Below are 57,671 nucleotides of genomic sequence, written 5' to 3'. Positions count from 1 at the left end.
CCGCCCGCTCACCGGCACAGCGAATCACATGCCAGGCCTGTTTTCTCGACAGTCTCGTCCCTCGCCGTGAAATAAAGATGGCATTGTTGCCAGGTGCCGCTTTCCAGCTCTCACGCAACGTCATCCATGCGGATAACGCCTGACATTCATCCGCCATCAGCGGGTGCACGGTGGAAAACCCATTTTTGAGCCGTCGCACATTTAAGCGCCCTTCACTCAAATCCAGATCGGGAAAACGCAGATCGAGTAACTCACTGATACGCAGACCGTGACGAAATGCCAGTAAGATCAGGCAACTGTCACGCACACCGGTTCCTTTATTATAGCTCGCTGCAATTAACCTACGAACCTCTTCATAGGTTAAAAACTTTCTTTTTGTCATGACATATTCCTCCAGTTTGCCCATAGTAAAATATTATTCCTTCCTCCCGAAAATCGGGACGTGCATCATCATTCAGGCGTCTGGTGATGAATGCAGGAATCGACTGAAAAAATCAGGTCATATTTTTATCGCATAAAAAAAGAGTATAAAAAAATAAACAAAATAATTACCCACAATAAATACCATGGAAATAACCGCCGCCGAACCACCAGGCTCAAGATGAGCCTTTAATGCATATTTCGACGAAAATAGCGGTGTTTTCATCACAACATGGCAAAACTATCACACTGAAATATCTTACTCAGCCTTCCCCCTTCATCTTGTGCGATAAAACGTGAGCCTGATGGTTAAATGGCTCTGCTTGAATAAATCAAATAGAGAATACTGTCGGAATAGCTTGCTAAAATAGGGAGAGGAAGAAATTCGACAACGCAATAACGTTTACCAGTAAAGAGAATGTCTATTCCAGTCAGCCCCTTTATTCACCCAAAGACCGGACATCACCGACCGGCACGCGGCGGTTATATATTAATTTATGGCCCCGACTTAAATATACACAAACGCGCCACACACCATTTGAACCGGCAGGCAACTGAACATCGGCGAAATATCAGGCATGTTTATACCGATAACCCTCCTGCTATCAGCGGCAGGCCAGGGGCAAAAGTGTGCCGCCTGCCTCAGGCAGAGGTTTTTCGGGGCTTGTCATGTTCAGCCTGATACCAGTGCCCGGCAATGCGCGGCATACTCTGTTCTATCCAGTCTATCAGTATCTGCACTTTTTCTGACGCCTCCTGACCTAATGGCGTCAGGCTGTACTCAACGTGTGGCGGCACCACGTCATAAGCCACCCTGTTGATAAGACCATCGCCTTCGAGCGTTTGTAACGTTTGTGCCAGCATACGCTCACTCACCCCGTTGATAAGACGCCGCAGCTCGCTAAAACGCAGCGTTTTTGACGCCAGCACCAGCAGAATAAGGATACCCCAGCGGCTGGTAATATGCTGTAGCACCTCACGCGAGGGGCAGGCGGCGGCCAGCACATTGCCACGCAGCAATTTTTCGATGGTTTGCATACTGGTTTCTCCAGGCTCGATACTGTTGGGCCCAAGGGTAAGGAGCCTGTCGAAAATAAGCAACGGCTTTCCTGTTAGTGCGCAGCACCACTCATGACAGCGTTTTATCGCTCGCGCTGCGCGCGTAGTCTCTGGGCGCGCAAGCAAGGCCCCGGCCGGGGCCTTGCTTCTCTCTTACCCTGTTTATTGATACCGGCATCAGGCACGAGGGTGGCGCGGGGCCTCCCATTGCATCACCAGACTGATGGCAGCCGGTAAAACAGTCAGTGTCAGTAAAGTAGCCGCCAGCAACCCACCGATAATGGCGTAGGCCATCGGCCCCCAGAACACCTGCGTCGCAATCGGGATCATCCCCAGAATCGCCGCCAGCGCGGTGAGCAAAATCGGCCGGGAGCGGTGCTGTGCGGCCTGAATAATCGCCTCATGCGCTGACCCTCCCTGCGCCACATTGGTATCCACTTCACTGATTAAAATCACCGCGTTGCGGATTATCATCCCCGCCAGCGCAATCACCCCAAGCAGGGCAACAAACCCCATTGGTGTAGCCGTTGGCAGCATCGCAGCCACCACGCCGATTAACCCGAAGGGAGCCATCAATAGCGCCAGTGCCATGCGGGAGAAACGCTGTAACTGCACCATCAGCAAAATCAGCATCACCAGCAACGTCACCGGCAGAACCTGATAGACCGAGCGGTTGCCCTTGTTCGATTCTGCCACCGCGCCGCCTTCTTCAATCTGGTATCCACCAGGCAGTGTCGCCTGATAGGCTGCCACCTGAGGCGCTAAGGATTCAGACAGCGTTTGCGCCCGAACGCCCACGGCCACATCGGTCTGCACCGTGATAAACGGCAGCCGCTGGCGACGCCAGATGATAGGCTCATCCACGTCATAGCTGACGGTCGCTATCTGCTCCAGCGGCACCCGCTGACCATTCGAGGTGCGCAATTGCAGGCTGGCAACGGTGTCCAGATCCTGGCGCTCCTCATCCCGGGCACGCACTACCACATCCACCATACGATTGCGATCGCGCACCTGAGTCACGGTGGTGCCGGAAAAAATGGTAGCCAGCGCACTGGCCACCGCCTGAGAACTGACACCAACGGCGCGCGCTTCCGTCTGGTTTAGCGCGACGCGAATCACGCGCTCCGGCTCCCCGGCGGTCAGGCTCACTTCACGCGCACCGGTATTCGCGGCAACCAGCGACGCCAGTGCATTGGCATATTCACGCACCTTGCTAATATCCGGCCCGCTCACCCGATATTTCAACGGCCAGCCGACAGGCGGCCCCAGCTCCAGTGGCGACACTCTGGCGACCAAATGGCTGAAATCTTGCTTCAGCCGCGCCTCCAGCCGGGCTCGCAACGCATCCCGCTCTTTCAACCCCTTCGCCACCAGCACCAGTTGTGCAAGGTTTTCATTTTGCAGTAACACCTCCATCGGCAGATAAAAGCGCACCGCACCGGCCCCCACATAGGTAGAGAAATGGTCAAGGTCAGGGTCATCGGCAAGCGATTTTTCAAGACGCGCCACTTCACGCGCGGTGGCCTCCTGAGAGGCATTGCGCGGCAGCGTCAAACTGACCAGCAACTCGGGCCTGTCGGATGCCGGGAAAAATTCGCCCTGAAGCCGGCTTGCAGCCAGCACCGCCAGCAGCAACATCGCAACAGACAGCCACAAGGTACGGCCACGGTAGCGTAAGGCCATCTCCAGCAGGCGATGGTAAGCACGCGCGAGACGACCGGGCGTTGCGGCATGAACAGGTATCTGTTTCGCCAGCAGCCAGACCCCTATCAGCGGTGAAAATAGAATAGCCACCACCCAGGAACTCAGTAGCGACATCAGCACCACGATAAACAGCGAATAACAGTATTCACCGGCCCCGGACGCAGCAAAGCCGACCGGAATAAAACCGGCTACCATCACCAGTGTGCCGGTCAGCATCGGAAAGGCTGTGGTTTCGTAAGCGCGGGTTGCCGCCTGCTCACGCACCTCGCCCTTCTCAAGACTGGAAACCATCGCTTCCACCGTTATCATCGCGTCATCCACCAGCAGCCCCAGCGCAATAATCAGCGCACCGAGCGAAATACGCTGCAAACCGATACCGGCTATCTCCATGCCGATAAAGGTCATTGCCAGCACAATCGGGATTGATGCGGCCACCACCAGTCCGGCCCGGCTGCCGAGCGACACGAACGATACCGCCAGCACGATAACCACCGCTTCCAGCAGGACTTTGACAAACCCATCGACCGAGGATTTCACCACCGCTGACTGGTCAGCCACATCGGTGACGTCAATCCCATATGGCAGCGCCGATTTAATGACGGCCATCTTGCTGCGTAGCGCCTCGCCAAACGCCAGCATATTGCCGGTGGGAGCCATGGAGATAGCCAGCCCTATCGCCGGTTGCCCGTTAACGCGAAACCTGGGGGCCGGTGGTTCAGCGCGCTGACGATGCAGGCTGGCGATGTCCGTCAGCGGGATAAAGCGCCCGCCAATATGCAGCGTCACCTGACGCAGGCTCTCTTCAGACATAAACGCCCCGCTCACGCGCAGTTCCACCTTATCGTGTGCGGTACGAATCATCCCCGCCGGGCTGACCGCATTTTGCGCCTGCAAGGCGGCCGTCACTTGCTGTAAATCGAGCCCCATGCCAGCCAGTTGCCGGGGGGAAAAGGCCACGATGATCTGCTCTTCCTCGGCACCTAACACCTCTATTTTGCCCACATCCGGTATCGTCAGCAGGGCGGTGCGGATATCATCCACCTTGTCGCGCAGCTCTCTTGGTGAATAGCCTTCAGCGGTGAAACCATAAAGGGTGCCGAAGGTGTCATCAAACTCATCGTTTACCGCAGGCTCAGCGACGCCATCCGGCAACGCCGAGGCGATATCTTTCATCTTTTTACGCACGCTATACCAGATGCCTTTCACCGCTGAGGGCGGGGTACTGTCGCGCAGGTTAACAAAAATCACCGCCTCACCAGGGCGGCTATAGCTCTCGATAAAATCCAGATAGGGCGTTTCTTGCAGTTTCTTTTCCAGCACATCGGTAACGAAACTGACGGTATCTTGCACCGTGGCACCGGGCCAGCGTGCTGAAACCACCGCCGTTTTAATGGTGAAGGCCGGGTCTTCGTTACGGGGCAACCGCTGGTAGCTCATCACCCCGGCGGCCATGATGATCAGCATAAAAAACGCCACCATTTGCTGGTGCTTCAGCGCCCAGGCTGACAGGTTCCACTTTTGCTTCAATCCGCCAGACATCAGTTCGCCCCCAACAACGTCACTTTCTCACCCGCACGCAATTTACTCACCCCGGCGGTAACAACGCTATCCCCCGTATGCAGGCCCTCCGTGACAAAAATTTGCTCCTCGCTGTAGCGACCAAGGGTAACGGGCTGTAAACGCAGCGTGTGTGTTTGCGGCTCGACCACAAAAACCGCAGGAGCATCGCCCTGACGCGTCAGCGCTGATGCCGGCAAGGCCAGAGCATCCTCTGCCGGTAACGTTACCTCGCCTTGTACGGTAGCGCCCAGCGCCATCTCTTTGGGGGGGTCAATCAGTGAGACTCTCACGCGCCAGGTGCGGGTTTCGCTATCGGCCAGCGGGCTGATATCCCGCACCCGCCCTTGCGCTTTCACCGCCGGATTAGAAAGCAGTGATACCGTCACGCTCGGGTCTTTCAGGCCACTGCTGATAAGACGCCCGGAGACATTAAACACCGCATCACGACCGGTAAATGTTGCCAGCCGCACGACCTCCTGACCAGCACTCACCACCTGACCGGGGTTGGCGCTAACCGAGGTAATCACACCGGCTACCGGGGCGGTCAAGCGGGTGTAATCCAGGCGGTCTTGGGCACTTTTCACGCTGGCCTGCGCACTGGTGCGCACCGATACAGCTGATGACCAGTTGGACTGCGCTTCATCGAGCTGCGCGCGGGAAATGGCCCCATTGGGAGCGAGTTGTTTCATTCGGTTTAACGTGCGCTCGGCCAGGTGCTCCGAAGCCAGCGCCCGGGTGAGGTCGGCTTTGGCACTCTGAAGCTGGTTTTCACTGTCACGGGTGTCTAGCGTGGCAATAATGTCCCCGGCTTTCACCTCGCCCCCGACATCCACCGGGCGCGTAATCAGGCGACCATCCAGACGAAAGCCGAGCGACGTTTCCTGCGTCGGGCGGATTTCTCCCGTCTGGGAGAGCACCTCGCCCTGAGAGGCAAGCTGGACTGTCACGGTTCGTACCGGGCGCGGCGCAGCCGTCTGAACAGCATGGGGGGCATTGTCACACCCGGACAGCAGGCTCACGGCCAGCAGGAGGCACAGGCCGGCCACTCCGCCTGCGAAGACAGAGGGAAAAACCTCATGCCAGTGACGAGTGACATGATAAAAGGCATATAACGTAGATTTGGTCTGGGTCATAAAAGATATCCTGTTACCGTTCAGTAACCATTACACCGCAGACATTTCCAGATTGTCGCCACACTTCATCAAGGAACTATCAAGACGACAGAAAAACTAGTGCTCTGCCGTGTTAACTTCATCGACAACCGGCAGTTGCACGGTAAAACACATACCGCCTTGCGGATGGTTTTCCGCCATCAGGCTGCCGCCCAGCGCGTCACAGATTGCCTGCGCAATCGACAAACCGAGCCCACTGCCGCCAGAGTGACGCGAGCGGGATGACTCTGCCCTGGAAAAACGCTCGAAAATCAACGGCAAAAAAGCCTCACTGACGCCGGGGCCATAATCACGAAAGCGTATTACCCAACGGGTGGGCTGGCGAATGACCGTAATATCCTGCACCTTGCCGTCATGAGCGTAGCGCATCGCGTTGTCCATCAGGATGGTAAACACCTGCCCCAGCCGCAGCGGGTCCGCCAGGCAATAGCCTGCATCACCGGCCTGTAGCCGGATACTCCACCCGGCTGCCTCGCTATGCGGTTTCAGCCAGGCAATGCGATCGCGCAGCAACTCAACCGGGTTAACCCGCACGCTCTCAATGGCCAGTTGCCCGGCACTGACCATCGACAACAGGTGTAAATCATCAATCAGCCGGTTTAAATTCAGCATCTGGTGCATCACCATCTGTAATTGCCGGGCATCCGCGTCGAAAACCCCATCAATCATGCCTTGCAAGCGCCCCATGGCGGCAGTCAACGGTGAGCGTAGCTCGTGAGCCATCGCCACATGCGACGCCCGCAGCTCGCGCTCATAACGCTCAAGCTGCGCGGTCATGGCGTTAAAGTCACGGGTCAGTCGGGTCAATTCGGCAGGCGCGCCCGGCACCGTGCGGGCACGGCTGGCAAACTGGCCTCGCGCCACCATACGCGCCGACATCGCCAATTGGCTGAACTGCACCGACAATGGCCGGGCCGCCCACAGCCCCAGCACCACAATCAGCGGAATCGCCACCAGCACCAGCATGACCAGAATCAGCCAGTCAACGGTGGCAATGGAGGGATAGAACACCTCCGGGCCGTACCAGGTATCGAGGATCTCGTAATAGCGCAGACGGTGTTGCCCAGGGTTTTCATGTAGCTGTAGCAACTCCTGACGCACGGCTTGCGGCATTTTATGGTTAACCCACACAATCAAGAGCGCGAAGCGCAGCCACATACACAAGGCGATTAACACCACCGCACCGACCGCCAGTGACAAGATTCGGGTACACAACCAGCGCCATAATGAAGGAGGGGCCGCACGCGTTTTCATGGCTGACGAAACCTGTAACCGACTGCGCGAACCGTCAGCAGCACGCCTCGAATGCCTACCGCTTCGAGTTTTTTACGCAAATTGTAAATATGGGTATCCACAACCCGCTCCAGCGCATCGCTATCCGGCAGACTTGCCTCGAGCAGTTCCTGACGAGAAAAAGCCCGGGTTTGAGCCCCGAGCAAAGTGGTGAGCAAACTGAGCTCGGTGGGCGTCAGATCAAGGGTCTGGCGTTGCCCTTGTGCATCGGTCACGGCGGCAATCATCGCATCCTGATCCACCACCAGCGCCCCAAAGCTCAGCGTCCGGCCAGTGGACATCGCGCCGCTACTGCGCCGCAATACCGCCTGAACCCGCGCCACCACTTCACCCGGATGGTAGGGCTTGGTGACATAGTCATCCGCGCCATAGCGCAGTGCGCCGATTTTATCGGCTTCATCGCCCATCGCCGTCAGCATGATGACCGGAATATCATTTTTACGACGCAAAGCAGACAACACTTCCGTGCCATTCATCCCCGGTAACATCACATCCAGCAACACCAAATCCGGGTGCAGCCGCAAAGCCATCTCCAGGCCACTGATGCCATCTCTTGCCAGCAACACCTGAAAATTATCGCGTTTCAGGTAGGCTTCCAATACACTGGCGGCATCCGTGTCATCTTCAATTATCAGAATGCGTTTCGGATTCATGGTGGTTCTCTTGATAGGGTGATTCTCTTGATAATGCTCTCGTCACTGACCGGGGCAACCGGTATTAGCGACAAAATAAGGGTTTAGCGCGAAAACAGGGTTGGGCAGACAGTGGGGTTGTCCCCCGTTGCCGATACCGTTTATCGGTCATGTTTTCCCGCACAGAGAAACCCTGCCAGGGCAACGCCTTTCCCTCCCCCCAACCAAGGAGTCAAAACAGGATGATAATGCGACATACTCCGCTCTACTTAGCGACCTTACTGTTTGTCATTGGTAGCCCCGTCAGTCAGGCAGATGATACACGACCTGACCAGAAAGACGGCGTGACTATCGGTCTGGCCACACTCAATGCCCCCCGCTACAGCGGCTCGAATGAGCGCCAGTGGGACTGGCTGCCGGTCATTCAGGCTCGTCAGGGGGCTTTCTTCTTTGATACGGCCAAAGGTGCTGGCTACGACCTGCAATTCGGTCAGTTTTATCTGGAACACACCTTAGGTTACGCGGCGGGCCGTACTGATAAGAAATCCTCTTTTCGGCCAGGTTCGGACAAGTTACGCGGCATGGGCAAAATTGACGGCGTGCTGAATACCGCTCTCACACTGGGCTGGGAATTTACCGACCAGTTATCGGTAGAAGCGAAAGCCATTGCCCCGTTAACCGACAGCCAGGGGATGCAGTATCAAACCTCTGTCAACGCGACACTGTTCCAAAACGACTCCGACACGCTGGGTGCGCAGGCGTCCTTGCTGTTTGGCGATGCGCGCTACAATAATCTGTTTTATGGCGTAACGGCCTCACAGAGCGCCAATTCCGGCTACCGCGCCTACCAAACCAACGGCGGATTATATGGCCAGTCGGTTTCCGTGTTCTGGAGCCATCGCTTTACGCCACAATGGGCCAGCACACTGAGCGGCAGTTATACCCATCTGAACGACAAGGTCGCGGATAGCCCCATCGTATTCCAGCCAGATCAGTTTACCGGGATCATGGCCGTCACCTACAGCTTCTGACCGTTGCCATATCGTTAGTCAGATCGCTAAAAAGCCCGGTTTCCGGGCTTTTCTATATCAATCAACACAATTGCTGACGATCCCCCGGCACAAAGAGCACAAAAAGCTAAACAAAACGACAACAGAATAAGAAAAGCCGCCTGAAAAATTGAAAAGCGAAAAACCCCTGCAATAGAATGGCCGCGCTGTTCCTGAGTGCTCTTCAGACAGCACTACCCTTTCGGCAACCACCATGCCGCACCACTATAAGCAAGGGCAATAACGTCATGAAAACAGTACTCATCACCGGGGCGACAGGCTTTCTGGGTGGCGCAATTATGGAAAAAGCGCTACAGGACAGACACATAAAACGCATTTTGCTACTGGTTCGCGCCAGTAATCCGCAAGAAGGTTTACAGCGTATTGTGCATAACCTGCGTAAATTTGATATTGCAGAAACCGTGTTATCACAACTGACGACCGACAATATTATTATCGGCGATCTGGCTGAGCCTGAAGGCTTTTTACAGCATCCGGCACTGGATAATGTCACGCATGTTATCAACAGCGCCGCCGTTGCGTCATTCGGTAATAATCCGCTTATCTGGAAAGTGAACGTCGAAGGAACGCTGGCCTTTGCCCGCCGCATGAGTCAGGTTGCGTCGCTGGAGAAGTTTATTCAGATAGGCACCGCGATGTCTTGTGTGCCGGAACAAGATGAAGTGGTTGAGGAGTCTCAGCTACTGGATACGGAAAAGTCGCACATCGTTGAGTACACGCTCTCCAAAGCCACCATTGAAAATCTGATCCGCCAGCACTGCCCGGCCATGCCGCTGCTGATTGTGCGCCCGTCGATTATTGTCGGCCACTCCCATCTGGGTTGCAAACCCTCGAGCAGTATTTACTGGGTGTTCGAAATGGCGATGAAGCTTCAGCGGTTCATGTGTTCGCTGGATGACAAGATTGATGTGATCCCGGTGGATTTCTGTGCCGAAGCCATTTTATTGCTGCTCAATAACCCGCAGGCCATCGACGACATCTACCATATTTCGGCAGGGGAAACCTCCAGCGTCAGTTTCAACGAGGTGGATCAGGCGATGGCGCGCGCGGCTTCGCGCCCGCCGATGGGTGAGGCGTATCGCCAGGTCAGCTATAGCGATCTCATCAAACTTCGCAGCAGCTTTAGCGAGCTGTACGGGCCCTGCAATGAACGCCTGATGCTGCGCGCAATGCGCCTTTACGGTTCATTCGCCCAGCTCAACGTCAAATTCAGTAACCGCAAATTGCTGCAACTGGGTATGAAAACGCCACCGCGTTTTACAGAATATGTGGGTAAATGCGTGGAAACGACGCGCCAGTTCAGCGTGCCTGAGCTGATGACAGTGGATTTTAAATAAGCGGCACGCACTCGTCATCACCTTGATACGCTGTTGTAAAAAAACGCGCGGCCAGACCGCGCGTTTTTATTTTCTGCAAGTGCAAACCCGCCTTCGCTGTAGCCCGACTCATGCCTCAATAGACTGGCGAGAGCCGGGGCACACCAGTTGCCGACTCTTGATGTGATACATCTCCAGATTCGGGCGCAAAAAGAAGGCCATTTCCCACGGGTTCTTGTTGATGAACGCATGGCGCACCTCTTCAAACAGCTGGGTGGCTGGGTCTATCAGATAGGCATCGCCCTCAATCAGGGTGTAATTCCATTCAATCGAGCGCTCAAAAGTGTAGTGCGAGCGCTCGTCCATAGCGAAAAAGCAGTGCGGATTGCGTTTAAGCAGTTTGGATTTGAAGGTTTCGGGAAAGGTTATCAGGAAAATGTCATCGTCTACCGAGGACAAAAACGCCAGCACCGTGGTGTGCGGTTGCTCTTGTGCCATCGTGACCAACACCCCCACCTTGTTGGTGAAGTCTTTCCGTTCGGTATCGGGCAAAGCCGTCATCGACGTAAAGGGAATTAACTGCTCAGGCCGGTTATCCGGCGCAAACTGGTAGCCCGGCTCACGGATATCCACCACCGGCGCAAAACCATGCAAGAGCTGGCATTCGCGCGCGGCCAGAATCACCCAGTCTTCATCCACACTGACCACCCGGCCCTTGTAAGAAGCACGGTATACCGAAATATTGGCATCAAATTCATCCACCCCGGTGCGGTTATCGAGATGAACGGTAGCGAACTCCCCCACCTTCAGTGAATGCCCCTTGGGGAAAAACACCCGCAGGCTGTTATCCGCACGCGGATAAACGCCACAGATATGAATAACGACTTCGCCTTGCTGATAACAGGCCAGCACCCCCAGCACCTGTTTACCTAAATACGTGGTCAGACTCATGTGCAACACCTTGCTTATCGTTCTGGTTAATCAATTCGTCAGGCTGTGTGTCAAGTAGCGTCCCCGACAGCGAGCATGGCGCTCCTGTCTTTCTCACCCTATGCGAGGCAAAGAATCGCTGTCAAGGCGTTTGCAGGTGGCGTCTGTCTCTGGCTATATCACATACCTGATTGGCATAAGTCCTTGCTGGCCGAGGCTTACGACGACTTGTATCATGGGAATAACTCGCAGGCTATTTAAATACACCGCGCTATCACCTGCCCGAAAATAGAGCGCACACCGAGGATGCTATGACCATCAAGCGTTACCCACACCTTGCCCACTGGGGCGCATTCACCGCTGTCGTCGAAGACGGCAGGCTCATTGGCTGCGAACCGTTTGCAGGCGATCCCGACCCATCGCCAATGCTCGATTCCATCGTACCGCTGGTGTATAGCGACAAACGTATTCGCAAACCGATGGTGCGCCGCTCATGGCTGGCGAAACGCGAACACAGTGACCGCACGCTGCGCGGCAAAGAGCCGTTTGTCGAGGTGGACTGGGATCAGGCGCTGGATCTGGTGGCAGAAGAAAATCGCCGGGTACGCGACCGTTACGGCGCGGACGGCCTGTTCGCCGGATCATACGGCTGGTCATCCGCCGGGCGTTTTCATCACGCGCGCTCGCAGGTGCGGCGCTTTTATTTTTCCGGCGGTGGCGCGGTCGATCAAACCGGCAATTATAGCTGGGGAGCGGCGCAGTTTTTCTTGCCCTATGTGATTGGCACCTTCCACCCGCTGACCGGCAAAGTGACCGAGTGGCGCAGCGTAGCGGAGCACTGCGAGCTGTTTATCGCCTTCGGCGGGCTGGCGCTAAAAAATGCACAGGTGGCCTCCGGCGGGGCTGGCCACCACACGCTCAAACCAGCGCTGGAAACGCTGGTGGCACGCGGCATTCCGGTTATCAACATCAGCCCGATGCGCGACGACTGCCCGGCCTTTGTCAACGCCGAGTGGATCCCGATACGCCCTAATACCGATGTGGCGCTGATGCTGGCGCTGGGCTACGAGATTCAGCGCCGTCAGGCAGAAGACCGTGATTTTCTCGACAGCCACTGCGTCGGGTATCCACAACTGCGCGACTACCTCAACGGCCACAGCGACGGCATCGCCAAAACCCCGGCGTGGGCCAGCGCCATTACCGGCATTCCGGCGCAGCGTATCGAAAAGCTGGCGCAGCAGTTGATTGGCATACGTAGCTTTATCACCTGCTCTTATTCCGTGCAGCGTGCCCATCGTGGCGAGCAACCCTACTGGATGATGATCGCACTGTCTGCCATGCTGGGGCAGGTCGGGCTGCCGGGCGGCGGCTTCTCCTTTGGGCACGGCTCGATGAACAGCGTCGGCAACGAGCGCATCACCTCGCCCGCGCCCGCCTCCCCATCTGTGCCGAACCCCGGTCAGTCAATTCCGGTGGCACGTATCGCCGATATGCTGCTGCATCCCGGTGAGGCATACACCTTTTGCGGCGAACAACGCACTTACCCCGATATCCATCTCATTCACTGGGCGGGTGGTAACCCGTTCCACCATCACCAGCAACTTAACCGTTTGGTTGCGGGCTGGCAGCGGCCAGATACAGTGATTGTGCAGGATATCGTCTGGACGGCGGCGGCGCAGATGGCCGATATCGTACTGCCCGCCACCACCACCCTTGAGCGTAATGATATCGGTGGCTCCTCGCGTGACCGCTTCGTGTTTGCCATGCATCAGGCGATTGCGCCACAGCATCAGGCCCGCAATGACTACGATATCTTCAGCGAGCTGGCCCAACGCCTCGGTTACGGCGACGCCTTCACGCACGGCGGCCGCAGCGAGCGACAGTGGCTGGAATCAATGTATCTCGCCTGTCGGGAACGACAGGGCAGCACCGGTGAACGCTGGCCTGATTTCGACGGTTTCTGGCAGCAAGGATTCGTGGATGTTCCGATGGATGAGCAGCCGTTCGTGTTTTTCGATGCCTTCCGCCGTGACCCGCAGCGCCATGCGCTCAACACGCCCAGCGGCAAAATTGAGCTCTTTAGCCGTACCATTGCCGATTACCGCTACCCTGATTTCGCGCCGCATCCGCAATGGCAGCCGCCAGCCGAGTGGCTGGGCGCGCAGGCAAGCCAACAGTGGCCACTGCACTTTATCTCCATCCAGCCAACTGACCGGCTGCACAGCCAGCTTGGCAGCACACCGCAAGTAGCCGCCAACAAAACCGCCGGACACGAAACGCTGTACATGCACCCGCAGGATGCTACTGTACGCGGCATTCGCCACGGCGATCGCGTAGAAGTACGCAACGAACGCGGGCGCATCTACGCCGGAGTCAATGTGACCGATGGCGTGACGCCGGGAGTGGTTATCATGGCAACCGGAGCCTGGTTTGATCCCGGCTTTGGTCAGGCGCAGTGGCAGGCGGTAGAACAGTCTGGCAATGCCAATGTGCTCACGCTCGACATCGCCACCTCATCGCTGACCCAAGGCCCGAATGCCATGAGTTGCCTGGTGGACGTGATTGCCGCCTGAGCCAGATGACAACACGCCCCGGACAGTGCCGGGGCGTGTTGCGGATGTTCACACGGTGCACACCAGCGGCGCATCAGAAAGGCCGCGGGACACCGGTAAAGGTCGTTAGTGTTTATCCGGCGCGTGATGTTGATCGACCGAGTGATGATCGTGGCGCGATAACCAGTCCAGATATCCCATCACAAATGCTGACAACACAAACGTCAGATGGATGATGACATACCACATCAGCTTATTATCCGGCACGTTTTTCGCGTCCATAAACACCCGTAACAGATGGATGGACGAAATCGCCACAATCGAGGCGGCAACCTTGTTTTTCAGCGAGCTGGCATCCATTTTGCCAAGCCAGTTCAGCTTTTCCTTGTCCTCGCCGATATCCAGCGCCGAGACGAAATTTTCATAACCGGAAAACATCACCATCACCAGCAAGCCACCGACCAGCGTCATATCCACCAGTGACAGCAACGTCAAAATCAGGTCAGACTCGGCAATAGTGAAAATGTTTGGCAACACCAGCCAAATCTCTTCAAAGAACTTGATGGCCAGCGCCATTAAGCCCAGCGATAGCCCCAGATAAACCGGAGCCAGCAGCCACCGTGCAGCGTACATCGTATTTTCCAGAAAACGTTCCATAGCGCCTATCAGGTACAGGTTTAAGAGAGCTGCATCATAGCGAAAAACCACCTGTCGGTGCCATTCAATTATGCATAGATATATTGCATTGATTTTTAAACAATTAGCACATTAACGTCGCGGAATTCGCTCAGCGACACTCGCTGGCTCATCCCGCGGCATACGCCATAAACAAGATCCCGATCGCGCCATTCTTCGTATGAATGCCATACCCACTGCGACCATGACCATGCGACAAAGGCAGGATGCCGATGCCCATGCCAGGCTGTGGCCGACACGGCGCATTTACCCGGCCATAACACGCCATGCCTCCCTCGCCATTATCCGGGCATGGCAATCACTGTATGACAATGGATGGTTCATCATGAAGCGATCGTTGAAAACATGGCACGCTCCGCTGTTGGCAGTCGCACTGGCGATACCGCTTGCCGCCTCCAGCGCAGTCAACCTGACTCTTGATGGCATGAATAGCACACTGGACAACGGCGTGCTGAAAGTGCGCCTTGGCGCAGACGGCAGCGCTCAGGAGGTCTGGAAAGGGGGGGTCAACCTGATTACCCGGCTCTCTGGCGCGGCGCGTGACCCGGATAAAAACCGTAGTTTCTACCTCGATTATTACTCCGGCGGCGTCAATGAATTCGTGCCTGAACGCGTAAGCGTTATCAGCCAGACGCCCGACCAGGTACATCTGGCCTATATTGATGACCAGAACGGCAAGCTGCGGCTGGAATATCACTTCATCATGCGCAGTAATGTCAGCGGTATTTACAGCTACGTGGTGGCCGCCAACACGGGTTCAACGCCCGTGACCGTCAGCGAATTACGCAATGTCTACCGCTTTGATGCCAGCCGGCTTAATGAACTGTTTAACGGCGTGCGACAGGATACACCGCGGCTTTACAGCGAACTCGAAGCACTACCGAAAGTGCAAGATGAAACCTGGCAATTGCCCGATGGCAACATCTACAGCAAATACGATTTTGCCGGTTATCAGCGAGCAACCCGCTATTGGGGGTTGGGCAACGGCTATGGTGCCTGGCTGGTGCCCGCGAGCCACGAATACTATTCCGGCGATGCTCTCAAACAAGAACTGCTGGTTCATCAGGATGCGATTATCCTCAATTATCTCACCGGCTCACACTTCGGCACTCCAGATATGGTGGCCCAACCCGGCTTTGAAAAACTCTACGGCCCGTGGCTGCTGTATATCAACCAGGGCAGCGATCGTGAATTGCTGGCCGATGCCCGCCGCCGCGCCGAACACGAGCGAGCCAACTGGCCCTACAAATGGATGGATGACACACGCTACCCACAACACCGCGCGACCGTTAGCGGGAAAGTGCAAACCCGAGCGCCGCATGCCCTGGTGACGCTAAACAGCAGCAGTGAAGATGCCGATATACAGACCCTCGGTTATTTGTATCACACGCGCACCAACCGCGATGGCCAGTTCACACTGCACGATGTCCCGGCTGGCGAATATCGTTTATCCGTTTATGCCGACGGCGGCACCGAGGTAGGATTATTGGCACAACAAGCGGTGCATATTGATGCCGGGCGCGTCACCCTTGACCCCATCGCAACCCGCCCTGACGAACCGCTGGTGTGGGCCATCGGCCAGGCAGACAGAAAAGCCGGTGAGTTCCGCTTCGGCGACAGGCTACGCCAGTATCACTGGCAAACCGAGGTGCCTGCCAACCTGAGTTATGAAATCGGTAAAAGCCGTGAGCGCAATGACTGGTACTACGCCCAGACCCGGCCGGGTAGCTGGCGCATCTTGTTTACAGCCCACCAGCCGCAAAAAGCCTACACCTTGCACATCGCTCTGGCCGGAGCCAGTAACAGCGGCATGACCACGCCGGTCAGCACGCCACAACTGGCGGTCAAACTCAATGATCGGTCGCTGACCACGCTCAGGTATGACAATGATAAAGCTATCTACCGTGGCGCAATGCAAAGTGGCCGCTACCATGAGGCGCATATTCCGCTACCCGCAGGTGCATTACGTGAAGGCAGCAACACGCTGTCACTGGATCTGCAAGGTGGCATGGTCATGTATGATGCCATTACGCTGACGGAAACCCCGGCAGAGACACAGCCCTGAAGGTGAGAGCACGTAGAAAGCATTGCCGCGTTATGCGAAACACGACATAACGCGGCAATGCCGGTCAGCCTGCTTGCTGGCATACCCGGGGCATCCGGCTTCACAGAAAGGGACTCAACATGCAAAACATCACGCTGGTCACCGGTGGTTCAAGGGGAATTGGCCGGGCAACGGCACGGCATCTGGCACAACAAGGCCACTGGGTGGCTATCAGTTATCTGCATCAACACCAGCAGGCACACGCGGTGGTGGCGGAAATTCGCGCCAGCGGCGGGCAGGCTATCGCCCTACAGGCGGATATCGCGGATGAGCAGCAGGTCATCGCGCTGTTTGCCGATATTGACCACCAGTTAGGGCCATTGACCGGGCTGGTCAACAATGCAGGTATTTTACGCCCGCAGGCCAGTATTGAAGCGCTGGATGCCGTGCGGCTTAACGCGCTGTTTGCGACAAACATCACCGGGTATTTTTTATGTGCGCGTGAAGCCGTCAAACGCATGGCACACCGCCACGGTGGCAAAGGAGGGGCTATCGTCAATGTGTCCTCGGCGGCATCAAGGCTGGGCTCTCCCCATGAGTATGTGGATTATGCGGCGTCCAAAGGGGCGGTGGACACCCTGACTCGCGGGCTGGCGCTGGAAGTCGCCGCACAGGGGATTCGTGTCAATGCCGTGCGGCCCGGATTTATTTACACCGATATGCACGCCGATGGCGGCGAGCCGTTGCGGGTTGACCGCGTCAGCCAGACTATCCCCATGCAACGCGGCGGCCAGCCTGAGGAAGTTGCGAACGCGATAGGCTGGTTATTGTCAAACGAAGCCAGTTACGTCACCGGCAGCTTTATCGATTTAGCCGGCGGAAAATAGCAGCCGGGCAAGCAGGTTCCCTGATAACACCATGTTATCAGGGCGAGAGCGAATATTATTGGTTTTGGTGATGCTGGATGAATGACGAGCGCCCTGCTCAACCCACCTTGTCAACGCATCCGTTCTTGGGTTCCCTGGTGCCAGACTGATTACCCTCCGTGCCGTTAGTTTCGGAGGCAATCAATTAGTCAGTTAATTATAATTAATGTTTGTAACTTTTAGCATGTTTTATGATTGATAAATTCCCCTAAACGTTATCGCAATAAAAACATGCAAGTCAACATATTAATGAACACATGATTGCCTTTAATGTCCATTTTTAGTATCAACCTCACAGCTATCAAAATTTTTGTGAATGCATATTGCCGATATGCCCCATCACGCCGCGCGTCAGCCTGTCGCACTGGCGTGAAAGGCATTTTTTACCACCGGCGTGATAGCTGAAATCCGGGCTTTTAGCGTAAGATGAGGCGGTCTGAGAAACCGCCTGAAAAGGAATGACCATGAAAACAACGAATGCTCAGCGCAAGAATAACATCATTAAAAACATTGAATATCTGATGCGTACCCGAGGTGAAACCAAAGCCTCTTTCTCCAACAGAACAGGGGTCACACGCACCACTATCTATAAGATTCTTGATGGTAAGGTGAACAAGGTTCAGCAATCGACCATCAACCGTATTTCCGATTTCTTTGGTGTCTCGTGTGAAGAAATTGAAGATTACGACCTGGAAAAGGTTGAGCAACTGAATAACACGCTCTCCTTTGATGGCAACAAGAACCCGGCCGCTATCCCGATCATTCCCCAGTCAGCATTGCTGTCGGTGCGGCAACAGCGCATTGGTCAGTTGGTGGTGCGTTATCCGCTAACCTGGTTTTTTGGCGATGAGGCCAACATGGTGGCCGTTGAGCTTGAATCACCGCTTGGCGAACTATTTTCCGCCGGAACCCTATTGATAGTCCGGCGTCCTCCGGCGCTGGTTCCCGACACGCCCGCACTTTACCACTCACCGCAAAGCGGATTTTTTGTCGAGATGCCACAGGCAACGGAGGTAACCGATAAAAAACGTCCGGCGGAAGTGACGCTGCTGGGATATATCATAGAGGAAAGGATATAAATGGATGCAAACAAGAAATTCAAACTGCTAGGCTTTAACCACAGCGGCGAGCTCTCCGCCAATATCATGGTGCTATCCACCGGAAAAACCCTGCACATGACGTTAAAAGAGCTGGTCGATAGCGATATTTCTGACGATTTCAATCGGCATGAGCTTAATGCCTTGTACAAAAAGCTCTATTCCGGTAAAGCCATCACCACCGCCTACGAACTCAGCGACAGAAATGAGCGCTCCTGGCTGGCTTACCTGATGATCACCACCGCACTTTGCGTGATTTATATCTTTTCAACCGTCAGCGGGGTAAAGCCCATTTTCATCCCGGCACTCAACATGGTGGTGCCTCCCGCGGTATTTGTTTACCCGCTGACGTTTATTCTGGTGGATATTCTCAACGAATTTTATGGTCTGCGGCTGGCGCGGCGCACTATCCTGATTGCGTTCTTCTTTCATCTGGTGTTTGTACTCGGGCTGTGGGTAACCAGCCTGATACCGGGCGTTGCCGAATGGGAGTACAGTAAAACCTATAACGGTATTGTTGGTAATATGGTGGCCGTGCTGTTGGGGTCATCGCTGGCCTACCTGATTTCAGAAAATATCAACGCCTGGGTGTTGCACAAAATCAAAATCCTGACGAAATCGCGTTATCTGTTCATCCGCGTGATCACCAGCACCGTGACGGCCTCGGCCGTTGATAGTGTGATTTTCTGCACCATCGCATTTTATAATGTCCTGAGTGCGGACATGATACGCACCATGATCCTGTCGCAATTTCTGATTAAAGTGGTCTATGCGGTGTTAGGCGTCGGCCCTATTTACGGTAGCCGCAGACTGTTCAGGAAATACATTCATACCGTACCTGTACCAGCAAGGAACTGAGCGATTATGCATATTACTGAAAACGATAGCATTACCCATCTGGGCGTGCGCTCCAGCTACCCGGATAACTATGATCCAGCGCTACTGGAAGCGCTGCCGCGCGCCAGAGGACGTGACCTCATCGGCGTGACTGGCGAGGCATTGCCGTTTCATGGCCATGACATCTGGACTGCCTTCGAACTCTCCTGGCTGAACCGCAAAGGTAAACCGCTGGTGGGCATCGCCGAGTTTATTATTCCGGCCAGCTCAGAGAACCTGATCGAGTCGAAATCGTTCAAACTCTATCTCAACAGCTTCAACCAGACGCGCTTTAACGATATTGGCGAAGTGCACGCAACGCTTATCAACGACCTGTCTGCGGCCGCCAAAGGCGATGTCAAAGTCACGCTCTATCCGGCTTTGAGCGGTTATCCTGCCGAAATCGACAAATTACCGGGCACCAACATTGATGAGCTGGATATTGAAGTCAACGATTACAGCTTCAATCCCGACTACCTGCAACACGCGGTACGTGATAATGCGCCGGTAGTTTCAGAAACACTGAACTCTAATTTGCTGAAATCCAACTGTTTGGTCACCCACCAGCCGGACTGGGGCAGCGTGGTGATAAAATATGAAGGGCGGCAGATAGACCAGGAAGCGCTGCTGCGTTATCTGATCTCTTTCCGCCAGCATAATGAATTCCACGAGCAGTGCGTTGAGCGCATTTTCAATGACCTCAAACGCTACTGCCAGCCACAAAAACTGTCGGTATTCGCCCGTTATACCCGACGCGGCGGTCTGGATATCAACCCGTTTCGCAGCGATTTTGAGTCTGAAGCCACCACCGGACGGCTGGTGCGCCAGTAAGCATCGGTATTTTCTCTGGAGAGCGCCGCCCAAGGCGCTCCCCCGTATATTGCTCGCCGAATACCACGCCCCAGACTTACTCTGTCGCACTCTCCCCTTGCGGAGCCAGCACAGTCGGCAGTTGCTGTTTAAGCCAGCTAACAAAAGCCGAAATACGCGCCGGAACATGGCGGCGCTGCTGATAGACGGCGTAAATATCCGCTTCTGGCAGAGTGTAATCCGTCAGCAGCGCAATCAGTTTCCCCTTCGCCAGCCAGGTGTGCGCATCCCACCATGAGCGCAAAATAATGCCATGCCCATCGAGCGCATAGCGCATGATAACTTCGCCATCATTCGCCGACAGATTACCGAAAGCCCGGTGGGTAAACTCCTGTCCGTGGCGATAAAAACGCCACAATCCGTAATCACTTTCATATTGACGCAGCACCAGGCAATTGTGCCCGGCCAGACCGGCGACGGTTTCTGGCGTGCCATGCGTTGCCAGGTATTCGGGAGACGCGCACAGAACTCTGGGGTTGTGCACCAGCGGGTGTGCCACCAGCCGCGAATCCGGTGGCGAGCCAAAGCGGATGTCGATATCCACCCCGGCATCCAGCATATTGAGCGGCTGGCTGGTGAGCTGTAACTGAATATCAAGTTCCGGGTGCTGACGGGCGAAAGCCGATATTAGCGGCGCAATATGACGACGCCCGAAACCAAACGAGGCATTGACGCAAAGCCGCCCGCGCAGCGTCAGTTGATAGCGGCGGACCTGGCCTTCCAGCGCGTCGATATCATGCAAGATAGGGAGTGCGCCATCGGCATAAAGCTGGCCTTCTGGCGTCATATCCAGCCGCCGCGTAGTACGGCGGATTAATTGCACCCCCAGTCGTTGCTCCAGTTGAGTCAGGCGTTTGCTGACCGCAGGCAGCGATAAGCCATATTCGCGTGCCACCGCCGTCAGGCTGCCAAGTGCAGCAATGCGGCTGAAGAACAGCAGATCGTCAATTGCACTCATTCATTCTTCTCTTTTATTCAACAATGGCTTTACCAAAAGCGAAATTGTTTACGTCAAACAGAGTAAATACACTGCCCGTTACCCAAGTACAACGCCCTACACTGCAAAACTGCACATTCAGGAGTCACCATGTCTACACCGAGTTATCGCATTGCCGTTATCCCCGGCGACGGTATTGGCAAAGAAGTCATGCCGGAAGGCGTACGGGTACTGACCCGCGCCGCCGAGCTGTTTGATATTCACTTAACGTGGGAATGGTTTGATTTCGCCAGCGCCGACTACTATCGCCAGCATGGCAAAATGATGCCGGATAACTGGTTTTCCTTGTTAAAAGATTTCGATGCCATCTATTTCGGTGCCGTCGGCTGGCCCGAGGTGGTGCCGGATCATGTGTCATTATGGCAATCGCTACTGTTGTTCCGCCGGGAGTTCGACCAGTACGTTAACCTGCGCCCCTGCCGCCTGATGCCAGGCGTCAAAGCACCGCTGGCGGGGCGTCAACCGGGTGATATCGATTTTTATATCGTGCGGGAAAATACCGAAGGGGAATATTCCAGCGTCGGTGGCACTATGTTTGCTGGCACCGAACGTGAAGTGGTGATCCAGGAAACCGTAATGACCCGCGTCGGCGTAGATCGCATCCTCAAATTCGCCTATGAACTGGCGATGAAACGCCCGAAAAAACACCTCACATCCGCGACAAAATCTAACGGCATCGCCATCACCATGCCCTACTGGGACAGCCGGGTCGCCGACATGGGGCAACATTACCCTGAGGTAAAAGTAGACAAATACCATATCGATATTCTGACGGCTAACTTTGTATTGCACCCTGACTGGTTTGATGTGGTGGTTGCCAGCAACCTGTTTGGTGACATCCTCTCGGACCTGGGCCCGGCGTGCACCGGCACCATTGGCATTGCACCCTCGGCGAATATTAACCCGGAGCGCACCTTCCCAAGCCTGTTTGAACCGGTGCACGGCTCTGCGCCAGACATCGCAGGCAAAGGTATTGCCAACCCGATAGGCCAAATCTGGTGTGGTGCGATGATGCTCGAGCATCTCGGTCACGACGAAGCCGGGGCTGCCGTGTTGCGCGCCATCGAACAGGTGCTCTTGCAGGGGCCGGACAACGCACCGCTCACGCGAGATCTCGGTGGCCGTGGCGATACGGCGTCGTTAGGCAACGCGATTGCACAGGCCCTGAGCCGCTGATACGCCAGCGTCCTGCGTACAATGCTCTGACCGTTGCGATGACACCGCCCCATGTTGTGCCTTCTACCCACGGTCAGATATCCATATCCTGTTGAGCGCAGCAACTGTAGATTACACACCGGTGAGCAATGATAGCCACCACTTAAACAGGAGAATATTTATGCGTACAGGAATACGTTTTACACTGGCTACACTAACAACACTGCTGTTGAGCGCAGGTTCTGCGCTGGCCGCCGATGCCGACCTGCCCGGCTATACTGCGGGTGCGGAAGTCATCCGTGTGACGAAAACACAAGGTCAGGTCGATGTACTCAGCGGTGTTATCTACAATCAGATAAAGCAAACCCGAGCCGTTCGCCAGCTAAGAATGTCGCTTATTGTACCCCGCACCGCTGACCTGAAACCGGCCATCGTGTACTTCCCTGGTGGGGGTTTTACTTCTGCCGATCATGAAAAATACATCGAAATGCGCATGGCACTGGCTCAGGCCGGTTTTGTTGTCGCCGCCGCTGAATATCGCGTCGTCCCTGACACCTTCCCGGCTCCGCTGGAAGATGGCAAAGCGGCGGTGCGTTATTTACGCGCTCACGCCAGCGAATACGGCATTGACCCGACCCGCATCGGCGTACTGGGTGATTCTGCCGGTGGTTACGTGTCTCAACTGGTGGGTACAACGAACGGCGAAAAAGCGTTCGACAAAGGGGATTATCTCGATAAATCCTCAGATGTTCAGGCCGTTGTAACGCTGTATGGCATTTCCAATCTGCTCAATATCGGTGAGCGTTTGCCGGAAAACCTGCAAAAAGTGCATGAATCACCGGCGGTGACAGAAGCGCTGTTGCTCAATGGCCCGGCCTTTCGTGACTTTGCTGGCGCATCGGTGATGAGCGACAAAGCCAAGGCATTAAACGCCAGTTCAATGGGCCACATCAAAGGTAACGAGCCGCCGTTTTTAATCATGCACGGCAGCGATGATACCCATGTTTCGCCCTGGCAGAGTGAGCAGCTCTATAAGGCGCTGAAAGCGAAGGGCGATAAAGCTGATTATGTCGTGGTCGCAGGCGCACAGCATGGTGATTTAACCTGGTTCCAGAAGCCGATTATCGACAGAGTGGTCAGTTGGTTTAAGGCACAGCTCGGCGAGCCGGTGAAAGGCGGCGGACAAACGGCTGACCCAGGTGCACGCCTGTAATTGCAACGAACCCCGATTCAAATAAGAAAAGGCCACTATGCAGTTGCAGTGGCCTTCTTCATGATGCTTTCCGGTGTTATCGTGGCGGCGCGCAGTGGGCCGGTACGACAGGCTTAGTGCATCGCACCCGGCGGAATGTCTTTATATGCGTTAACATAAGCGACCAGAAGTTTTTTCAGGAATTTACGCACGTTGATCACCTTGGGTAATGAGTGGTTTGTGAACTTTCTGGTAAAAGATTGTACGTTTTGTTGAGTCTGGACGCAAGATTTATGTGATGCACATCACACAAAAACAGGAATGGTGTTTCGGTTTATATGAACTCACTGATTTCACTCGTAATCCCCTCCCGTGCAATGGCGTTACGCGCTGGCACACCAAACGCTATCAGCCCCTCAGCCAGCGTGCAGAAAAAAGACAAAACCATTTCCCGGCTAAGGAAAAACCTCCATACTAGTGCCCACTTTGCCAGTTCGTGCGTACTGCCTGGCGTTTACTGACAGCTGAAACCTGCCTTATGGAAACCTGGAAACTCAACCTCTTCGCCGCCTGGCTGGGATGTTTCTTTACCGGTATGGCGATGAGCCAAATCCTGCCTTTTCTGCCTCTTTATATCGAACACCTCGGGGTGAGTGACCATACCGCACTGAACTTGTGGTCCGGGCTAATTTTCAGCTGTTCGTTTCTGGTTTCAGCAATTGTTGCGCCATTGTGGGGCAGCCTTGCCGATCGCAAAGGCCGTAAGCTGATGCTGCTGCGTGCCGCGCTCGGCATGTCGCTGGTGATGGGGTTGCAGGGCCTGGCCACCGACGTGTGGCAGTTATTTATACTGCGGACATTGATGGGGTTGACCTCCGGTTATATTCCAAATGCCATGGCGCTGGTCGCCTCGCAGGTGCCACGCAGCCGCAGTGGCTGGGCACTGGGCACGCTTTCAACCGGGCAGGTGGCCGGGGTGCTGATAGGGCCGCTGCTCGGCGGCATGATGGCGGATACTATTGGCCTGCGCACGGTGTTCTTCGTCACCTCGGGGATGCTATTCATCTGCTTTTTGATTACGCTGTTCGCCATTCGTGAAAATACGATTACCGTTAGCAAAAAAGAGCAACTCAATAACCGCGCGGTATTCGCCTCTCTGCCATATCCGCTACTGATAATCAGCCTGTGTATCACTACGCTGATGATTCAGATGGCCAACGGATCGATAAGCCCTATTCTGACGCTGTTTATCCGTGACCTGTCACCGGATATCGGCAACATCGCTTTTGTCAGTGGCGTCATTGCCGCCGTTCCCGGCATTTCGGCTTTGTTGTCGGCACCACGCCTTGGCAGGCTTGGCGATCGCATCGGTTCACAACGGGTACTGGTGGTGGCACTGTTTTTCTGTGCGTTACTGTTCTTTTTGATGTCGGCGGTACAAAGCGCGGTGCAGTTAGGTATCTTGCGCTTTGCTCTCGGCTTTGCCGATGGCGCGCTCATGCCTGCGGTACAAGCGCTGCTGGTGAAATACAGCAGCCAGCAAGTCACCGGACGAATTTTTGGCTATAACCAATCCTGCATGTATTTGGGTAACGTCGTCGGCCCGCTACTCGGCTCCGGCATCTCTGCGCTGTTCGGTTATCGCTGGGTGTTTCTGGTGACTGCCCTGCTGGTACTGATCAATGCCGTACAGCTGGCGGTCAGTTTTGCCCGCCAGCCGCAAAAGCGCTGAACAGGCGTTGTCCAGCGACATCGGCTCCATCGCGTCTTCATGCCAGTGTCAGGTCAGTGAGCAATGTCTGCCTCTTGGTAAGCAGCCCGGTCTGACCTTTTGCGTTCCCCGTCATCCCCCGGCATCCGGTGTGTGCAGCACCGGGTGATGCCGCTCCATAAAATCCAGAAAACGGCGCACCATCGGAATCGAGGCACTGCGTTTTAAGTAGCTGACGGCAAAGGTACGGTGAATCGGGGTGGCAATCGGCCGAATGGCAATCTCATAGCCTTTCAGGCTGAAAGCGACCGAGGAGCATAAAAACACCACACCGCCATGATGCATCACCAAATCCATAATGATATCGAGGTTGCTGCACTCACGAAAACAGGTTGGTTCAAGCCCGGCGCGGCTAAATGCCGTCAAAACCGCAGCATGCTCACCGGTGCCTTTTTGCGGCACAATCGGTCGCTCTTGCGCCAGTTGAGAGAGTGTCAGGCTTGCTTCGCCCGCCAGCGGATGCACGCTCGCCATCACCGCAACCAGGTTGTCTTGCAGGAAAACAGAATGATTAAACAACGGGTCTTGCAGATAGTCATCAAACGGGGTGGACAGCGAGACATGAATTTGGGCATTTCTCACTTTCTCCAGCAAATCACGGCTGACGCCATCAATAAACGAGAGTTCGATATTCGGGTGCTGTTGCTGGAACTGTGTAAAAACATCGTAATATTTCAATCGATTAAAGATAGGGATCACCCCCACTATCAACGCACCATCCTGACTCTCTTCGTAGGATTGCACAAACTGTTCGACATCATAATACTCTCGAATCAGGGGTTTTACTTTGTCGTCAAATGCCTGGCCAAACGGTGTCAGCGAGAACTGCCGGGTGGTGCGATTAATCAATTTTCTTTGCAGATCCTGTTCAAGACGGGATATTTCCTGGGAAAGAAAAGCCTGAGAGATATTGAGTGATTTGGCAGCCTGAGTGAAGCTCCCTTTGCGTACCAGTTCGTGATAATAAAGTGCTCTTTTTATACTTATCATGATTATTTTTATACCCACCATACTTCAGATTGCAAGCGCATTGCTTGTATGTGTGCGTCCCTAGTCTCTTATTGATGCACATGATGACATGTATTCATGGCGACTCACCACCTCGCCCCTATTTTTCTTTTTTCACCTCGAATTATTCAGAATATATAACATTATACAAATAGCAATTATATTAAATTGCAAAAATACTAATGTGAGATTAAGCACACTTGCATTCATCTCAGCCATGATAGCCTGCCGCAGATTTTCCCTCCCCCGTTATTAAAACGGTCGCTATTCGCTTCATAATAATTTTAAGGAATACTTCATGCGTACCCCTTTGCTAAAAATGATGCTGTTATCTTCTGTAATGATCGGTGCTACGACCCAGGCTCCCGCGATGGCCGCAGACAATAAACACGACGACAATATACACGAACTGGCAATAACACCACGCCAGACCTCGGTAAAACTGATTTCTGATGTGGTCTATGCTCAGGTGCCGATGCGCGGTTATCCCAACGTGGCGTTAAAAATGGATATTCTGCAACCGGAAATGAAATCACCTCAGCCCGTCGTGCTGTTTATTACCGGCGGAGGATTCATTAATGCTAACAAAGACAATTATATCCAGCAGCGTCTGGCGATGGCTCAGGCCGGTTATGTGGTTGCCAGCATGGAATACCGCGTCGCCCCAACGGTCATGTTCCCGGCCCCGCTGGAGGATGTGAAATCGGCCATTCGCTATCTGCGCGCCAATGCCAGCAAGTTTGGTATTGATGCCAGCCATCTGGCGGTATTCGGCGCATCTGCCGGTGGTTATCTGGCTGCGTTTTCCGGTACAACCAGCGGCAGCCGCCAGTTCGATAAAGGCGACAATCTCGATCAAAACAGCAACGTACAAGCGGTGATTGATTTTTATGGCTTGTCTGATTTAACCCGCGTGGGCGAAGGCTTCCCCGATAACGTCGTTCAAAAACATACCACCGCCTCTGCCACGGAAGCGATTTGGGTCAACGGCACCTCGGTTTTTAATGAAGGCGGCCCGATTACCCGCTTCCCAGAAAAAGCCACCGCCGCCAATCCGATAACCTATATCGGCCAGCACACGCCCCCTTTCCTGATTATGCATGGCAGTGCCGATACGGTGGTTTCACCGCGCCAGACCGAACTGTTACACCGTGCGCTGCGCCAGCAGGGTATTGAGAGCACGTATTATCTGGTCAAAGGGGCAGAGCACGGCGGTGTGTACTGGCTGCAACCGGAAATCATGCAAAAAGTGCTCGCCTTTCTCAACAGCCACCTGAAGTCATAATCCGCACGATACCGGCCCCGCTTCGGGTTATTCTCCCGGCGATCCTCATTTCTCTGAGCAGGGCGTGGCCAATTCACGCCACGTCCTGTTGCTTGACCTGTTTATCATTATTTGCGCCACATCATTTTATCACTGTGATGAGAAATCTATTTTATTTACGCACATCAAAAAACAAAATAAAACACTATAGAGCAACAATAAAATAACAATAAAAAATAAAACCATTACAACAAAAATACGAATTCACCAGTTATCGTACTTTGCAATTATTTATATCCCTATCTGCAAAAAATTAATTGTGAGGCAGTCCACACTTCTTGGTTTCCCCACATGTTCCAATTTATTACAGAGAATTACCGGGTTGTTTATTATTTTATGCCACACGTTATATTCAGCCATTATTTTCAGTTGGCAGGAAGTTAGGTCAATTATTAATCCTTTCAGTGCGGCGAGAGAATTAATCAGACCTAAATAACATTAATTCTTGATAACTGAATTACTCAGAATATGACGTGAGAAATATTTCATCGTGCAATCCACTCTCGTTACACCGGGCGAGTTCCCGATTGCTGAAAGGTTATTTTATGGAAAATTATACCCGACGTCGTTTTATCGCCATTATGGGCAGCGCGCTGACAGCAGCCAGCAGTGCTGCCTTACCCGCCATTGCGCAAGAGGCAACGACAGCCGCGCAGGGGCCAAGGCCGGTCAAATACGGCATGTTGCATAACGAGTTGCGTTGTATCGGCTGTAAAGCCTGTGTGAGCGCGTGCCGCAAAACCAATCAGGTGCCGGAAGGGGTTTCCCGGCTGAACATTATACAAACGGTCGATATGACGGCGAGTGATACCAACAAACCGGTCAAACAGTTCTTTCGCCAGTCTTGCCAGCATTGTGATAACCCCCCTGCTGTCTCCGTTTGCCCAACCGGTGCTTCATTTAAAGATGCGTTGACCGGCATTGTTGATGTCAACGACAAGCGCTGCGTTGGCTGCCGTTACTGCATCGCCGCCTGCCCGTATCACGTTCGTTTTATCAATCCGACGACCAACACCGCCGACAAGTGCAATTTTTGCCGGGAAACCAATCTGGCGGCGGGGAAAAAACCGGCTTGCGTTGAGATCTGCCCGACCAAAGCGCTGGTCTTTGGCGATCTTAACGATCCTGAAAGTGACATCGCGAAGATGATTAAAAACAACCCTATCTATCGCAGCAAGGTGTACCTCGGCACCGGCCCCAACCTTTACCGCATCCCCGGTAAATACGGAGAAAGCGACCATGCATAATGCCTTTCACTTCGACTCGCTGGTCTGGGACTGGCCGATTGCCATCTACCTGCTGCTGGTAGGGATCTCCTCTGGCATGATGGTACTGACGCTGCTGTTTCGCCATTATGTGCCACAGGAGTACCGGCCGACGCACCCGCTGGTTGTCGCCACGGCTATCGTCGCCCCGCTGTCGGTCATGTTGGGGCTGGTCATCCTGATTTTCCATCTGGCACGACCGCTGACCTTCTGGTATCTGCTGCTTTTCTATAACCCGCACTCCATCATGTCGCTTGGGGTGATGCTGTTTCAGGTCTACCTGCTGGTGATGATGCTGTGGCTGGTCACGCTGTACCGTGACCCCCTGCTACGTCTGTGCGCCGCCCGGCTGCCCGCACGCTACCATCAGGCGCTGACCCGTGTTCTGACGGCGCTGGCGCGCCACGTCGCTCGCCTGGAGTCGGTGTTATTGGTGCTGGCGTTACTGCTGGGCTGCTATACCGGTTTTCTGCTCTCGGCGCTGAAATCGTTCCCGCTACTCAATAACCCGGTACTGCCGGTGCTGTTTCTGGTTTCCGGCCTCACCTCCGGCCTTGCCGTGATGCTGCTGGTCGCCGCCACCCCGCGTTTTCGCGCCGCCTGCCCGCAAACACTGCACTTTCTGCATCGGCTGGAAAAGCCGCTGGCCTGCGTTGAGCTGTTTTTACTGCTGGCCTTTTTTGTCGGCCTGTTGCTGGGCGGCGGGCAAAAAACCGTGGCGGCACAGGTTGCGCTCAGCGGTTTTTGGGGTGCGGTGTTTTGGCTTGGCATTCTGGGCGCTGGCATTGTGGTGCCACTGCTCAGCCAGGCGCTGCCCGCTGCGCGCCAGGCAACCAGCCGCATGATGTTTACTACTGCCTCATTAAGCCTGCTGGGCGTGTTTTTACTGCGGCTGTTCGTGCTGTATGCCGGCCAGATGACGGTGGCCTGAGATGAACAGCGCGCGGGCTTTGTTCTGGCTGGCTTCGGTGGCATTTTTCATGCAGTCACTGGATACCACCATGCTGTATGTCGCCATTCCGGCAATAGCGCGCGCTTTGCATCAACCGGTATTGCACATGGAGTGCGTGGTCATCGCCTACCTGATAACCGTGGTGGCGTTTACACCGCTTAATAGCTGGCTGAGTCAGCGGCTGGGCGAACGCTGCGTGTGCCAGCTGGCGTTGCTTATCTTTCTCAGCGGGGCGCTGTTATGCAGCCAGGCCGACTCCGTTGCCATGCTGGCTGTCAGTCGCTGCTGGCAGGGCATTGGCGGGGCGCTGCTGCTGCCGGTGATACGCACGCTGGCGCTGCGCACCACCTCACCGGAGCAGAAGCTGCCGTTTTTAAATCGCATGACCTGGCTTGGCCTGCTCGGCACCCTGACCGGCCCGCTCGTCGGTAGCCTGCTCAGTGACGCTGACTCCTGGCGCGCGATTTTTCTGGCGGCGATGCCGCTGTCGTTACTGTGCCTGTGGTTAAGCCGTTACGCCATTCCGGCGGGTCTTACGCTACCGGCCAGCCGTATTGCACTGCCCGGCCTGTTGGCGCTGATGGCGACCTTATTGCTTTGTGCCCTGCTCCTCAGTACCGCGTCCAAACAGCTGTTACCGCTGCCACTGCTGCTGCTGGCAGGCCTCGCGGCAGTGGGCTGCGGCTGGTGTTATCTGCGCGGTGAACGCGCCACCCGGGAGGCGTTACTGCCGGTATCCCTGTTCGGGATCCGTACGTTTTATGTCGGCGTCTGGGGCGGGGTGCTGACCCGGTTGCTGCTGGCTTCGTTACCGGTGGTGCTCTCGCTGATGACCCAGACTGCGCTGGCGCTGCCGCCTGCCACCGCCGGGATCATTATGCTGCTGTTCTCCATCGGCGCACTGGTGGCGAAAAGCGTGTTTGAAAGGCTGGTGCGTCGTCTCGGTTATCGCCAGTTGCTCATCGGAACCTCGCTGCTGGCCGCCCTCGGGGTGACGGTGCTGGCGCTGGCGATTGAGCAACGCTCGCTGCCCGCCATCGGCCTACTGGCTGGCGCACTGGGGGTGCTTGGCGCGCTGCTGCACTGCGCCGAGAGCACGCTGGCCTGCTGCCACCTCAGCCACGATACCTGTAACAGCGGCAGCAACATTCTGCTGCTCAGTCAGTTACTGGCGGTGATGTTAAGTATGGCGCTGACATTTCCGGCGCTGCGTGGGCTGGCGCACCTGACGCCGTGGCTGCATATGAGTGCGTTTAGCCTGCTGTGTGTGGTACTCGGCGGCGGGCTGGTCTTGAGCTGCCTGCTGTTTCGCCACCTCCAGCACGAGGATGGCAACGCTCTGCTGTCGCCCTCTTCCTGAGCGGCAGCGCAACCTGTTTTGTTCATCAACCGTTTTGTTCATCAAGCATTTTATTAATCAACAGAGAAACCGCGTTATGAAAAGAAGTTCAATCACCTTACTCACCGGCCTGCTGATAGCCGCCTGCACCCTTAGCGTGGCGCAGGCCGAATCCTTCAAGGCGGGCACCTATTCTTCCAGCAAGCAAGGTATCGGCGGTGACGTGACTGTCACGATTGAAGTGGATGCCAGCGGCACCGTCAATAAAGCCAGTATTGATGCGCCATCAGAAACACCGGAAGTCGGTGGTGAGGCGGCGAAAGAGCTGGCTAAAACCATGACCGAAAAGAAAACCATCAATGTGGATGGTGTCTCCGGGGCCACCATGACCAGCGGTGCGGTGCATGACGCGGCACAAGAGGCCTACGCCAAAGCGCGTCAATAGCCAGACAAGCCGCATCATGCCCTGAGAAACCCGGTGTGATTACGGCAAACGATAACGATGTTATTGGTAAAAAACAAAAAGGAAAACAAGATGGCTCAATACAGAAGAACGCTTCTTGCCGCCCTGTGCCTGTCGGTGCTGGGAATCACCTCGGCTCATGCCGATCAGGCTGCGCCCCAGCCTGCCAGCACGCCGGAACCGGCAAAACCGGTGGTTATCCCCAAAAGTGCCGATGTGGTGGTTATCGGTGCCGGTGCCGCAGGCACCGCCGCGACCATGGCAGCAGCAGAGAAAGGGGCCAGCGTCGTATTGCTGGAGAAACAACCGATTGTCGGGGGTACAGGTAACTTTGCCGAAGGGATTTTTGCTGCCAACAGCGCGATGCAAAAACGTCAGGGCATTGTAGTCACACCCGATATGGCGTTTAAAACCATCATGGAATACAGCCACTGGATGGCCAACCCGTTTGTGGTGCGCGCATTTGTCAACCGCTCGGCCGATACCATTGAATGGGTGAAATCCAAAGGGATTAAGTTTGAATACATCGGCCCCGGTGGCCCTGGCGGCATGCTGACCTGGCACGTTATCGACGGCCCCGGTCATGGCCGTCACCTGATCAAAACCTTCCACGAGCAGTTCAAAAACATGCCGGTGACCACGCTTGTGAAAACTGCCGGTAAAGACCTGGTGGTGAAAGACGGCAAAGTCGCCGGAGTGATAGCCGAAGGCAGCGACGGCAAACCGTTCCAGATAGACGCTAAAGCGGTGATTATTGCCACCGGCGGCTACGCCAACAATAAAGAGATGCTGCAAAAATATGTCGCCATGCCGGATACCATCATGGTCGGTAACGTCGGCAAAGACGGCGACGGCATCAAAATGGCCTGGAAAGCCGGGGCAAAAGAAGAAGGGATGGGTGTTGTTCAATCTTACCGTCCGGGCCTGCCGGATTATGCCCCCAACTCGCAAATGCTGGCCGCCGCACGTCAGCCTTACCTGTGGGTGGATAAACACGGGCGTCGCTTTACGGACGAATCCATCGTCATCATTTGGCCACATGCCGGTAACGCACTGGCCAAAGCCGGTGGGGTGATGTACTCGGTGTTCGATGATGAAACACGCAAACACGTCGTCAATGACGGTATTGACGTACCGATTGGTGAATGGGTTATCGCTAACACCAAACTGGTGAAATTCGACGAAGAATTTGCCAAAGAGAGCCAGAAAAACCGCGGTTTCGTGTTCAAAGCCAATACGCTGGACGAGTTAGCGAAGGCAATGGATATGGACGCCAGCGTGCTTAAACACACGGTGGAAGAGAACAACCGTTTTGCCACCCAAAAACGTGATGAAGTGTTCAATAAGAACATGGATTACCTGCGTCCGGTGAAAACCGGCCCCTTCTATGCGGTGAAAATGATGCCTGCCGCGCTGGGTACGCTGGGCGGTGTCAAAATCAACGACAAGATGGAAGCCATGAGCCCGGCCGGCAGCGCCGTTCCTGGGTTGTATGTCACCGGTAACGATGCCGCCGGCATGTATGGCGACACCTATGACCTGTTACTGGGCGGCGGTACCTTTGGTTTTGCCCTCAACTCAGGCCGCATGGCGGGCGAGAATGCGCTCGATTACCTGCACTTTACTAAAAAATAATCGGCACTAAAAAATAACCGACCGTAAAACGTCGTCAGGAAAACGGCGCGGCAACGCGCCGGTGACACACCGCTCAGGGGGTGTCACACCTGACGAAACGTCAGATTAAAGCGTACGACCTCTTTCATGCGCTGCGGTAAGGGGCCGTCCTTGACTGGCTGCACGCCGTGATAGTAAAGCCGCGATGGCCCACCCCACACCACCACATCACCGTGCCAGAGCGGTACACGCTGGCAAGGATGAGCGCGCGTCGCGCCGCCAAACAGAAACAGCGCCGGTAGCCCCAGCGGCGACACAGACACAATCGGCTGATGCAGCGCCTGTTCATCGCGGTCCTGATGTAATGCCATTTTCGCGCCCACGGCATAGCGATTAATCAAACAGGCATCCGGGGTGAACCCGATATAACCGGCCTCATACGCGGCGGCCTGCGCAATGCGTAAAAAACACGCAGGCATGGCAGGCCACGCTTTACCGGATTGCGGGTCAAACGCGCTGTAGCGATACCCGCAGGCATCAGTTATCCACCCGGTGTGGCCGCAGTTGCTCATGGCGACCGACAGCGCACGCCCTCCGGGCGTCAGCATGTGGCGAAACGGTGCCTGGCGTAGCACCTGCGCCAACCCGCTTAGCAATTCTTCCGCCTGCGCCCAGGCAAAACCGCGCAGCAGCACCGCCCCGGCGGCCAGCGTCTCACGGCCAGTCTGGGGCGGTTCATCAGTAAACAGATCACAATTCACAGCCATCACCATGTTGTCTTAGCGAACGACGACTCCGGAATGCTAAAACATTCGGGGGCGAAAAGGCAGGGTGAGCCAACAGGCTTGAGGCGATGTTATCGGCGCACCGGCAGTGCAACGGCAAGCCAGCGGGCGCGCAGCAAGTCATACAACCAGTTATAGGCCACGGTATAGGGCAGGAAAAACAAAAAGAAACCGATTTCCACCACCAGTGCCTGCCACAGGGTGATATTCAGCATCCATGCCGCCAGCGGTAGCCCAATAATAATAAACCCGCCCTCAAAGCCCAGCGCATGGGCAATACGCACCCACAGGGTGCGAACCACGCGACTGACCGGCCACAGCCAGTCAAACACGCTGTTATAAATCACATTCCACAGCATCGCCACGCTGGATAATAGCAACGACAAGATGCCGACCTGAAAGATTGGACGATCCAGCACCCAGGCCGCGACCGGAGCACAAATCAGTAATGCCATCACTTCAAACCCCACGGCATGGAGCACCCGCTCACGCCATGTTTTCGGGACCAGGCGGGCTGATTGTTTCATTCGCTGTTGCATACGTTTCTCCTTCTGCTGGTGCGAAAATCATCAGAGGGTGCTATTTTCATCTAAATATCCAATAGTGTTAAATTAGTTTCCATCTAAAAAAACGATAGAGGTGGTCATGCGATACTCTCCTGAATCCCTGCTGGCATTTATCGCCACAGTCAATTGCGGTTCTTTTTCCGCTGCTGCACGGCACCTGCAAAAAAGCCAGTCCACCGTCAGTACGGCGGTGGCGAATCTGGAAGCCGATTTGGGGTTGACACTGTTTGACCGGCGCGGCCATCAACCGGTATTGACGGATGAAGGCCGTAAAGTGCTCAGTCATGTCAGGGCAATTCTCGCTGCCAGTGAAGCGCTGGATGAGTTAGCTATCCGGCTGGCGGACAACGTTGAGCCACGCCTGACCTTTGTGCTGTCGGATACCTGGCAATGCCGTCACTACTACCCGGTGCTGCAACGCTTTGGTGAGCGCTTTCCCGCAGTCGAATTTGAGTGCCTGATAGCCGAAGATGAAGACGTGCTGGAGCTACTGCAATCGGAGCGGGCTCAGGTGGGGGTGTTACAGGCCCGTGCCCACTATCCAACCGATATTGCGGTTTCCCGTTTGCAGGTAAAAACCGAAATGGCGGTGTTCGTGGCAAAAGGCCATGCGCTGGCGCATTCCCCGCAGGTCACGCACGAGCAACTCGCCACGGTGCGCCAGTTGTGCCTGCACACTTACAGCCCGCGAGCCCGGCCACAGGCACAAAGCGCTATTTGGTCAACGCCTTCTTACCTGATGCTGCTGGAAATGGCTGAACAGGGGTTTGGCTGGAGTGTGCTGCCGCGCTGGCTGGTCAAGGAGTACGCCCCCGGCCAATTGGTTGAGTTGCACCTGAGTGGTTTTCCAAAACACATTGCCGTGGATATCGCCTGGTCACGCCCGGCTCCGCCAGGGCCTGCCGGGTTATGGATGATTGATGCGCTGCTGGCGCAAACAGAATGACTCGACAGCGTGCAGCACCCGCATCACGAAATACCGGTTGCCGGTTTATCCGGTTATCGGTTGTTTTGACCAGTCATATTATTGAAACCTGACACACTACCTCACTTAAATAAATTAAATAAATGACTTAATATCAATGCGCCGGGGTAATGATGAGTGTCATCTAATCCATAAATTTTTTAAGGATATATTTTCGATAAAAACATGACGAAGATAAAAATAATGTGACTTGTTGGCGTGGTACTGCCAGGCATAAAGCCATAGTATGTGAGTCGGTATCCCTCAAAGGTGTGCCGGGCAGGCGATGCGGCCTGTACCTGCGTAATTTAAGGAATATCACCTCACGTTTATGGCTTTTGTTGTCAGGCCAAAGGCGGCGGTACAACAAGACGGCACAACAATAAGACCCGCGCAAAAGCCTTAGACGGAAAATAAGACCCGATGTGAATGACTCAATAATGCGGCTGCAAGTGAGAAGAAAATGTCGAATAAACCATTCTATTACCAAGAACCGTTTCCATTAGCGAAAGATAAAACCGAATACCGTTTAATCAGCAGTGATTTTGTTTCGGTCAGTCAGTTTGAAGGTCAGGATATCCTGAAAGTCGATCCGCAAGGGTTAACGCTGCTGGCACAACAGGCCTTTCACGATGCCTCATTCCTGCTACGCCCGGCGCATCAGCAGCAGGTCGCTGACATCCTGAGCGACCCGCAAGCCAGCGAAAACGATCGCTATGTTGCATTGCAATTCCTGCGGAACTCCGAAATTGCCGCCAAAGGCATTCTGCCAACCTGTCAGGATACCGGCACCGCCATCATCGTGGGCAAGAAAGGCCAGCGCGTATGGACAGGAGGTGATGATGCCGAGGCATTGTCGCGCGGGGTGTATAACACCTTTATCGAAGATAACCTGCGCTACTCCCAGAACGCGGCGCTGGATATGTACAAAGAAGTCAACACCGGCACCAACCTGCCCGCGCAGATAGACCTCTATAGCACCGAAGGCGAAGAGTACAAATTCCTGTTCGTCACCAAAGGTGGCGGTTCGGCTAACAAAACCTACCTGTATCAGGAAACCAAAGCCCTGCTCGCTCCGGTGAAACTGAAAAACTTCCTGGTAGAGAAAATGCGCTCGCTCGGCACAGCGGCTTGCCCGCCGTACCATATTGCCTTTGTTATCGGCGGCACCTCGGCAGAAAGCACGCTGAAAACCGTCAAACTGGCTTCGACCAAATATTATGACGAGTTGCCAACCGAAGGAAACGAACACGGTCAGGCTTTCCGCGATGTGGTTCTGGAGCAGGAACTGCTGGAAGAAGCGCGCAATCTGGGGCTGGGCGCGCAGTTTGGCGGTAAATACTTCGCCCATGACGTGCGTGTTATCCGCCTGCCACGCCACGGCGCATCGTGCCCGGTCGGGATGGGGGTATCCTGCTCGGCAGACCGCAACATCAAAGCCAAAATTAACCGTGAAGGACTGTGGCTGGAACAACTGGAAACCAATCCGGGTAAATACATTCCCGAGCATCTGCGTCAGGCCGGTGAAGGCGAAGTGGTACGCATCGACTTAAACCGCCCGATGGCAGACATTCTCAAAACCCTGTCGCAGTACCCGGTTTCCACCCGTCTGTCGCTCAATGGCACCATTATCGTGGCGCGTGACATTGCCCATGCCAAGCTCAAAGAGTTGCTCGATAGCGGCGCTGACCTGCCGCAATACGTTAAAGATCACCCGATTTACTATGCAGGCCCGGCCAAAACCCCGGAAGGCTATGCCTCAGGCTCACTCGGCCCCACCACCGCAGGGCGTATGGATTCCTACGTCGATTTACTGCAATCGCACGGCGGCAGCATGGTGATGCTGGCAAAAGGCAACCGCAGCCAGCAAGTGACCGACGCCTGCAAGAAACACGGCGGCTTCTACCTCGGCAGCATCGGTGGCCCGGCGGCTATTCTGGCGCAAAACAGCATCAAGAGTCTGGAGTGCGTTGAGTATCCAGAACTGGGTATGGAAGCTATCTGGAAAATCGAAGTGGAAGATTTCCCTGCCTTTATTCTGGTCGATGATAAAGGCAACGATTTCTTCCAGATAATCCAGGCCAATCAGTGCAACCGCTGCGGTTAACTGATTGATAGCGAATTAAGCGGTTGTGTTATGACCACTGTTTTACGGGGATGGCCTGCGCCATCCCCGTTGTTTTTTCCCCATCGGTACATTGCTGACACCTCGTGATACGGTGCTTATACCTGTGCCTGAAAACGGCCCCACTCAATTGATGTATTTTTAATGCAACTTATGGCCATCCGCCCCTTCCTGCGCATACACTATGTTCATCAACCATGATCATAAATCTGGTCATCAACCAACATGTTTATCCGCGCGAGCACCCGTAAGGCTGCACGCCAGCAAAAAAATTAAGAGGGCGAATGATGAGCGATACACCGGCGTTGATGTGCTACAAACAATTACCGCAATGGAACAGCGAAACGTTGCCCGCCGCGTTTCGGGAAAAACACAACACACAAGAGAGTACCTGGGCCAGGCTACATATTCTCAAAGGCGAGCTGACCTTTGCCCTGCTGACTGAGCAAGGTGAAGAAGAGGCCGTGTTGCAATTTTCCATTCACCAGCAGCCGCCTTACATTGAACCTCAGCGCTGGCACCGTATTGTCGCCGTGTCTGACGATTTGGAATGCCAGTTGAGTTTTTACTGCCGCGCCGAAGACTATTACCACAAAAAATATGGCCTGACGCGCACCCACTCCGAAGTGATAGAAACGGTGCGCCATCTTACACCGGGTAAGGCACTCGATCTTGGCTGCGGCGGCGGGCGTAACGCGCTCTATTTAAACCTGAAAGGATTTGATGTCACCGCGTGTGACAAAAATGCACTCAGTATCAACGCGCTCAATGACATTATCGCTGACGAGCAACTGAGTCATATTGATACCTTTGTGCACGACATTAACCAGGCCGATATTCATCATCAGTATGATTTCATCCTGTCTACCGTGGTGTTTATGTTTCTCAACAGAGAACGCATCCCTGCCATCATTGAGAACATGCAGGCGCACACCCTGGCAGGCGGGCACAATTTGATTGTCGCGGCGATGTCCACCGAGGATTTTCCCTGCCCGGTGCCTTTCTCATTCACCTTCGCACATGACGAATTGCGTCATTACTACCGGGACTGGGAGATTGTGAAATATAACGAGGAGGTGGGGGAACTGCACAAAACGGACGCGGAGGGTAAACGCATCAAATTGCGCTTTGCGACCTTGTTGGCCCGTAAACCGGACTAACGTTGAGCCTGCGGGACAGCAGGCGCATGATGCCTTGCAGCCCGCAGATTTCAAGGCCGCAAAAACGGCCTTGAAGAAAAAACGGGAAGAGAAAATAAAATCGCGCGCCCTGGCTATCAGCTCGCTTTACGCTCCGTTGCCTGACGATACGCGACCAGATCTTCAATCGTCAGCACTGGCATGTTGTGCTGTTTGGCAAACGCGATAACCTCCGGCGCTCGCGCCATGGAGCCGTCATCGTTAGTCAGCTCACACAGCACCCCAAATGGCTTAAAGCCAGCCAGACGCATTAAATCAACGGTGGCTTCCGTATGACCACCGCGAACCAGCACGCCACCGGGTTGGGCACGCAATGGGAATACATGACCGGGGCGGTTTAGATCGCTCGGGCGCGCGCCATCGGCAATGGCTGCTCGCACGGTGGTCAGGCGATCGGACGCGGACACTCCCGTTGTGACGCCTTCAGCGGCTTCAATGGTGACGGTAAACGCCGTTTGATAGTGGCTGGAGTTATTTTCCACCATCATCGGCAGTTCCAGCTTCTGGCGACGCTCTTCGGTGATACACAGGCACACGATACCGCTGCCGTGACGAATGGTCAGTGCCATCTGCTCAACCGTCATGGTTTCAGCAGCAAAAATCATGTCGCCCTCGTTTTCCCTGTCTTCATCGTCGAGCACCATTACGCCACGCCCCTGGCGTAATGCTTCCAGCGCCAGCTCAACACGTTCAGCAGGAGTACCAAACTCGGAAAGTAAAGTCTGATTCATGGTAAAAAAACCTCAATTTTTATATGGATTACCAGAATCAGGGCGAACTTGAGGAGTCGTTTTGTACCACAGCCTGCGGGTGGATATCATCACCCCCCAGACGACGGACAAAAGCGTAAAATAACGCATGCAGGCAGCGTGCCTGTCGCAACTCGTTACTCTCTCCCATCCGGACTATTACCGTCGGCCCCGGAATTTCACCGGATCTGCTGACCTCAGACGACTGTCTGAGCGCTCGCGGGCTTCCAGTAAGCCTGAGGCTTGAACTGGTTTACCGCCGGTGGGGAATTACACCCCGCCCTGAGAATAAACGTAATTACTATAACGCTAACTGACAGAGCGGGCAATCCATAAGCCCGAGCAAAGATCGCAAAATTCACGCAATGAAAATCACTTTTTGTTTATACCAGGCCCGCCAGGCAGTACACTTGAGTCTGTCCGCCATATCGTCAAACCATTCAGGAAAGCGTCATGATCGACCCGAAAAAATTAGAGCAGATGGCCCGTCAGGTGCAGGAATCCATGCCAAAAGGCATCCGGGAATTTGGCGAAGATGTGGAGAAAAAAATTCGTCAGGTGTTGCAGTCGCAATTAAGCAAACTCGATCTGGTCAGCCGTGAAGAGTTTGATATCCAGACTCAGGTGCTGCTGCGCTCACGCGAAAAACTGGCGCACCTTGAGCAACGTTTAGCAGCCCTGGAAGCTAAAGCGGCCGCCAGTGAAACCACGCTACAGCCGCCAGCCGACCCGCAGTAACATTCTCTGACAGGACTGGGGCTTCCCCTATCCTGTCAGTTGAATCATGGAGTTTCACTGCATCAGCGGGACAACTACGCCAGACAAGCGTGATGAACGTTATCGGTATTACCGCTCTGGCTCTGGTTGTGCCGCTTTTCTGACAGGCAATCCCCACCACAGCACCGCCAGCATCAACAAGGCGTACCACGCTTTTGTTCCCAGCGTCAGCAACAGGGCTGCACATAACACACTGCCAATCCACGCCATCACACGGGAACGCCCACGCAACAGACGGCACCCGGCCAACATGCACAGCAGATAAATCAGGATAAAAATACCGTTCGCGTAAACAATCAATACCGACAGCGGCAGTTGCAACCAGTAGATACCAAGGCAGCAAACAAGGCAGCAGGCAACCACCAGAGACAGCGCATTTGCCGGTGCACGGGCTGCTGATAACTGAGCCAGACGGCTTCCCGCCGGAGCCTGTGACCAGACCAGCCGGGCGAAGCCTTGCGTGTAGATATTCACGCTGGCAAAACAGGCAAGGTAGCCGACGATACACGCCAGCCAAAGTGCGTGTTCACCAAACAAACGCACCACAATACCCGGAAGGGATGCTGTTGCCGCCTGATGTGGGCCATAGGCTGCAAAGTGCAGCACCACCACAGTACAGCCCCAGTAAACCGCACCGGCAAGTAACATACCTATCAATAATGCGCGTGGAAAATCGCGCTGTGGTGAGGTAAATTCCGTCGCCAGATGGGCAAAGGCTTCCAGCCCGACAAAACACCAGAACATCACCGCCAGCGCATCAAGCATCACCGGTGCGTTGATCTCAGACAGCGCAGGCCAGGGGATCTGAGTGAGCGCGATATCACCTTTCCACCATATAGCCGCAACCAACAACACAACCAACACCGCTATCAACGTTTGAATCACCGCACTGGAGCCTGCACTACGCAACCCCAGTAGCCAGATGGCCGCCAGCGTCAACAACTGCACCCACAGCAACCCTGTCGCGCTAAGACCAAACGCCGCCTGCCAAAAACCGGCGGCAATTTGCATTGCCGCCGGCAGCCCGACCGGGATAACGGATAAAAACAACCAGCCGGTGACGCGGGCAAGCCGTGGCCCAAATGCCAGATTGACAAAATGCGCGGCGCCACCGGCATTAGGGTAGTGTCGGCCAAGCGAGGCAAATGCAATCGCAATAGGAAACACCAGCATAATCAGCAGCGGCCAGGCCCATAGACTGTCGCCGCGCGACTGTTCTGCAACCAACGCCGGAACAGCGAATACTCCGGTGCCGAGCAAAGAGGTAGACAGTAAACCAATGCCCTGTACTAACCCCAACTCCTGTTTTAACGTCTGAGAATGACTCACGGTATCGACCTTGTGGTTAATGCTATCCTTGCCCCTCTCCCATACCGACGTGCGTGGCGTATGGATAATGCCAGTCTGATTCAAGTAAACCAGCCAGCGATTACGCCATCACCGTTACAACATCGAAACGAGGTAAAACACACAAGGGTAAAAGGCATAAGAGTAAAAAAGCCCCCGCAAGCGGAGGCTTCATCGCACAGTACATGCGGGAATTACGCATCCTGCGCGCTATTGGCCCTCAGCACATCGCGGATACGGCCTTTATACGCCTCAACTTTCTGCGGCGTCATCAAACGGCGCTCATCATCCAGCACCACGCCGCCTACATCGTCAGCAATACGCTGTGCTGACTGCAACATCAATTTAAAATTCTGACTGGCATCACCGTAAGAAGGCACCATCATAAAAATCGATACCCCTGGCGTACTAAATTCAGCCATCGCATCCACATTAAATGAGCCGGGCTTCACCATATTTGCCAGACTGAACAGTACCGGGCCACTCCCCGAAGGATTGACGTGACGATGAAAGATATTCATTTCGCCAAACTGAAACCCGGCTTGTAACACGCTTTGCAGCAACAGCTCGCCACCGATAACCCCACCCTGATGCGCCGCAACATGCAACACCAATACAACTTCACGAATCGCTTCATGCTGCATCGATTGCCTGAACTGGTTGCCCCCCGGCACAGACGGCGGTGGTGAGGACAGCGGTGCAGGCTCGTTAACCACCGGAGCAACCGGTTGAGACGGGTGATAAACAGGCTGGGGCGGTACGGGGGCGGCGGTTTGCGCACGGACATGCGTATTATCCGGTGCAGGTGGCGCGGAGTCATCCAGCAACGGATCGTAAAGCGCGGGTTCCTGACGAGCCTCTGGCACGGAGGCACGCTCATCATATTGGCTAAAATTGGGCGTACCCGAGGCGCGAGAAGCGGTGACACGCACATCACCTACGCCCTCTTCCGGCTCGTCGAGCACAGCGTCATCACGCTTGGGCTTCAGACGTTTAACGGGACGATCGCGGAAAAGGGACGAGCGCTCTTTACGGCTGGTCCAAAGACCATGCAATAACAGTGCGATAATTGCGATCGCGCCAACAACGATTAAGATTAGACGCAGGTCCTGCATCATTGCTATCCCAGTTATTCCTATACATTGCCTAAATGGCACATTGCCACAACGGCAAATACACATACCCCTAACTGTATTTGCCTGTGTAGCCAAGTGCAAGTCTGGGCGATAGTTTATGATAATAAAGATCAATCGGTGGCATTTTTTTGCGGTTTTTTCATGCAAATCGCCGCTAGCCAGTTGAAAGCCCTCCCGATATGATGCCGTCACCTGCATATCATACGGTGAGAACAGCACCATGTCTTACACGCAACAGCTTGATCGCAAACACAGTGGCCTGCATTACTTTCTCCAGGGCTGGCAGTTGCTGTCCCTTCCCGGCATCCGCCGTTTTGTTCTGCTTCCCCTGTTGGTAAACATTCTGATAATGGGAAGCGCATTCTGGTGGCTCTTTCACCGGTTGGGGGAGTGGATCCCGCAGTTAATGACGCATATTCCAGGCTGGCTGCAATGGCTGAGCTACCTGCTTTGGCCACTGGTCACCGTCTTTGTGTTGCTGGTATTTAGCTATTTTTTCAGCACACTCGCTAACCTGATAGCCTCACCGTTCAACGGGTTACTGGCAGAGCACCTGGAAGCCAGGCTAACCGGTCAAGCGTTACCCAGCGCAGGCATGATGGATATCGCCAAAGATATTCCACGCATTCTGAAACGTGAAACGCAAAAACTGGCCTATTATTTACCACGCGCTTTGGTGCTGGTACTGCTCTACTTTATCCCCGGTGTAGGTCAGACAGTCATACCGGTACTGTGGTTTTTGTTCGGTGCCTGGATGTTGACCATCCAGTATTGTGATTATCCCTTCGATAACCACAAAGTCAGCTTTCCGGCCATGCGCCAGGCTCTGCGCCAGCGCAAGCTGACCCATTTGCAGTTCGGGGCACTGGTCAGCCTGTGTACCATGGTGCCCTTGCTGAATCTGCTCATTATGCCGGTGGCGGTGTGTGGCGCGACTGCGCTGTGGGTGGATAACTATCGCCATCTTGCTGGCTCATCGCACGCGCATTGACCATAAGCCCCGGCGCAACTTGCCTGCTACGCCGGGATAATGCGCAATCCCCCCACAGGCAAGCGTATTGCGGGTATAACCAGAAATTGAGGAAAACATATTTCCTCAGAACATATAGATATAGCGATTCTTTACTTCACTGACTGCCCCGAACGAGTATCCTCTTTGAGGTTCGCAAAAATTTCATACAGTTATTAAGGACGGGCTATGAGCAAGATCTACGAAGATAATTCTTTCACTATCGGCCACACGCCGCTGGTTCGTCTCAATCGCATCGGTAACGGGCGTATTTTGGCCAAGGTCGAGTCGCGTAACCCGAGCTTCAGCGTAAAATGCCGTATCGGTGCCAACCTAATTTGGGATGCCGAGAAACGTGGCGTGCTGAAGCCCGGCGTTGAGCTCGTAGAACCGACCAGCGGAAATACCGGTATCGCCCTGGCATATGTCGCCGCGGCTCGCGGGTACAAACTGACGCTCACCATGCCTGAAACCATGAGTCTGGAGCGTCGTAAACTGCTCAAGGCGCTGGGCGCGAATCTGGTGTTGACTGAAGGTGCCAAAGGCATGAAAGGTGCCATCGCCAAAGCAGAAGAGATTGTGGCCGGCGACCCGCAGCGTTATCTGCTGCTCCAGCAATTCAGCAATCCGGCTAACCCGGAAATCCACGAAAAAACCACTGGCCCGGAAATCTGGGAAGATACCGATGGTGACGTTGACGTCTTTATCGCTGGTGTGGGTACCGGCGGCACGCTGACCGGTGTCAGCCGCTATATCAAAAACACCAAGGGCAAAGCCATCACCTCCGTGGCGGTCGAACCCGTTGACTCCCCGGTCATTACCCAGGCGCTGGCTGGCGAAGAAATCAAACCCGGCCCGCATAAAATCCAGGGGATCGGCGCAGGTTTTATTCCGGCTAACCTTGATCTCACCCTGGTTGACCGCGTCGAGCGCATCAGTAACGATGATGCCATTTCAACCGCCCGTCGTCTGATGGAAGAAGAAGGGATTCTGGCCGGGATTTCCTCCGGTGCAGCAGTAGCAGCCGCCCTTAACCTGCTTAAAGAAGAGCAGTTTGCCAATAAGACTATCGTGGTTGTCCTGCCCTCTTCTGGCGAGCGCTACCTGAGCACTGCGCTGTTTGCCGATCTGTTTACCGAGCAGGAGCTGCAACAATAGCGGCTTGCCGATAGCGGTAATTAAAAACTAAAAAAAGCACCCTGCGGGGTGCTTTTTTGTGGCCGAGTTCAAACTTTCTGCTACTGACAGATTGCTTTTCACGGTCAGGTTTAGTATTTAACCGAACAATTATTTTGATGCGTGAAATTAATACCCGTCGGCACCCCGGCGCACAACAGACCAGCGGCATGAAGCTCACGGCCGGATGCTTCATCACCTGTCTGACAACGGCTTGGGGCACTATAGCGGTATTTGGCAAGGGTAAACCCTGCGTTTTCCCTTCACCGCATCCCGGCCTGCTCTGATGCTGCCAGGGCAACCAAACAGGCTAAAGTTCGGTTCCTACACTAAACTTTAGTTCCACAACATGAATTCAATCCAAATAAGTTGGGGAAAAAAGAATGTTTAAGCAAGACGTTACGATTACCGCACCAAATGGTCTGCATACCCGTCCCGCCGCCCAGTTCGTCAAAGAAGCCAAAGGATTTACCGCTGAAATTACCGTGACCTCTAACGGCAAAAGCGCCAGCGCCAAGAGCCTGTTTAAATTGCAGACACTCGGCCTGACTCAGGGTACTGTTGTGACGATTTCCGCGGAAGGTGAAGACGCGCAGCAAGCCGTTGAGCACCTGGTCAAACTGATGGCTGAGCTTGAATAACAGCCCGCTCTCTTTGTGAATATCAGAATCAAGTAAGGTAGGGTTATGATTTCAGGCATATTGGTATCACCGGGAATTGCTTTTGGTAAGGCGCTGTTACTGAAAGATGATGAGATTGTCCTCAACCGGAAAAAAATCTCTGCGGATCAGGTCAACGCGGAAATCGAACGTTTCCTGAGCGGGCGGACAAAAGCCGCTCAGCAGTTGGAAGTTATCAAGAAAAAAGCCGCTGAAACGCTAGGGCCAGAAAAAGAAGCCATCTTCGAAGGGCACATCATGCTGCTTGAAGATGAAGAATTCGAGCAGGAAATCATCTCCCTGATTAAAGACGACCATGCATCAGCCGATGCAGCGGCGTTTTCCGTTATCGAAACCCAGGCGAAAGCGCTGGAAGAACTGGATGACGAGTACCTGAAAGAGCGCGCAGCAGACATGCGCGATATCGGCAAGCGCCTGCTGAAAAACATACTGGGCATGCATATTGTCGATCTGGGTGATATTCAGGACGAGGTTATCCTGATCGCCAAAGATTTAACGCCGTCTGAAACCGCACAGTTAAACCTGAACAAAGTGCTGGGCTTCATTACCGACATCGGTGGCCGGACGTCCCATACCTCGATTATGGCGCGCTCGCTGGAGTTACCGGCGATTGTCGGCACCACCGATGCAACCCAGAAAATTCAGAACGGCGATTACCTGATTCTGGATGGCGTTAATAACACCATTTATCAAAACCCGGATTTGGCCACCATTGACCAGCTCAAGGCCATTCAGGAGCAGTACAACACCGAAAAACACGAACTGACCAAACTCAAAGATCTGCCAGCCATCACGCTGGATGGTCACGAAGTTGAAGTCTGTGCCAACATTGGTACCGTGCGTGACGTCGCGGGTGCTGAGCGTAATGGTGCCGAAGGTGTTGGCCTGTACCGTACCGAATTCCTGTTTATGGATCGCGACGCTCTGCCGACTGAAGACGAACAGTTCCAGGCATACAAAGCGGTAGCTGAAGCGGTAGGGGCTCAGGCTGTTATCGTCCGTACCATGGATATCGGTGGTGATAAAGACCTGCCGTACATGAACCTGCCGAAAGAAGAAAACCCGTTCCTCGGCTGGCGTGCGATCCGTATCTGTCTTGATCGTAAAGAAATTTTGCATGCCCAGTTACGTGCGATTTTACGCGCCTCTGCGTTTGGTAAACTGCGCATCATGTTCCCGATGATCATTTCGGTTGAAGAAGTGCGTACGCTGAAAGCAGAGCTGGAAATGCTGAAAGCACAGCTGCGTGCAGAAGGTAAAGCCTTTGATGAGACGATTGAAGTCGGTGTCATGGTAGAAACGCCTGCGGCGGCGGCTATCGCCCATCATCTGGCGAAGGAAGTTGACTTCTTTAGTATTGGGACAAATGACTTAACCCAGTATACTCTGGCAGTAGATCGCGGGAACGAGCTGATTTCTCATCTCTATAACCCCATGTCTCCGGCCGTGTTAACCCTGATTAAACAGGTGATTGACGCATCACACGCCGAAGGTAAATGGACAGGGATGTGCGGCGAGCTCGCGGGTGACGAACGTGCTACACTACTGCTGCTGGGGATGGGTCTGGATGAGTTCAGCATGAGTGCCATCTCGATTCCTCGCATTAAAAAAATTATTCGTAATGCCAATTACGAAGATGCGAAAGCGCTGGCGGAGCAGGCATTAGCCCAGCCGACGGCAGAAGAGTTAAGCAGTCTGGTAAGCCGGTTCATTAAAGAAAAGACGCTTTGCTGATACCGCTGTGCTGACCCAATATTAATGCTTAGGAGAAAATCATGGGTTTGTTCGATAAACTGAAATCTCTGGTTTCTGACGATAAGAAAGAAACCGGCAGCATCGAAATCATTGCCCCGTTATCCGGTGAAATCGTCAACATCGAAGACGTACCTGATGTGGTATTCGCAGAGAAAATCGTGGGTGACGGTATCGCCATCAAACCAAGCGGTAACAAAATGGTGGCACCGGTCGATGGCACCATCGGTAAAATCTTCGAAACCAACCATGCTTTTTCCATTGAATCAGACAGTGGTATTGAGCTTTTTGTGCACTTCGGTATTGATACCGTTGAGCTGAAAGGCGAAGGCTTTAAACGCATTGCAGAAGAAGGGCAGCGCGTGAAAAAAGGCGACGTGGTGATCGAGTTTGATCTGGCGTTGCTGGAAGAAAAAGCCAAATCTACGCTGACGCCAGTGGTCATCTCCAACATGGATGAAATCAAAGAATTGACCAAGCTGACGGGTGTGGTTGTCGTGGGTGAAACCCCGGTTATCCGCATCAAGAAATAAGCCCCACGTTAGCTGACAACGAAAACGGTGCCCACTGGCACCGTTTTTTATTGTGCGTTTACTCACCCGCTTTATTTCTGTATTTCTATCCGTCCCGCCGTGTACTTATTGCCAGCGCGGAATGCAAAGGCGAATAAGTAACCCACCCTGAGTGCGGTTTTCTGCTTCAATACGCCCACCGTGTGCCGACACCGCTTTACGCGCTATCGCAAGACCCAGCCCATAACCTTTGCCACTTTTGGGCGAATCAATCCGCATAAAGGGGTCAAAAATACTCGACAATTTGCTGGCTTCCACGCCCGGCCCGCTATCAGCAACGCCAATGCACCACTCTTTTTCATCCCGTGACAGCGACACCAGAACCTGCTGACCGCGAGAGGAAAACCGCAGGGCATTGCGAATAATGTTGTCCAGTGCGTGACGCATCAGCTCTGCGGAGCCTTTAACGGTATAATCATCAAATCCCCCGCTATTGAGATCGATCTCCACACCCGGCACCTGTGCTTCATAGCGGGCATCGTTGACCACGGCATTAACCAGACCGAGCAGATCGAAATACTCTTCGTTATTCAGCGCATGATTTTCGGCGCGTGATAACGTCAGCACTTCACCGATCATCTTGTCCATACGTTGTGCTTCACGCTCCATGCGCTGAAGTGCACTTTCAACGTTATCCGGGTTTTGACGCGCCAGCCCGATCGCCAGTTGCAAACGCGCCAGCGGCGATCGCAGCTCATGTGACACGTCATGCAGCAGTTGCTCACGCGCACCAACCAGCACCGCGAGGCGCTCCACCATGGCGTCAAAATCACGGGCGACATCTGCAATTTCATCGTGACGGCGGCGCATTGCCGGGTAGATGCGCACGGCTAAATCGCCGCGAGACACCTGCTCGAAACCAGCACGTAGCTGGCTTAACGGACGCGCCAGATTCCAGGCCAGCATGGCGCTAAACAACAACCCCCCCAGCCCGCCAATCCAGACTGTCGGCGGTGGCAGATGCAAAAAAAACGGTATCTGGCCGGGGCGGTTATTGTCCGGCATCAGATCCTGCCGCCAGCGAGCGGTATTAAAGCTGACGCGGTAACGCTGCCCATCAGGCCCTTCCACCACCTGTTGCACCGCTTCATGATGCCACGCCGGGCGCTCCCTCTCTCCCGCCAGCGGGCCAAATTCCGGCGGGCCGAAGACGGGCCTGTCAGGTGTATCCGGGGGCGGTAACCGCGTATCAGAGCCGCTGATATCCTCGTTATCTCCGATAATGGCCACGTTGATATAGCCCTGCTCGCTTTGGGGCCAGGTTGACAGCGTCCGCCCAAGCTCCGCCATCCCCCCTTGACGCAACGCCTGTGTTGCCAGCGCCATTTGCAGCGAAATGGTATGTTTTCCCAAACGGAATTCAGGCGGATCGTTACGCCCGCCATACAGCGAGAAGCCAACCCACAGCAGTTGTGAAATGACAAAAAACGTCAGCCACAGACCGATCAGCACTTTCCAGAACAACCGACCGTGCATGATTAGCGGATCCGGTATCCGACGCTGCGCACCGTCTCGATAGCCAGGTTACAGCCATCAAGCGCAGCCAGCTTCTGGCGAATATTACTGATGTGGACGTCCACACTGCGATCATACGCTTCACGGCGGCGGCCCAGGCACTTCTCTGATAGCTCATCTTTAGTGACGACCCGCTCGGATGATCGCATCAACAACTCCAGCAAGTTAAACTCTGATGCGGTCAGATCAAAAGCCTTACCGCGCCATTCACTGCTACGGGTTGACGGGCAAACCACCAGATCGCCATAACTCACCGTGCCGGTTTCTTCTGCCTTTTCCGGTTTATCTTCATAACGACGTAGCACCGCACGTAAACGTGCGACCAGTTCGCGTGGGTAACACGGTTTGGGAACATAATCATCGGCCCCCATTTCCAGCCCGATAACCCTGTCGATATTATCCCCTTTAGCGGTCAGCATGATGACGGGAATCGAGCAGTTGCGGCGTATCTGCCGCAACACATCAATGCCGCTCATATCCGGTAGCATAATATCCAGAATCATCGCGGTGTACTGTTCAGAGAGCGCCCCCGCCACCCCTTCTTTGCCGGTCATCACCTGTGATGTGCTAAACCCCTCTGCTGTCAGGTATTCACACAGCATGTGTCCCAGTTCGGCATCATCATCTACCAGTAAAATCTTCATGCATTTATTCCCATACATTGTTACCGCCCCTATTGTCAGGGCTGGTCGCAATATGCGCAGCCCCATTTACGGAATCCTTACCTTTCACTGCACAAAACATAACCCCTTTGTGATATCAGGCCGGGTAAATTATGCGAAGTAGCCCACGCCATTGCATCGCGCACGCATCAATCGATGCCGATGAGGCTGTCAGTGGCGTTATTTCGTGGTGCGATGTGTTTATTCAGACAAGGACGCTGCTGTTTTGACAAGACGATTCTCCCGCTCCCTGCGCTGGTGGGTGTTGGCTGGCTTTGTGGCCGCCACCCTGTATATGCTGCTTCCCCGGTTTCGCGCAGCTCCGCCCCCTGACTATATCACCGCCCCGGTTGATATCCGTGACCTCCAGCAAACGGTGCTGGCAGATGGCACGGTGACGGCACAAAAGCTGGTCAGTGTCGGGGCTCAGGTTTCCGGGCAGATAAAAACCCTGCGAGTGTCACTGGGTGACGCAGTTAAAAAAGGCCAGCTACTGGCTGAAATCGACGACATGACCCAACAAAATGCGCTGCGTGACAGCAACGCCGCCCTGGAGAATATTCAGGCGCAGCGGGCCTCGCGGCTGGCAACCTTGCGCAATGATCGGCGTAACTGGCAACGTCAGCAGATCTTGCAGCAAAAAGGACTCGGTATTCAGGCCGATTATGACAGTGCCAAATCCACACTGGAGGCCACGCAAGCCGATGTCGTCGCCCTTGATGCCCAGATAGTGCGGGCCAGCATTGCCGTCAACACCGCACAGGTCAACCTTGGCTACACCCACATTGTTTCACCGATGGACGGGACGATTGTGGCGCTACCGGTTGAGCAAGGTCAGACGGTGAACGCGGTACAAAGTGCCCCGACTATCGCCAAAGTCGCCAATCTGAAAACCATGACGGTTGAAGCAAAAATATCGGAAGCCGATGTCGTTCATATCAAAACCGGTATGCCCGTGTGGTTCACCATTCTGGGTGACCCGCATACGCGTTATCAGGGCGTGTTGCGCGCTATCAAACCGGCACCGGAATCCCTCAGTACCGACAGCAGCACCAGCAGTAGCAGCTCAGCCAGCAGTAATAGCAGTTCCAGCAGTACGACCGGGAGCGCCATCTACTACAACGGCCTGTTTGATGTCGATAACCCTGATGAGAGGCTGCGTATCTCCATGACCGCTCAGGTGTACATTCTGTTGTCAGAAGCGAAACACGCGCAGGTGGTGCCGGTGAGTGCCTTGCTGTACCGTCAGGGGAAAACCTTTGTGCAGGTAGTACCTGAAGGCGGGGCACCGATACCGCGCGAAGTCATTACTGGCATTAGCGACAACGCCTATATTCAGGTGACAAGCGGCATCTCTGCCGGGGAGCGGGTGGTCATAAGCCAGCGCAGCAGCGCAGGCAACAGTAACCGTAACCTGCCGCCGCCACCGATGGGGTTGTGAATGATGAGCACACCGTTACTCGTACTGCACCAGGTGCACCGCAGTTTTCTCAACGGCCAGCAGCGCACCGATGTGCTCAATGACATCAATTTGACCCTTCATGCCGGTGAAATGGTGGCCATCGTCGGGGCCTCCGGTTCGGGAAAATCGACCTTGATGAATATATTGGGCTGTCTTGATAAACCGACACAGGGGGATTATCAGGTAGCCGGTATCTCCACGTTGACGCTCAATGACGATAAGCTTGCCGCACTACGCCGCGAACACTTTGGTTTTATCTTCCAGCGTTACCATTTACTTAATGATCTGAACGTCGGCGATAACGTCGCCATGCCCGCGATTTATGCCGGTCAGCCCCGGCATCTGCGCCAGCAACGCGCCAGCGCACTACTGGCGCGACTGGGGCTGGCAGAGCGCCAGCATGATGCGCCGGGTAAATTATCCGGCGGGCAGCAGCAGCGGGTGAGTATTGCCAGAGCACTGATGAACGGCGGGCAGGTTATTTTGGCTGACGAGCCGACCGGCGCGCTCGACAGCGCCAATGGTCAGGCGGTATTGTCCATTCTGCGTGAACTGCATCAGCAAGGACACACGGTGATTATCGTCACGCACGACATGAATATCGCACGCGTGGCCGGGCGTATTATCGAACTTCATGATGGCCACATCGTGGCGGATACCCCGGTAAGCCCAGCGCCTGCCACCACGGTGCGACCGGTCAGCACACATCAGCCCGCCGTTAGCGCACGGTATCAGGGCTACGAACGGCTACAGAGCGCTTTTAAGATGGCGCTGCGGGCCATGAATGCCCGCCGGATGCGCACTTTTCTGACCATGCTCGGCATCATTATCGGTATTGCCTCGGTGGTATCAGTGGTGGCGTTAGGGCAAGGCTCACAACAGCAAGTGCTCAACAGTATTAGTGCGATGGGTACCAGCACACTGGAGATTTTTCCTGGTAAAGCGTTTGGTGATATGCGCTCTGCTGCGGTGCAAACACTGCGATCCAGCGACTTACTCCCGATTGCACAGCAACCCTACATCCACAGTGTCACCCCCACGGTTGCCACCTCGGTAACCCTGCGCTACCGCAACAAGGCGGTTTCAGCCAGTGTCAGTGGCGTTGGCGAGCAATTTTTTAGCGTGCGAGGGTACACCCTGAATGAAGGGCTGGGTTTCTCACCACACCGTGTTGCACCGCTCGCTCAAGAGGCGGTGATTGACCAAAACACCCGCGACACCCTGTTTGCCCCCGGTGAAGACCCGATAGGCCAGGTCATCTTTGCAGGCTCGCTCCCCTGCCGGATAGTGGGCGTCGCTACGCGCAAGCAATCAGGTTTTGGCAGTGATGAAAACCTCAATGTGTGGCTACCTTACACCACGGTCATGCGGCGAATGGTCGGCCAGTCATATCTGCGCAGCATTACGGTACGCGTCAATGACAACATCGACCTTGGCATTGCAGAACAAGGTATAACCGAGATCCTGACCCGCCAGCACGGCAATAAAGACTTTTTCATTATGAACACTGACAGCATCCGTCAGACGATTCGCCAGACCACCGCCACCATGACGTTGCTGGTTTCAGCCATTGCGCTGATTTCGCTCATCGTTGGCGGGATCGGGGTGATGAATATCATGCTGGTGTCGGTCACAGAACGTACCCGGGAGATTGGTGTTCGCATGGCGGTGGGAGCACGCACCAGCGACATCCTGCAACAATTTTTGATAGAAGCGGTATTGGTATGCCTGTGCGGTGGTGTCTTGGGCGTGGGGCTGTCACTGCTGGCGGGCGCACTGGCAAGCCACCTGAGCGAGGTGACGTTTATCTATTCGGCCGATTCGGTGATAGTGGCCTTTATCTGCTCAAGCCTGATTGGTGTGATTTTCGGTTTTTTCCCGGCCCGTCGGGCGGCGCATTTGCAGCCGATTCAGGCGCTGGAGCGGGAGTAATCCCGCCCCATCTTCACCCAAAAACCCCGGTAGACAGATAGCGATCGCCCCGGTCACATATCACCGTGACCACGCGACTACCGGGGAACTCCGCCGCGATACGCAGCGCCCCGGCAACGGCCCCACCGGAGCTGACACCGCAAAATATCCCTTCCTCACGCGCCAGTTGCCGCAACGTGGTTTCCGCGTCCTGCTGTGAGATATCCATAATCCTGTCAACCAGTTGTGGCTGAAAAATACCGGGCATGTAGGCCGGTTGCCAGCGCCGGATACCGGGGATTTGGCTACCGGCCTGCGGCTGCAAACCAACGGTATACACCGCTGGATTCTGGTGTTTCAGGTAACGGCTCACGCCGGTTATGGTACCAGTGGTGCCCATACAAGAAACAAAATGGCTGACTTGTCCACCGGTCTGCCGCCAAATTTCCGGCCCGGTCGTGGTGAAATGCGCCAGAGGGTTATCGGGGTTATTGAACTGATCCAACAATTTCCCCTCACCTGCTTCGGCCATGGATGCCGCCAGATCGCGCGCACCCTCCATGCCCTGCTGCTGACTGACCAGCACCAGCTCAGCCCCGTAAGCCCGCATAGCCGCCTGCCGCTCCAGGCTCATGTTATCCGGCATCAGCAGGCGTAAACGATAGCCCTTCATTGCCGCAACCATCGCCAGCGCAATGCCGGTATTACCGCTGGTGGCTTCAATCAGTCTGTCACCCGGCGCTATCTCTGCGCGTCGCTCCGCCTGGGTTATCATCGACAGCGCTGCGCGATCTTTTATCGAACCGGCCGGATTATTGCCCTCAAGTTTCAGCCAGACGTCGCTGCCGGTATGGCACGCCAAACGTTGCAATTTGACCAGCGGTGTATTGCCAACGCAGTGTTCGAGTGTGGTCACATGCTCTCCCCGGTGCGCCTGTCGCACACAAAAAAACAGGCACCACAACGTGTGCCTGACAGTAATAAAAATCTATTGCAGTTATAGCGATAACAGACGGGTAAGAGAAGGGGCAAAAAAGTAGCTGCCGCTCACCGCGCGGGTAAAACGCAGCATGTCATCACGCTTGCCGTCGCGGTCACCGAACATGCTCAGTAACTGCTGCTCAATGTTGTAAAGGCGGGCACAGTAGGCCGCAAAGTAGAGGCCATGTTTGCCGCTGGCAGTGCCATAAGGCAGGCTCTGGCGCAAAATTTTCAGCCCCTTGCCCTCTTCTTTAAGGTCAACCCGGCTTAAGTGTGACGTTACCGGCCGCACCTCGGATGAAAGCTCTTCGTTATCTTGTTTGGTGCGGCCAATCATCTGCTCCTGCTGTTCCACGCTCATGCGGTTAAGCTGGCGCAGGTTATGTTCCCAGCGCTGCACAAACACATAGCTGCCGCCTTCACCTGGCTGGCCTTCGGGGATAATGGCAACAGCCTGGCGCGCGTCACCCTGCGGGTTTTCCGTACCATCGACAAAACCACTCAGATCACGGTCTTCCACCCAGCGAAAACCGTGGGTTTCCTCTTCCACATTGATGGTGTTACCAAAGGCGGCCAGCAGCGCCTGCGCCAGAGTGAAATTCACGTCGTGGCGCAGCGATTGAATATGAATCAACATATCGCGTTGCGTTGCCGGGGCCAGACCGTTCCCCAACGGCGTAAAGGGTTTCAACTCCACCGCGCTGTTATCGCAGTCAAGCTCACGCCAGACGTCATAGCCAAACGCTATCACCGCACCCAGCCCGGCATCGGGGAAACGTTGCTGCAACTCAGTCAGTGCCTGACAAAACTTTTTGCACCCCTGGCGGATGGCATCAAATTCTCCCTGTACCATAGCCTCCATAAAAATGGCAAAACGGCGATGCTCAAGCAAAATACCGCTTTGAATTTGCGTCATCAGTGGCTTCCTCACATTACTCAGCGCAGTGTCATCAAGAGAACGAAGAGGCGTGTCGCACACGCCTCCAGAATGAATGGCACCCATAATATCAGACGATGTTGACGATGACAGGATAACCTTACTGTCCACGGTAGAAAGCCGCTTTTCTGCCCCCCGCTATGAGTGTGATGCTATATCGCCTGTGTGCGTGGTGCGTTTGCCTTTCTTGCCGGAGCCATGAGGCCTGACAGCGCGTAAAGCACGCTGGCCGCGAGCAGAGAATTCAGCGCCGGGATCCCCCACTCAATCACAATGCCGACACCACTGCCGACCAGGCTTGCCACGATAGCCATCCAGCCGATGGCGGGCGTTTGCTTCTCCTCCGGCAATGTTCCTTGCTGACGGCTGTCATCAAGCAAACGACGGCTGGTGCGCAACAGATAATAATCCACCAGCATCACCCCGATTATGGGCGGGAAAAACACGCCAAGCCAGGTCAGAAAATCCACAAAGCGGTCTAAGATGCCTATCACCGACAGGAACGTGCCTACCAGGCCAATCAATAGCGTAATGGATTGATAACGAAGCTTTTTACCCGTAATACCTTCAACAGCATTGGCAATACCCAGCGAAGAGGAGTAGAGGTTAATGTCATTAATTCGCAGCGTGGAGAAAATCACGGTTATCAACCCGATACCCCCGGCGGTCTGTGACATGATGGTCACGATATCCGCCGTATTCAGTGCCCGGGCAATCAACATTGCCAGCCCGTTGACGAAGAACTCGCCGATGATGATAGACAGCAAAGTTATCCACATCACATGCTTGCCCTGCCGGGAATAGCGCGTCATATCCGGTGTGATGAGGCTTGCGACAATACAGCCGCCAACCACCATCGTCGCCCCGGCACTCACCGTAATCGCCTCACCTGAAGCCGCTGTTTGCCACAATGCGGCAAGGCTATGGCCACTCAATGTCATCACCGAAATATAACCGACCACCATGATAAACAGCGGCACGGCAATTCTGGCGGTATAGCGCAGCGCGCGAAAACCAAACGTGACCAGCAGCGTTAACGCACAGCCAGAAAGCGTTGCGGCAACGCCGAACCCCAGCCGGTCGCCCAGTGCGTAATTCAGTGAGCGGGCAAACACTGCATTCTGCACACCGAACCATCCCAGCAAACTGATGGCAATAATGGCACCGATAAGTACCGCGCCCAACCGGCCAAAACCGCACCAGCGCGCCAGTAAACTGCCGGAAAGCCCCTCTTTCATTCCGGCATATCCAAGCCCCAGCGTAGCCACACCAAAAATGGCGCTGCCGATAGCAATGGCCAAAAACGCATCACCAGAGCTCATCCCGTGGCCGAGTACCGCGCCCAGCATGAACTGATCCAATGCCGTCAACATACCAATATGCACCAGCGCTACGTTAAAAAACGGCAACCGGGCCGAATCCGGCACCCGGCTAACCGGATAATCATCAATACTTGCCATGACAGCGTTTCCTTGTCATTGAGGTTCTTGTCAGATAAATAAAATTCCCTTCGTCAGCAGCGACTGTGGAATAAAGCTGTCCAACCCCTGCTGATAACAGAACTCCTCAAACTGGCTAAACGAGTTCACCCCGGCTTTCTGGTACATACTTTGGATTCTATTTTCGATGGTACGGCTGGAAAGGTTGAACTGGCGGGCAATTTCCTTACTGGAAAAACGACGCAGCATCAGAAATAACGTATCCAGTTCAGCACGGGTAAACAGGCGGCTTGTTACGTCAGTTTTCAATATTGAAGGCTTACGCTTGTGAATATGGATCAGTGGAGACAGCGTTCCCATTGGCCGGGCGTTCCATAAAATACCGACGCACTCTTTTTCAGGTGTAAACAGAGGGATTTTTTCACTGATAAAGGGAGACAGTTCGGATTTGCCAAACCAATAGTGTGTTTCAATCACCGTCACGCGTTCAGCACACGCTTCCGTGCGGCGGTCGTGTTCGATAAATTCATCAGATAACTCCGCCCATGCTATTGGAAACTCTTCATCAAAACGCCCTTCAATATCGAAACTGGCAGGGGTATTGGTGTAACCGTATGCTGGCATATTCAT

General features: G+C 54.5%; 51 protein-coding genes and 1 riboswitch (2 of these 52 cut by a window edge). Of the genes, 28 read left to right on the top strand and 23 right to left on the bottom strand.

All coding sequences use genetic code 11. The features are described 5' to 3' along the window. The 6 genes from DAQ1742_RS04170 to DAQ1742_RS04145 all read right to left on the bottom strand — a co-directional run. Window positions 1-382: the 5' portion of a tyrosine-type DNA invertase gene (locus tag DAQ1742_RS04170; RefSeq protein ID WP_035345762.1), read on the bottom strand. Its footprint begins 200 nt before the window's first position; 382 of the gene's 582 nt are visible here — the first part of the coding sequence; the start codon lies at window positions 380-382; its stop codon lies off the left edge, out of view. 680 nt (window positions 383-1,062) lie between these two features. Next, window positions 1,063-1,458 (bottom strand): winged helix-turn-helix transcriptional regulator, encoded by a 396-nt coding sequence (locus DAQ1742_RS04165; RefSeq protein ID WP_035340118.1) that lies wholly within the window; start codon window positions 1,456-1,458, stop codon window positions 1,063-1,065. A gap of 198 nt (window positions 1,459-1,656) precedes the next feature. After that, on the bottom strand, window positions 1,657-4,722 hold the full coding sequence (locus DAQ1742_RS04160) for an efflux RND transporter permease subunit (protein WP_035340116.1): 3,066 nt from the start codon (window positions 4,720-4,722) through the stop codon (window positions 1,657-1,659). After that, window positions 4,722-5,876: an efflux RND transporter periplasmic adaptor subunit gene (locus DAQ1742_RS04155; RefSeq protein WP_083960988.1), complete on the bottom strand. Its 1,155-nt coding sequence runs from the start codon at window positions 5,874-5,876 to the stop codon at window positions 4,722-4,724. The genes DAQ1742_RS04160 and DAQ1742_RS04155 overlap by 1 nt, the downstream gene beginning before the upstream one ends. 96 nt (window positions 5,877-5,972) lie before the next feature. Beyond that, the gene (locus tag DAQ1742_RS04150; protein ID WP_035340114.1) at window positions 5,973-7,169 is read right to left on the bottom strand and encodes a sensor histidine kinase; all 1,197 of its coding nucleotides are present in this window, start codon (window positions 7,167-7,169) and stop codon (window positions 5,973-5,975) included. Beyond that, on the bottom strand, window positions 7,166-7,861 hold the full coding sequence (locus tag DAQ1742_RS04145) for a response regulator transcription factor (protein WP_035340112.1): 696 nt from the start codon (window positions 7,859-7,861) through the stop codon (window positions 7,166-7,168). Before DAQ1742_RS04145 ends, DAQ1742_RS04150 begins: the two co-directional genes overlap by 4 nt. Window positions 7,862-8,082: 221 nt before the next feature. On the opposite strand from DAQ1742_RS04145, the gene DAQ1742_RS04140 reads away from it, so the two are divergent. Further along, window positions 8,083-8,871 carry a MipA/OmpV family protein gene (locus tag DAQ1742_RS04140; protein ID WP_035340110.1) on the top strand — a complete coding sequence of 263 codons (789 nt, stop codon included), beginning with the start codon at window positions 8,083-8,085 and terminating at the stop codon, window positions 8,869-8,871. 266 nt (window positions 8,872-9,137) lie between these two features. After that, window positions 9,138-10,247, top strand: coding sequence for an SDR family oxidoreductase (locus DAQ1742_RS04135; RefSeq protein ID WP_035340108.1), 1,110 nt, complete (start codon window positions 9,138-9,140; stop codon window positions 10,245-10,247). A 108-nt stretch (window positions 10,248-10,355) separates the two neighbouring features. On the opposite strand, the gene DAQ1742_RS04130 is transcribed toward DAQ1742_RS04135, so the two are convergent. Next, window positions 10,356-11,177 carry a hypothetical protein gene (locus tag DAQ1742_RS04130; protein WP_035340106.1) on the bottom strand — a complete coding sequence of 274 codons (822 nt, stop codon included), beginning with the start codon at window positions 11,175-11,177 and terminating at the stop codon, window positions 10,356-10,358. A 290-nt stretch (window positions 11,178-11,467) separates the two neighbouring features. Here DAQ1742_RS04130 and DAQ1742_RS04125 point away from each other — a divergent pair, with 290 nt between their 5' ends. After that, window positions 11,468-13,729 (top strand): molybdopterin-dependent oxidoreductase, encoded by a 2,262-nt coding sequence (locus tag DAQ1742_RS04125; protein ID WP_035340104.1) that lies wholly within the window; start codon window positions 11,468-11,470, stop codon window positions 13,727-13,729. Between the two features lie 105 nt (window positions 13,730-13,834). Here the strand turns inward: DAQ1742_RS04125 and DAQ1742_RS04120 are convergent, their stop codons facing one another. Further along, window positions 13,835-14,365 (bottom strand): TIGR00645 family protein, encoded by a 531-nt coding sequence (locus DAQ1742_RS04120; protein WP_035345758.1) that lies wholly within the window; start codon window positions 14,363-14,365, stop codon window positions 13,835-13,837. Window positions 14,366-14,729: 364 nt separating this feature from the next. On the opposite strand from DAQ1742_RS04120, the gene DAQ1742_RS04115 reads away from it, so the two are divergent. From DAQ1742_RS04115 to queF, 5 genes are all read left to right on the top strand, one after another. Beyond that, window positions 14,730-16,469 (top strand): polysaccharide lyase family protein, encoded by a 1,740-nt coding sequence (locus DAQ1742_RS04115; RefSeq protein ID WP_180706237.1) that lies wholly within the window; start codon window positions 14,730-14,732, stop codon window positions 16,467-16,469. 119 nt (window positions 16,470-16,588) lie between these two features. Then, a complete protein-coding gene (locus tag DAQ1742_RS04110; protein ID WP_035340102.1) occupies window positions 16,589-17,335 on the top strand; it encodes an SDR family oxidoreductase in 747 nt (248 codons plus the stop codon). 503 nt (window positions 17,336-17,838) lie between these two features. Beyond that, entirely contained in the window at window positions 17,839-18,453 is a 615-nt protein-coding gene (locus tag DAQ1742_RS04105) for a helix-turn-helix domain-containing protein (RefSeq protein ID WP_035340100.1), read from the top strand. After that, entirely contained in the window at window positions 18,454-19,329 is an 876-nt protein-coding gene (locus DAQ1742_RS04100; protein ID WP_035340098.1) for a queuosine precursor transporter, read from the top strand. Between the two features lie 6 nt (window positions 19,330-19,335). Continuing rightward, a complete protein-coding gene (gene queF, locus DAQ1742_RS04095; protein ID WP_035340096.1) occupies window positions 19,336-20,178 on the top strand; it encodes an NADPH-dependent 7-cyano-7-deazaguanine reductase QueF in 843 nt (280 codons plus the stop codon). A 76-nt stretch (window positions 20,179-20,254) separates the two neighbouring features. Here the strand turns inward: queF and DAQ1742_RS04090 are convergent, their stop codons facing one another. Further along, the gene (locus tag DAQ1742_RS04090; RefSeq protein WP_035340094.1) at window positions 20,255-21,175 is read right to left on the bottom strand and encodes a LysR family transcriptional regulator; all 921 of its coding nucleotides are present in this window, start codon (window positions 21,173-21,175) and stop codon (window positions 20,255-20,257) included. A 129-nt stretch (window positions 21,176-21,304) separates the two neighbouring features. Between DAQ1742_RS04090 and DAQ1742_RS04085 the strand changes: the two genes are divergently transcribed. Together DAQ1742_RS04085 and DAQ1742_RS04080 are read left to right on the top strand one after the other, a co-directional pair. After that, entirely contained in the window at window positions 21,305-22,390 is a 1,086-nt protein-coding gene (locus DAQ1742_RS04085) for a tartrate dehydrogenase (RefSeq protein WP_035340091.1), read from the top strand. Window positions 22,391-22,550: 160 nt separating this feature from the next. Next, on the top strand, window positions 22,551-23,582 hold the full coding sequence (locus tag DAQ1742_RS04080; protein WP_035340089.1) for an alpha/beta hydrolase: 1,032 nt from the start codon (window positions 22,551-22,553) through the stop codon (window positions 23,580-23,582). A 113-nt stretch (window positions 23,583-23,695) separates the two neighbouring features. On the opposite strand, the gene azuC is transcribed toward DAQ1742_RS04080, so the two are convergent. After that, the gene (gene azuC / locus DAQ1742_RS20835) at window positions 23,696-23,773 is read right to left on the bottom strand and encodes a stress response protein AzuC (RefSeq protein WP_368664444.1); all 78 of its coding nucleotides are present in this window, start codon (window positions 23,771-23,773) and stop codon (window positions 23,696-23,698) included. Between the two features lie 326 nt (window positions 23,774-24,099). Here azuC and DAQ1742_RS04070 point away from each other — a divergent pair, with 326 nt between their 5' ends. Then, complete coding sequence (locus DAQ1742_RS04070) at window positions 24,100-25,293, top strand: multidrug efflux MFS transporter (RefSeq protein WP_035345756.1); 1,194 nt, start codon at window positions 24,100-24,102, stop codon at window positions 25,291-25,293. A gap of 111 nt (window positions 25,294-25,404) precedes the next feature. Here the strand turns inward: DAQ1742_RS04070 and DAQ1742_RS04065 are convergent, their stop codons facing one another. Beyond that, a complete protein-coding gene (locus DAQ1742_RS04065; protein ID WP_067487424.1) occupies window positions 25,405-26,322 on the bottom strand; it encodes a LysR family transcriptional regulator in 918 nt (305 codons plus the stop codon). Window positions 26,323-26,638: 316 nt separating this feature from the next. On the opposite strand from DAQ1742_RS04065, the gene DAQ1742_RS04060 reads away from it, so the two are divergent. The 6 genes from DAQ1742_RS04060 to DAQ1742_RS04035 all read left to right on the top strand — a co-directional run bounded on the left by DAQ1742_RS04060 (window position 26,639) and on the right by DAQ1742_RS04035 (window position 33,318). Beyond that, entirely contained in the window at window positions 26,639-27,625 is a 987-nt protein-coding gene (locus DAQ1742_RS04060) for an alpha/beta hydrolase (protein WP_083960986.1), read from the top strand. A 584-nt stretch (window positions 27,626-28,209) separates the two neighbouring features. Continuing rightward, window positions 28,210-28,911, top strand: coding sequence for a 4Fe-4S dicluster domain-containing protein (locus DAQ1742_RS04055; RefSeq protein WP_180706236.1), 702 nt, complete (start codon window positions 28,210-28,212; stop codon window positions 28,909-28,911). Beyond that, entirely contained in the window at window positions 28,904-29,860 is a 957-nt protein-coding gene (gene nrfD / locus DAQ1742_RS04050) for a cytochrome c nitrite reductase subunit NrfD (protein ID WP_035340082.1), read from the top strand. The genes DAQ1742_RS04055 and nrfD overlap by 8 nt, the downstream gene beginning before the upstream one ends. Before the next feature lies 1 nt (window position 29,861). Further along, entirely contained in the window at window positions 29,862-31,241 is a 1,380-nt protein-coding gene (locus DAQ1742_RS04045) for an MFS transporter (protein WP_035340080.1), read from the top strand. 76 nt (window positions 31,242-31,317) lie between these two features. Continuing rightward, window positions 31,318-31,665, top strand: a complete 348-nt coding sequence (locus tag DAQ1742_RS04040) for an FMN-binding protein (protein WP_035340078.1) — start codon at window positions 31,318-31,320, stop codon at window positions 31,663-31,665. Between the two features lie 90 nt (window positions 31,666-31,755). Continuing rightward, complete coding sequence (locus DAQ1742_RS04035; RefSeq protein WP_035340076.1) at window positions 31,756-33,318, top strand: FAD-dependent oxidoreductase; 1,563 nt, start codon at window positions 31,756-31,758, stop codon at window positions 33,316-33,318. 83 nt (window positions 33,319-33,401) lie between these two features. Here the strand turns inward: DAQ1742_RS04035 and alkB are convergent, their stop codons facing one another. Together alkB and DAQ1742_RS04025 are read right to left on the bottom strand one after the other, a co-directional pair. Further along, window positions 33,402-34,058 carry a DNA oxidative demethylase AlkB gene (gene alkB, locus DAQ1742_RS04030; RefSeq protein ID WP_035345754.1) on the bottom strand — a complete coding sequence of 219 codons (657 nt, stop codon included), beginning with the start codon at window positions 34,056-34,058 and terminating at the stop codon, window positions 33,402-33,404. Between the two features lie 95 nt (window positions 34,059-34,153). Next, a complete protein-coding gene (locus tag DAQ1742_RS04025; protein ID WP_051124010.1) occupies window positions 34,154-34,621 on the bottom strand; it encodes a multidrug/biocide efflux PACE transporter in 468 nt (155 codons plus the stop codon). Window positions 34,622-34,727: 106 nt separating this feature from the next. On the opposite strand from DAQ1742_RS04025, the gene DAQ1742_RS04020 reads away from it, so the two are divergent. The 3 genes from DAQ1742_RS04020 to tehB all read left to right on the top strand — a co-directional run bounded on the left by DAQ1742_RS04020 (window position 34,728) and on the right by tehB (window position 38,897). Further along, window positions 34,728-35,594 carry a LysR family transcriptional regulator gene (locus DAQ1742_RS04020; protein WP_035340075.1) on the top strand — a complete coding sequence of 289 codons (867 nt, stop codon included), beginning with the start codon at window positions 34,728-34,730 and terminating at the stop codon, window positions 35,592-35,594. Window positions 35,595-36,075: 481 nt separating this feature from the next. Further along, window positions 36,076-37,719, top strand: a complete 1,644-nt coding sequence (fumA, locus tag DAQ1742_RS04015) for a class I fumarate hydratase FumA (protein ID WP_035340073.1) — start codon at window positions 36,076-36,078, stop codon at window positions 37,717-37,719. A gap of 305 nt (window positions 37,720-38,024) precedes the next feature. Next, window positions 38,025-38,897 carry an SAM-dependent methyltransferase TehB gene (gene tehB / locus DAQ1742_RS04010; RefSeq protein ID WP_035340071.1) on the top strand — a complete coding sequence of 291 codons (873 nt, stop codon included), beginning with the start codon at window positions 38,025-38,027 and terminating at the stop codon, window positions 38,895-38,897. Between the two features lie 116 nt (window positions 38,898-39,013). Here tehB and ribB read toward each other — a convergent pair whose 3' ends face one another. Beyond that, on the bottom strand, window positions 39,014-39,667 hold the full coding sequence (ribB, locus tag DAQ1742_RS04005) for a 3,4-dihydroxy-2-butanone-4-phosphate synthase (RefSeq protein ID WP_035340069.1): 654 nt from the start codon (window positions 39,665-39,667) through the stop codon (window positions 39,014-39,016). A gap of 37 nt (window positions 39,668-39,704) precedes the next feature. After that, window positions 39,705-39,836, bottom strand: a complete 132-nt coding sequence (locus DAQ1742_RS20685) for a hypothetical protein (RefSeq protein ID WP_255342505.1) — start codon at window positions 39,834-39,836, stop codon at window positions 39,705-39,707. After that, a riboswitch (FMN riboswitch) is annotated at window positions 39,821-39,979 on the bottom strand. Its footprint overlaps the gene before it by 16 nt. Before the next feature lie 159 nt (window positions 39,980-40,138). Between DAQ1742_RS20685 and ubiK the strand changes: the two genes are divergently transcribed. Then, window positions 40,139-40,423, top strand: a complete 285-nt coding sequence (gene ubiK / locus DAQ1742_RS04000) for a ubiquinone biosynthesis accessory factor UbiK (protein WP_035340068.1) — start codon at window positions 40,139-40,141, stop codon at window positions 40,421-40,423. 108 nt (window positions 40,424-40,531) lie between these two features. Here the strand turns inward: ubiK and yjeH are convergent, their stop codons facing one another. Together yjeH and zipA are read right to left on the bottom strand one after the other, a co-directional pair. After that, a complete protein-coding gene (yjeH, locus tag DAQ1742_RS03995; protein WP_035340066.1) occupies window positions 40,532-41,791 on the bottom strand; it encodes an L-methionine/branched-chain amino acid transporter in 1,260 nt (419 codons plus the stop codon). 212 nt (window positions 41,792-42,003) lie between these two features. Then, the gene (zipA, locus tag DAQ1742_RS03990; RefSeq protein WP_180706235.1) at window positions 42,004-42,927 is read right to left on the bottom strand and encodes a cell division protein ZipA; all 924 of its coding nucleotides are present in this window, start codon (window positions 42,925-42,927) and stop codon (window positions 42,004-42,006) included. Window positions 42,928-43,165: 238 nt separating this feature from the next. Here zipA and cysZ point away from each other — a divergent pair, with 238 nt between their 5' ends. The 5 genes from cysZ (at window position 43,166) to crr (ending at window position 48,095) form a co-directional block, all read left to right on the top strand. After that, window positions 43,166-43,936 carry a sulfate transporter CysZ gene (gene cysZ / locus DAQ1742_RS03985; protein ID WP_035340063.1) on the top strand — a complete coding sequence of 257 codons (771 nt, stop codon included), beginning with the start codon at window positions 43,166-43,168 and terminating at the stop codon, window positions 43,934-43,936. 207 nt (window positions 43,937-44,143) lie between these two features. Then, a complete protein-coding gene (gene cysK / locus DAQ1742_RS03980; protein WP_035340061.1) occupies window positions 44,144-45,112 on the top strand; it encodes a cysteine synthase A in 969 nt (322 codons plus the stop codon). 401 nt (window positions 45,113-45,513) lie between these two features. Next, on the top strand, window positions 45,514-45,771 hold the full coding sequence (gene ptsH / locus DAQ1742_RS03975) for a phosphocarrier protein Hpr (protein ID WP_035340059.1): 258 nt from the start codon (window positions 45,514-45,516) through the stop codon (window positions 45,769-45,771). A gap of 45 nt (window positions 45,772-45,816) precedes the next feature. Then, a complete protein-coding gene (gene ptsI / locus DAQ1742_RS03970) occupies window positions 45,817-47,544 on the top strand; it encodes a phosphoenolpyruvate-protein phosphotransferase PtsI (protein WP_035340057.1) in 1,728 nt (575 codons plus the stop codon). Window positions 47,545-47,585: 41 nt separating this feature from the next. Next, window positions 47,586-48,095: a PTS glucose transporter subunit IIA gene (gene crr, locus DAQ1742_RS03965; RefSeq protein WP_035340055.1), complete on the top strand. Its 510-nt coding sequence runs from the start codon at window positions 47,586-47,588 to the stop codon at window positions 48,093-48,095. Window positions 48,096-48,200: 105 nt separating this feature from the next. Here the strand turns inward: crr and DAQ1742_RS03960 are convergent, their stop codons facing one another. Together DAQ1742_RS03960 and DAQ1742_RS03955 are read right to left on the bottom strand one after the other, a co-directional pair. Continuing rightward, on the bottom strand, window positions 48,201-49,610 hold the full coding sequence (locus tag DAQ1742_RS03960) for a sensor histidine kinase (RefSeq protein WP_035340053.1): 1,410 nt from the start codon (window positions 49,608-49,610) through the stop codon (window positions 48,201-48,203). Window positions 49,611-49,612: 2 nt separating this feature from the next. Further along, entirely contained in the window at window positions 49,613-50,293 is a 681-nt protein-coding gene (locus DAQ1742_RS03955) for a response regulator transcription factor (protein WP_035340051.1), read from the bottom strand. 244 nt (window positions 50,294-50,537) lie between these two features. Here DAQ1742_RS03955 and DAQ1742_RS03950 point away from each other — a divergent pair, with 244 nt between their 5' ends. Both DAQ1742_RS03950 and DAQ1742_RS03945 read left to right on the top strand, forming a co-directional pair. Further along, window positions 50,538-51,752, top strand: coding sequence for an efflux RND transporter periplasmic adaptor subunit (locus DAQ1742_RS03950; protein WP_051124009.1), 1,215 nt, complete (start codon window positions 50,538-50,540; stop codon window positions 51,750-51,752). A 3-nt stretch (window positions 51,753-51,755) separates the two neighbouring features. After that, on the top strand, window positions 51,756-53,705 hold the full coding sequence (locus DAQ1742_RS03945) for a MacB family efflux pump subunit (RefSeq protein WP_035345748.1): 1,950 nt from the start codon (window positions 51,756-51,758) through the stop codon (window positions 53,703-53,705). Between the two features lie 13 nt (window positions 53,706-53,718). Here DAQ1742_RS03945 and cysM read toward each other — a convergent pair whose 3' ends face one another. The 4 genes from cysM to DAQ1742_RS03925 all read right to left on the bottom strand — a co-directional run. Continuing rightward, the gene (gene cysM / locus DAQ1742_RS03940; protein ID WP_035340049.1) at window positions 53,719-54,600 is read right to left on the bottom strand and encodes a cysteine synthase CysM; all 882 of its coding nucleotides are present in this window, start codon (window positions 54,598-54,600) and stop codon (window positions 53,719-53,721) included. Between the two features lie 81 nt (window positions 54,601-54,681). Further along, on the bottom strand, window positions 54,682-55,581 hold the full coding sequence (locus DAQ1742_RS03935) for a Dyp-type peroxidase (protein WP_035340046.1): 900 nt from the start codon (window positions 55,579-55,581) through the stop codon (window positions 54,682-54,684). 173 nt (window positions 55,582-55,754) lie between these two features. Further along, window positions 55,755-57,062 (bottom strand): purine-cytosine permease family protein, encoded by a 1,308-nt coding sequence (locus tag DAQ1742_RS03930; protein WP_067486599.1) that lies wholly within the window; start codon window positions 57,060-57,062, stop codon window positions 55,755-55,757. Between the two features lie 30 nt (window positions 57,063-57,092). After that, a protein-coding gene (locus tag DAQ1742_RS03925) for a helix-turn-helix transcriptional regulator (protein ID WP_145916154.1) crosses the window boundary here: on the bottom strand, window positions 57,093-57,671 show its 3' portion. 99 nt of this gene lie beyond the right edge of the window; the window shows 579 of its 678 coding nt (coding positions 100-678); the start codon falls outside the window, past its right edge; its stop codon occupies window positions 57,093-57,095.

Source organism: Dickeya aquatica, assembly GCF_900095885.1.
Taxonomy (GTDB): domain Bacteria; phylum Pseudomonadota; class Gammaproteobacteria; order Enterobacterales; family Enterobacteriaceae; genus Dickeya; species Dickeya aquatica.
This window is presented reverse-complemented; position numbering and strand designations above follow the sequence as displayed.

What these genes read in the sequence shown, in the direction of transcription:
- DAQ1742_RS04165 (WP_035340118.1), bottom strand. Translation starts at nt 1,458, where the DNA reads ATGCAAACCATCGAAAAATTGCTGCGTGGCAATGTGCTGGCCGCCGCC.
- DAQ1742_RS04160 (WP_035340116.1), bottom strand. Translation starts at nt 4,722, where the DNA reads ATGTCTGGCGGATTGAAGCAAAAGTGGAACCTGTCAGCCTGGGCGCTG.
- DAQ1742_RS04155 (WP_083960988.1), bottom strand. Translation starts at nt 5,876, where the DNA reads ATGACCCAGACCAAATCTACGTTATATGCCTTTTATCATGTCACTCGT.
- DAQ1742_RS04150 (WP_035340114.1), bottom strand. Translation starts at nt 7,169, where the DNA reads ATGAAAACGCGTGCGGCCCCTCCTTCATTATGGCGCTGGTTGTGTACC.
- DAQ1742_RS04145 (WP_035340112.1), bottom strand. Translation starts at nt 7,861, where the DNA reads ATGAATCCGAAACGCATTCTGATAATTGAAGATGACACGGATGCCGCC.
- DAQ1742_RS04140 (WP_035340110.1), top strand. Translation starts at nt 8,083, where the DNA reads ATGATAATGCGACATACTCCGCTCTACTTAGCGACCTTACTGTTTGTC.
- DAQ1742_RS04135 (WP_035340108.1), top strand. Translation starts at nt 9,138, where the DNA reads ATGAAAACAGTACTCATCACCGGGGCGACAGGCTTTCTGGGTGGCGCA.
- DAQ1742_RS04130 (WP_035340106.1), bottom strand. Translation starts at nt 11,177, where the DNA reads ATGAGTCTGACCACGTATTTAGGTAAACAGGTGCTGGGGGTGCTGGCC.
- DAQ1742_RS04125 (WP_035340104.1), top strand. Translation starts at nt 11,468, where the DNA reads ATGACCATCAAGCGTTACCCACACCTTGCCCACTGGGGCGCATTCACC.
- DAQ1742_RS04120 (WP_035345758.1), bottom strand. Translation starts at nt 14,365, where the DNA reads ATGGAACGTTTTCTGGAAAATACGATGTACGCTGCACGGTGGCTGCTG.
- DAQ1742_RS04115 (WP_180706237.1), top strand. Translation starts at nt 14,730, where the DNA reads ATGAAGCGATCGTTGAAAACATGGCACGCTCCGCTGTTGGCAGTCGCA.
- DAQ1742_RS04110 (WP_035340102.1), top strand. Translation starts at nt 16,589, where the DNA reads ATGCAAAACATCACGCTGGTCACCGGTGGTTCAAGGGGAATTGGCCGG.
- DAQ1742_RS04105 (WP_035340100.1), top strand. Translation starts at nt 17,839, where the DNA reads ATGAAAACAACGAATGCTCAGCGCAAGAATAACATCATTAAAAACATT.
- DAQ1742_RS04100 (WP_035340098.1), top strand. Translation starts at nt 18,454, where the DNA reads ATGGATGCAAACAAGAAATTCAAACTGCTAGGCTTTAACCACAGCGGC.
- queF (WP_035340096.1), top strand. Translation starts at nt 19,336, where the DNA reads ATGCATATTACTGAAAACGATAGCATTACCCATCTGGGCGTGCGCTCC.
- DAQ1742_RS04090 (WP_035340094.1), bottom strand. Translation starts at nt 21,175, where the DNA reads ATGAGTGCAATTGACGATCTGCTGTTCTTCAGCCGCATTGCTGCACTT.
- DAQ1742_RS04085 (WP_035340091.1), top strand. Translation starts at nt 21,305, where the DNA reads ATGTCTACACCGAGTTATCGCATTGCCGTTATCCCCGGCGACGGTATT.
- DAQ1742_RS04080 (WP_035340089.1), top strand. Translation starts at nt 22,551, where the DNA reads ATGCGTACAGGAATACGTTTTACACTGGCTACACTAACAACACTGCTG.
- DAQ1742_RS04070 (WP_035345756.1), top strand. Translation starts at nt 24,100, where the DNA reads ATGGAAACCTGGAAACTCAACCTCTTCGCCGCCTGGCTGGGATGTTTC.
- DAQ1742_RS04065 (WP_067487424.1), bottom strand. Translation starts at nt 26,322, where the DNA reads ATGATAAGTATAAAAAGAGCACTTTATTATCACGAACTGGTACGCAAA.
- DAQ1742_RS04060 (WP_083960986.1), top strand. Translation starts at nt 26,639, where the DNA reads ATGCGTACCCCTTTGCTAAAAATGATGCTGTTATCTTCTGTAATGATC.
- DAQ1742_RS04055 (WP_180706236.1), top strand. Translation starts at nt 28,210, where the DNA reads ATGGAAAATTATACCCGACGTCGTTTTATCGCCATTATGGGCAGCGCG.
- nrfD (WP_035340082.1), top strand. Translation starts at nt 28,904, where the DNA reads ATGCATAATGCCTTTCACTTCGACTCGCTGGTCTGGGACTGGCCGATT.
- DAQ1742_RS04045 (WP_035340080.1), top strand. Translation starts at nt 29,862, where the DNA reads ATGAACAGCGCGCGGGCTTTGTTCTGGCTGGCTTCGGTGGCATTTTTC.
- DAQ1742_RS04040 (WP_035340078.1), top strand. Translation starts at nt 31,318, where the DNA reads ATGAAAAGAAGTTCAATCACCTTACTCACCGGCCTGCTGATAGCCGCC.
- DAQ1742_RS04035 (WP_035340076.1), top strand. Translation starts at nt 31,756, where the DNA reads ATGGCTCAATACAGAAGAACGCTTCTTGCCGCCCTGTGCCTGTCGGTG.
- DAQ1742_RS04025 (WP_051124010.1), bottom strand. Translation starts at nt 34,621, where the DNA reads ATGCAACAGCGAATGAAACAATCAGCCCGCCTGGTCCCGAAAACATGG.
- DAQ1742_RS04020 (WP_035340075.1), top strand. Translation starts at nt 34,728, where the DNA reads ATGCGATACTCTCCTGAATCCCTGCTGGCATTTATCGCCACAGTCAAT.
- fumA (WP_035340073.1), top strand. Translation starts at nt 36,076, where the DNA reads ATGTCGAATAAACCATTCTATTACCAAGAACCGTTTCCATTAGCGAAA.
- tehB (WP_035340071.1), top strand. Translation starts at nt 38,025, where the DNA reads ATGAGCGATACACCGGCGTTGATGTGCTACAAACAATTACCGCAATGG.
- ribB (WP_035340069.1), bottom strand. Translation starts at nt 39,667, where the DNA reads ATGAATCAGACTTTACTTTCCGAGTTTGGTACTCCTGCTGAACGTGTT.
- DAQ1742_RS20685 (WP_255342505.1), bottom strand. Translation starts at nt 39,836, where the DNA reads ATGGGAGAGAGTAACGAGTTGCGACAGGCACGCTGCCTGCATGCGTTA.
- ubiK (WP_035340068.1), top strand. Translation starts at nt 40,139, where the DNA reads ATGATCGACCCGAAAAAATTAGAGCAGATGGCCCGTCAGGTGCAGGAA.
- zipA (WP_180706235.1), bottom strand. Translation starts at nt 42,927, where the DNA reads ATGATGCAGGACCTGCGTCTAATCTTAATCGTTGTTGGCGCGATCGCA.
- cysZ (WP_035340063.1), top strand. Translation starts at nt 43,166, where the DNA reads ATGTCTTACACGCAACAGCTTGATCGCAAACACAGTGGCCTGCATTAC.
- cysK (WP_035340061.1), top strand. Translation starts at nt 44,144, where the DNA reads ATGAGCAAGATCTACGAAGATAATTCTTTCACTATCGGCCACACGCCG.
- ptsH (WP_035340059.1), top strand. Translation starts at nt 45,514, where the DNA reads ATGTTTAAGCAAGACGTTACGATTACCGCACCAAATGGTCTGCATACC.
- ptsI (WP_035340057.1), top strand. Translation starts at nt 45,817, where the DNA reads ATGATTTCAGGCATATTGGTATCACCGGGAATTGCTTTTGGTAAGGCG.
- crr (WP_035340055.1), top strand. Translation starts at nt 47,586, where the DNA reads ATGGGTTTGTTCGATAAACTGAAATCTCTGGTTTCTGACGATAAGAAA.
- DAQ1742_RS03960 (WP_035340053.1), bottom strand. Translation starts at nt 49,610, where the DNA reads ATGCACGGTCGGTTGTTCTGGAAAGTGCTGATCGGTCTGTGGCTGACG.
- DAQ1742_RS03955 (WP_035340051.1), bottom strand. Translation starts at nt 50,293, where the DNA reads ATGAAGATTTTACTGGTAGATGATGATGCCGAACTGGGACACATGCTG.
- DAQ1742_RS03945 (WP_035345748.1), top strand. Translation starts at nt 51,756, where the DNA reads ATGAGCACACCGTTACTCGTACTGCACCAGGTGCACCGCAGTTTTCTC.
- DAQ1742_RS03935 (WP_035340046.1), bottom strand. Translation starts at nt 55,581, where the DNA reads ATGACGCAAATTCAAAGCGGTATTTTGCTTGAGCATCGCCGTTTTGCC.
- DAQ1742_RS03930 (WP_067486599.1), bottom strand. Translation starts at nt 57,062, where the DNA reads ATGGCAAGTATTGATGATTATCCGGTTAGCCGGGTGCCGGATTCGGCC.